A 50,134-nucleotide genomic window follows, 5' to 3' on the forward strand; every position below is an offset into this window, starting at 1 on the left:
GTGACCGGCGCAGGGATCAAGCCTGACCGCCCGGAGCCGGTCACCCTCGCCCCCAGCCCCCAACAGCAACCAGCACCCAAGCGCAACCAGCCCAACCAGAGCAACCACCCACCCAAGAGCAAGATCAGGTCGCGCTGATGGTCCCCGTCAGGAGCAGGCAGAGAACCAGCGAACCGAGTGCCACCCGGTAGAGGACGAAGAGGTAAAGGGTGTGGTGGGCGACGTACCGCAGCAGCCAGGCGATGGCCGCGTACCCGATGGCGAAGGCGATCGCCGTCGCGACGACCATCTGCGCCACGCTCGGCGCGGCGGTCCCCGCCGCGGACGGTTCGAAGACGTCCGGCAGGCTGAACACGCCGGAGATCACCACCGCCGGAATCGCCAGCAGGAACGAGTAGCGCGCCGCCGTCTCCCGGGTCAGGTTGAGCAGCAGGCCGAGGGTGAGCGTGCCGCCGGAGCGGGACACGCCGGGGACCAGCGCCATGGCCTGGGCGAAGCCCATGATGACGCCGTCGCGCATCCGGAAGTTCTCCAGCGTGCGGGTCTGCCGCCCCCAGTACTCGGCGAAGGCCAGCACCAGCGCGAAGACGATCAACGTGCCGGAGATCAGGTACAGGTTCCGGCCCGCGGTGCGGATCTGATCCTTGAACAGCAGGCCGAACACGCCGATCGGGATGGTACCGATGATGACGTACCAGCCCATGCGGTAGTCGAGGCTGGACCGGACCGAGCGGTCCCACAGGCCGACCACCCAGGTGCGGACGATCCGCCAAATGTCCTTGAAGAAGTAGATGAGCACCGCCGCCTCGGTGCCGAGCTGGGTCACCGCGGTGAACGACGCGCCGGCGTCCCGACCGAAGAAGAGCGCCGAGGTGATCCGCAGGTGCCCGGAGGACGAGACGGGCAGGAATTCCGTAAGCCCCTGGACGATGCCCAGGACGATTGCCTCTACCCAGGTCACTCGCCGACTCCCGACAGCTCCAGGGCCTCGGCGACGGTGCGCAGGGTCTGCACACCGCTCTCCCGGTCGGCGACGAACAGGGTCACCGACAGGGTGGTCACGCCGGCGGCGGCGTACTCCCGCATCCGGTCGGCGATGCGCTCCTTCGGGCCGAGCAGGGAGGTGCGGTCGATGAACTCCATCGGCACCGCGGCGGCGGCGTCGCGCTGCCGCTTGGCCAGGTAAAGGTCCTGCACCTCGCGGGCGGCGTCGCCGTAGCCCATCCGGGTGGCCAGTTGGTTGTAGAAGTTCTGTTGCCGGCTGCCCATGCCACCGACGTAGAGGGCCGCGTACCAGCGGACCAGCTCGGCGCAGGAGGCGACATCCTCGCCGACCACCACCGGGACGGACGGCACCACGTCGAAACCCGCCAGCTCCTTGCCGGCCGTGGCGCGGCCCGCGCGGACGGAGGCGAGCTGCTCCTCGGCGAACTCGGGCGCGTAGAAGACGGCCAACCAGCCGTCGGCGATCTCGCCGGCCAGCTCCAGGTTCTTCGGGCCGACCGCGGCCAGATAGATCGGTATGTGCTGGCGTGGTGGGTGGAAGCCCAGCCGCAGCGCCTTGCCCGGCCCGTCCGGCAGCGGCAGCGTGTAGTGCTCCCCGTCGTACGCGACCTCCTTGCGGGCGACCGCCAGCTTCACGATGTCGACGTACTCGCGGGTGCGGGCCAGGGGCTTGGCGAAGCGGACGCCGTGCCAACCCTCGGAGACCTGCGGACCGGAGACGCCCAGGCCGAGGCGGAACCGGCCACCGGAGAGCGCGTCGATGGTCGCCGCGGTCATCGCGGTCATCGCCGGCGTACGGGCGGGGACCTGCATCACCGCGCTGCCCACGTCGATCCGCTCGGTCTGGCCGGCGATCCAGGCCAGCATGCTCGGCGAGTCGGAACCGTAGGCTTCCGCCGCCCACACCACCGAATAGCCGAGCCGATCCGCCTCCTGGGCCAGGGCCAGATGATCGGCCGGAGTGCTCCACGCCGTCTGATATCCGAGGCTGAGCCCGAGTCGCACTGGTCCTCCCACCGTCCGCAGCACAGGTCGCATCAGGTTACGCAATCAAGGTGGCCGGCCGGTTCCCGGCTCACCCCGGAACAGGTGACCAGGCCGGCCGGACGGTGGAGCAGGAACTTGACTCCGGGCGAGGATATCCGTGACGCGAGGTTCGAAATAAGGTTCACCCATGCAACAGCGACCGCTCGGCCGAAGCGGGCTGGCGGTTTCGCGGCTCGCGCTCGGCACCATGACCTGGGGACGGGACACCGACGCCGACGACGCGGCCGCTCAGCTCAAGAGCTACCTGGACGCGGGGGGCAACCTCGTCGACACCGCCGACGTGTACGCCGACGGCGACGCCGAGTCGGTGATCGGCTCGCTGCTGGGCAGCCTGGTCGCCCGGGACGAGTTGCTCATCGCCACCAAGGCGGGGCTGCGGCCGGGCAGCGGTCGCCGCCGGGACGGCTCCCGGGGCCACCTGCTGCGGACCCTCGAAGCGTCGCTGCGCCGGCTCGGCACCGACCACGTCGACCTGTGGCAGGTGCACGGATACGACCCGGGCACCCCCCTGGAAGAGACCCTGGGCGCGCTGGACCACGCGGTGTCCAGCGGCAAGGCCCGCTACGTGGGGGTGTCCAACTTCTCCGGCTGGCAGACCGCCCGGGCCGCCGCCTGGCAGGCCGCCTGGCCGGGGCGGGCCCCGGTGGTCGCCGCGCAGGTGGAGTACTCGCTGCTGGAGCGGGGCGTGGAGCGCGAGGTGCTGCCCGCCTGCGAGGCGATGGGGCTGGGCGTGCTGCCCTGGTCGCCGTTGGGTCGCGGGGTGCTCACCGGCAAGTACCGGCACGGCCGCCCGGCGGACTCCCGGGCCGCGTCGCCGCACTTCGAGCGCTTCGTCGCCACATATCTGGAGCCGCGCTGCTCAAGCATCGTGGAGGCGGTCGCCACCGCCGCCGGCGGGCTGGGCGTGTCGCCGCTCGAGGTCGCGCTGGCCTGGGTCCGGGACCGTCCCGGGGTGACCGCGCCGATCCTGGGTGCCCGCACCGTGGGGCAGCTTCTCGGTGCCCTTCAGGTGGAACGGATGACCCTGCCGGAGGAGATCGTCACCGCCCTGGACGACGTGTCGGCGGTGCCGGTCGGCTATCCGGAACGGGACGGCTGAGCCCGCGCCGGAGCGGCCCGGTACACGATTCGGGCCGCTCACAGGGGGTGGCGGTAGGCCACCGAGCTGGGCAGCATAGGGGTCATGGACTACGAATACGCGCCGCTGCGGTTGCCACCGAACGTCGACCGGTTGACCGCGGCGGCGCAGCTGGCGATCCAGGCGGAGTTCTCCGACTGGGAACTGGCCCGGGTGCGGCTGTACCGGGACGGCACGCGGCAGGTGATGCTGCGGCGCCGCCGGGTCAACCAGCCGCAGCCGGGCCTGTCGTACTGAGGGCCCCGGACGTGTTCCGTGGCCTCCCCGGGGCCCACACCGCGCGGTCGGGCCCCGGGGATGTCACGGCCTACTGGTGGGCGTGGTCGTGCTCGTCGTCGAGCTCGAGGAACGGGTGCTCGTCGAGCCGGCCGACGAGGCGGTCGTCGGGGGCCGGCTGGAACGGGCCGAGCGGGTCGTCGTCGTCGAACGACTCCAGGTCGACCGGGGTGCCGACCTCACTGACCATGACCAGGCCGTCGAGCGGCTCCAACTCGGGCACGTCCAGCGCGCTGAGCGAGCCGTCGCCGCTCTGCAGCAGCTCCAGCACGGCCTCGCCGACGCCCTCCACCGGGGCCGGCTCGTCCTCCTCCGGGGTGCCCTCGCGGCGGGCCACCTCGGCCGCCCGAATCAGGGCGGACACGCTCGGGACGCGGTAGTCGCGGCGCTGGCGCACCGAGATGACCCTCGGGTGCGGGTCGGTGGCTTCGACGCCCTCGACCGCGCCGAAACGCTCGTCGGCCTCGTCCGGGTCGATGGACTCGACGTCCCACGGGGTCACCTCGCCGAACGCGTCGAGCAGCAGCTCGTCGTACGCGAACGAGGCGTTGTTCAAATTGACGTACGCCTGCCAGACGGCGTCGTCGTCGATCCGGCCCTGGGCGGCGCGGACGGCGGCCAGGTGGGCGCGGGCCGCGTCGATCACCCGCTCGAGAGCGGCGTCCAGCTCACCGTGCTGGTCGGTCATGGTGTGGCAGTCCCTTCGGAAAATGTGGGAGATCCCGTGCCGGCGGTGACGCGACGGACACGGTCAGCAGTTGCGGAGAAACCGGTCGAGAACCCGCACGCCGAACTGTAGTCCGTCCAGCGGAACCCGCTCGTCGATGCCATGGAACAGGCCGGAGAAATTGAGATCGGCGGGCAGCCGCAGCGGCGCGAAGCCGAAGCAGCGGATGCCGAGCTGCGAGAACGCCTTGGCGTCGGTGCCGCCGGAGAGCATGTAGGGCACCGGGCGGGCGCCCGGGTCCTCGGCGCGCAACGCGGCGGACATGGCCTCGACCAGGTCGCCGTCGAAGGTGGTCTCCAGGGCGGGCTGGCGCTGGACGTACTCGATGTCGATGTCCGGGCCGATCAGCTCACGCAGCTGCCGCTCCAGCAGCTCCGACTGCCCGGGCAGGCTGCGGCAGTCGATGGTGGCGGTGGCCCGGCCGGGGATGACGTTGTCCTTGTAGCCGGCGGCCAGCCGGGTCGGGTTGGCGGTGTTGCGGATGGTCGCGCCGATGATGTTGGCGATCGGGCCGAGCTTGGCGATCGCGGCCTCCGGGTCCTCCGGGTCGATCTCGATGCCGAGGACGTCGGAGACCTCGGCGAGGAACGCCCGCACGGTGTCGGTGACCACCACCGGGAAGCGGTGCTGGCCGATCCGGGCGACCGCCTCGGCGAGCGCGGTGACCGCGTTGTCGTCGTGCACCATCGAGCCGTGGCCGGGACGGCCCTTGGCGTGCAGGCGCAGCCAGTCGATGCCCTTCTCGGCGGTCTCGATCAGGTAGAGCCGCTGCTGCTCGTCGACCGAGTAGGAGAAGCCGCCGACCTCGCCGATCGCCTCGGTGCAGCCCTCGAAGAGGCCGCGGTGCTCGCGGGTGAGGTAGTGCGCGCCGTAGTCGCTGCCGGCCTCCTCGTCGGCGGTGAAGGCGAGCACGATGTCCCGCGCGGGACGCACGCCCGTGCGCTGCCAGCCGCGGACCACGGCGAGCACCATCGCGTCGAAGTCCTTCATGTCGATCGCGCCTCGGCCCCACAGGTAGCCGTCGCGGATCTCGCCGGAGAACGGGTGCACCGACCACTCGTCCGGGTCGGCGGGAACCACGTCGAGGTGGCCGTGCACCAGCAGGGCGTCCCGGCCCGGGTCGGTGCCCGGGATCCGGGCGACCAGGTTGGCCCGGCCCGGCGCGGACTCGTGGATCTGGGCGTCGACCCCGACCTCGGCGAGCTTCTCCGCGACGTACTCCGCCGCGCGCCGCTCGCCGACGCTGGTGTCGTTGTCCCCGGTGTTGGTGGTGTCGATCCGCAGCAGGTCGCGGCAGAGGTCCACGACCTCGTCGGTGGGGACCGGTCGGGCGGTGGGGGTGGCGGCGTCGCTCGTCATCGCTTCTTCATACCAGCCGGCCCCGACGGCCGGCCCACCCCCGTCCACGCGGTTTCCCCGATCGCCCGTGCGGGTACCGCCGCTGGCATACCCGCACCGCCCCGCGAGCCGCCGGGCCCCGGCGGCCCCCAGTCGAGGAGGGCACCTTGAGCGTCCCACTGCCGCCGTTGCCGCCCGCCGCCGACGACGCGTACCGGCCGGGCGGCCGGAGTGTGGCCGAGATCGTGGACCGCGAGCACCGCGCGCTGCTCGGCCTGGTCGAACAGCTCACCAGCCGCCGCAGTGAGGTGCTCGACGTGCTCACCGCCGCGCTCTCCCGGCATCTCTGCGCGGAGGAGCAGTACCTCTTCCCCGCCGTCCGGGCCGCGGCGCCGAAGAGCGCCGAGTTGGTGGACCGGGAACTCGAGGCGGACGCGGCGCTGCTCACCGCTCTGAGGGAGCTGTCCGGGCCGGAGGACCCGGCGGTGGCGGAGGTGGCCGACCGGGTACGCCGGCACGTCGACCGGGTCGCAGCGCTGGTCGTGCCGTTGCGTCAGGGGGCCACCGAGGTCGAGCTGATCCGGCTGGGTAACCGGTGGGAGATCGCCGGGGAGGCGGCACCGACCCGGCCCCATCCGGGCACCCCGGCCACCCCGCCGTGGAACAAGGTCGTCGAGCCGGCGCTGGGCGTGCTGGACAAGGTCCGCGACGCGGTGACCGGCCGGCGTACGCACCCGTCGGATCTGGACCGGCATCGGAAGCGTTGAGCCTCGGGCCGGCTCACGGCGGCGGCCCGGCCGATCGAGGTGTGCCGATGACGAACGGCTCTTCCGCAGACCCGTTCGTGGCCCTACGGTCGCCGTATGAACCTGGAGCTGCGACACCTGCGGGTGGTCTGCGCGATCGCGGAGACGGGGAGCGTGACCAAGGCGGCCTCGACACTCGGTCTGGCCCAGCCGGCACTGACCGCCCAGCTCCAGCGCATCGAGCGGACGCTCGGCGGCGCACTGTTCGAACGGGATCGGCGGGGCGCCCGCCCCACCGCGCTCGGTGAGCTGGTGCTGGACCGGGCCCGGGTGCTGCTGCCGGCGATGAAGGGCCTCCAGGACGAGGCGGCCCGGCTGGCCGGGGCGGGGGGTCCGCCGGGTCGCTACCGGTTCGGCGGGGTGAACAGCCCGATCCTCGGCCGTCTGGTGCACCGGCTCGCCGCCGAGCAGCCCGACGTGGGCATCACCACGTACGCGTCCTGGTCGGTGGACGAACTGGCGCAGCTGGTGGCGGCCGGTCGGCTCGACTTCGCCCTCAGCGGGGTGTGCGGGGACGCCAGCCCGTCGGCCGCGTTCGGGTTGAGCTGGCGGGAGGTGGCCGTCGACCCGATCTTCGTACTGTTGCCGCAGCACCACCCGCTGGCCAGCCGGGACGAGGTGCGCCTGGTGGATCTGCGGCGCGAGCAGTGGGTGGCGGCGCCCGGGGACGGGTGCTTCGGCGACTGTTTCGCCGCCGCCTGCGCCCGCGCCGGTTTCACCCCGCGCAAGGTGTACGAGGCGGACGTGCGCGGCTGCGTGGACCTGGTCGACGCGGGCGAGGGGGTGGCGCTCTGCCAGGCCACCTTCCGGCCGCCCGCCGGGCTGGTGACCCGCCGGCTGGCGGGGGCGCCGCTGCGCTGGCGGCTGCTGCTGGGCTGGCACCCGGACGCGCCGGCCGCCCGGGTCGCCGAGACGGTGCTGGAGACGGCGGTGGCCGCGTACACCGACGCGCTGGCGCCGCATCCCGACTACCTGTCCTGGCTGCTGCGGCATCCCGGCTTCGGCGCCCAGCCGGCGGTGGCCGGTGGGGTGCGAACCGCCTGAGCGCGGGTATCAGGCGGCATGACTGACGCCGACCCGCGGGAGCTGCTGCACCAGGCGGCCGCCGCGCACACCGCCGCCGCCGAGGACGTGGAGACCTTCCTACGCCGGTTGCCGGAGGTGCCCGACCCGACCGACATCACCGAGTACGCGAACCTGCTCAGCCGTGAGGAGCGGGCCCGCGCCGACCGGCAGGCCGCCGCCGACGCGGCCGGGCTGCAACTGCCCAGCGTGGAGTAAGCCCGACGAGGGGACGGCACCCGGGACGCAGTCCGGGTGCCGTCGATCGGGTTCGCCTCGCCGTGCGAGCCGGCTCAGCGTTCGATGAGGACGTCGTGGCCGAGGTCGAGCAGGGCGTGCCGCCACTCGGCGTCGGCGTTGCCCCGGCTCGGCTTCGCCGCACTCAGCTCCCGGATCCGCTCGATGGCCTCCCGCATCACCTCGATGTCCTCCGGGGTGAGGTCCACCTTGCGCTTGGTCAGCACGGCGAGGATCTGCCGGCCCGGCTCGGGCAGGTCCAGGTCCGGGTTCGGGCCGAACGCCTCCTCCCCGGATCCGCGGGTGAGCAGCCACTGCCGCAGCTTCTCGGACGGTACGTTCACCTCGGCGTGGAAGTCATCCCAGATCACCTCGACCTCCGGTTCGAGTCGTGCCTCGCGTACCATCACGCCTCCTCTCCCGACGGCGGCCCGGACGGCGTCGGGTCGCCCTCGCCCTTGTCGGTGTGCTGTTTGAGGCCCTCCGGCGGCACCTTCACCCGGGACGGGTTGGCCGTCGGGGGCGCGACGATCGGTTCGGTGCGCTCGGTGTCCTCCCGGGTTTCCTCGGGTTCGGTCATGTCCGCCCTCCGCTGGGTCGGGAATGACGCCGCGCCACTCGGCGCGGATGGCGTCTCATCGTTCACCGCGGATGGGACGTCGCGGCCGCGGTGTGGCCGCGCTCGCCGGCGGCCACCTGGAAGGCGAGCCGGTCGTCCTGCGCGTCGACGGTGACCCGCTGGCCGGGGGATATCCCGTCCTCCAGCAGCATCCGGGAAAGCCGGTTGTCGACCTCTCGCTGGATCACCCGGCGCAGCGGCCGGGCGCCGAACTCCGGCTGGTAGCCGTTCTCGGCGAGCCAGTCGATCGCGGCCGTGGTGAAGTCGACCTGGATGTCCTGGGCGTGCAACCGCCGGCGGGTCTCCTCCAGCAGCAGTTCGGTGATCTGGCGCAGCTGCTGTGCCTCCAGCCGCTGGAAGATGATGATCTCGTCGATGCGGTTGAGGAATTCCGGCCGGAAGTTCTCCTGGAGCCGGCGCGTCAGCCGCTCCCGCAGCTCGGTGGTCTCCTGCCGGCCGGGCTCGCCGGTGGCGAAACCGACCGCGCGCTGGGTGCCGGTGATCAGCTCCGAGCCCAGGTTGCTCGTCATGATCAGTACGGTGTTCTTGAAGTTCACCGTACGGCCCTGGCTGTCGGTGAGCCGGCCGTCGTCGAGCACCTGGAGCAGGATGTTGAACACGTCCGGGTGGGCCTTCTCGATCTCGTCGAGCAGCACCACCGCGTACGGGCGGCGGCGGACCGCCTCGGTGAGCTGGCCGGCCTCCTCGTAGCCGACGTACCCGGGTGGGGCGCCGACCAGCCGGCTGACCGTGTGCCGTTCCTGGAACTCGCTCATGTCCACCCGGACCATCCGGTCCGCCTCGCCGAAGAGCGCCTCGGCCAGGGCCCGCGCCAGCTCGGTCTTGCCCACGCCGGTGGGGCCGAGGAAGAGGAAACTGCCCATCGGCCGGTTCGGGTCGGCCAGGCCGGTACGCGAGCGCCGGACCGCCTCGGCGACCGCGCCGACCGCGTCGTCCTGCCCGATCACCTTCTCGTGCAGGTATCCCTCCAGGCGCAGCAGCCGGTCCCGTTCCTCCTCAGTGAGCTGGGTGATCGGGATACCGGTGGCCCGGGAGACCACCTCGGCGATCTCCGTCGGCCCGACCGTCGGCACGTTCGCCGGCTCGCCCTCCCCCTTCGCGCGGCCGATCTGGTCCTCCAGTTCGGATACCCGGTCGCGCAGTTCGGAGGCGCGCTCGTACTGCTCGTCGGCGACCGCCTGATCCTTGTTGCGGCGGACCTCGTCGAGCTGCCGCTCCAACTCCCGCACGTCCTCGGCGGGGGTGCGGGTACGCAGCCGGACGCGGGCCCCGGCCTGGTCGATCAGGTCGATTGCCTTGTCCGGCAGGAAGCGGTCGGTGACGTACCGGTCGGACAGCTCGGCGGCGGCGACGAGCGCCTCGTCGGTGAACCGGACCTGGTGGTGCGCCTCGTACCGGTCGCGCAGGCCGCGCAGGATGGTGACGGTGTCGTCGACGGCCGGCTCGGGCACGAAGACGGGCTGGAACCGGCGGGCCAGCGCGGCGTCCTTCTCGATGCTGCGCCGGTACTCGTCCAGCGTGGTCGCGCCGATCACCCGCAGTTCGCCCCGCGCGAGGGCGGGCTTGAGCATGTTGGACGCGTCCATGCCGCCCTCGCTGCCGGCGCCGCCCGCGCCGACCAGGGTGTGGATCTCGTCCAGGAAGACGATCAGCTCGTCGCGGTGCGCCCGGATCTCGTCGATCACCTTCTTCAGTCGTTCCTCGAAGTCGCCGCGGTAGCGGGTGCCGGCGACCAGCCCGGGCAGGTCGAGCTGGATCACCCGCTTACCGATCAGGGTCTGCGGCACGTCCCCGTCGCAGATCCGCTCGGCCAGCCCTTCCACGATCGCGGTCTTGCCGACCCCGGCCTCGCCGATGAGCACCGGGTTGTTCTTGGTCCGGCGGGACAGGATTTCCACCGCCTGCTCGATCTCGTCCGCCCGCCCGATCACCGGGTCGATCTGGTCGTTGCGGGCCAGCTCGGTGAGGTCCTGGCCGTACTGGTCGAGCGTCGGGGTGCCCCGGTCGGGCCGGGGCGTGCCCCCGCGTTCCGCGCTGGCCGCCTGCAACGACTCCGGCTGGATCCGGCCGGCGGCGAGCATCCGCCCGGCCGGCGACTCCGGGTTCAGCGGCAGGGCCATCAGAATGTGCTCGGGGCCGATGTAGTTGGCGCCCATCGCCCGGGACAGCTGGTGAGCGTCGAGCAGCGCCCGCTTCGCCGCCGGGGTGAGCGACAGGTTCGGTGGCACCTCGCCCCGGGGTGCCCCGTCGCCGCGCCCGCCGAGGGCGTTGACCAGGGCGTCCGGGTCGGCGCCGGCACGGCGTACCAGGTCGCGCAGCGGCTCGCGTTGCAGCGCCGCCCAGAGCAGGTGGTCGGTGTCCAGGTCGTTGCTGTGCTTCTGCGCCGCCCGGCGGGCCGCGTCGGCGAGCATCTCCCGCGCGTCGGCGGTCATCAGCCGGGTGATGTCGACCCGGTGCGCCGGTCGGCGTCCCCCCTCGCCCCGGCCGAAGTACCGAGCCAGGAACTCGTCCCACGGGTCGGGGCCGAAGTCACCGGGTCCCATCATCTTCTGTCCTCCGCTCCTCGGGCGGGCACGGTCGCCGAGGCGACCTGGCGCGGCACGGTCTGCGGTGGCTACCCGGCGGCCGGCGCGACAAACGCGGGCCGGTCCCCCGCGCCGGTGGCAGCCGGCTCGGTGGCAGGCTGGGTGCATGGACACCAGTGCGCTGCTGATCGTCGACGGGGCGAACGTGGTGGGCTCGCGGCCGGACGGCTGGTGGCGGGACCGGGCCGGGGCAGCGGCCCGGCTGCGTGACGCGCTGGTGCCGCTGGCCGAGGCGGGCGTGCCGCCGGAGCTGCCGCCGCCGGTCGAGGTGGTGCTGGTGGTGGAGGGGGCGGCGCGGGGCGTGCCCGGGGTGCCGGGCGTCGGGGTGGTCGCCGCGCCCGGTTCGGGTGACGACACCATGGTCGAGCTGGTCGCCGCGGCGGGGCGGCGGCGCAGCGTCGTCGTCACCGCCGACCGGGAGCTGCGGGCCCGGGTGCGGGCGCTGGGCGCCGAGGTGTACGGCCCGCGCTGGCTGCCCCGGGACGGCTGAGCGCCACCGCCGGCTGGTCCGCGGAAGGCGGGCACGGGCGTGGTGGACCCGTGGACGGGACCGGTTGCCCCGTCGGCGGGACCGGCACACCGGCCGCGCAACGGCCGAACGCGCACGTCAGGGGCGTGATCCGACAGTCGGGCCGGAACACCGTGAGGGCGGTTGTTCTCCCACCCGTCGGGATGGGATGTAATGGAGATCTCACCGCCCTCAGGAGGTCCCCCGTGGCGAGCGTCGCCGAGCTGAAGGCAGCCATTGATGTCGCCCTCCAGCAGATAGGTGACGGGCAGACAGCCGTGCAGGCGGCCGGTGAGAGGCTGGCCGAGGCGCAGCAGACCCTGGCCGGCGCGCTGGAGGGCAGCGGGCACGAGACGGTCGAGGCGGCCCAGGCGTCGCTGACCCAGGCCAGCCAGGAGCTGGAGGAATGCCTCGCCGCCACCCTGGTCGCGGTCGAGCAGGCGCAACTCTACGTCGCCTCCCTCTAGGGCCGGCCGTGTCCATTGTCGAGGACATCGGCGCGCAGGTACGCGCCGTCGCCGACGAACTGCCGCTGGCCCAGCTCGCCGTCGCGTTGGAGAAGTTCGGCCAGGCCACCGAGCGGCTGCGCTGGGTGCGGCAGGAGTCGGCCAACCCGATGGGGGTGCCGGAGTTGTCGGCCGCGACCGAGCACGCCGAGACCGCCGGGTACGCGCTGCGGGTGGCGCAGGAGCAGCTGTCGGCGTATTTGGCCGCCCTCGGGCTCGCCGCCGACGGGGCGCCCGCGCCGAAGGCCGACGAGCGACGGCCCCGGCACGACGCGCCCGGCGAGGTGGCGCCGCCGGTGCCGGGCGCCGGGCCGGAGCAGGGCGTCGACCCGACGGCGCGGCGCTGGTGGGCGGTGCGGGTGGCGGAGCTGACCGGCGGCCGGGAGGGCCCGTCGGACGAGCCGGACGAGCGGGCCGGCGACTCCCGGGAGTTGCTGCGTCAGGTGGTGACCGGGGTCCGCTCGGGCGACCGGGAGCGGCTGCACCGCGAGCTGCGCCGAGCGCACGCCGACGTGGGGTTGGGGCTGGCCGCGATCGCCCCGCCGCTGCTGCGCGACCTGGCCGGGGAGTTGCTCGGGCACCCGCCCCGCGCCGACGATCTGGGCCGGCTGCGCCGGGAGCTGGACGGGCGGGTCCGCGACCTGCTGCCCGGGCTGCCAGCGCCGGTGCTGGACACTCTGCTCACCCGGGTCTGCCGGATGCCACCGCCCCGCCGCGCCGACGACCAGGAGCAGCCGCACGCGGCGGATCCGGCGGTCACCGCCGGGGTGGTCACCGGGGTGCTGCTGGACCGGCTCGGCCGCGACCTGCCGGCGGACGCCGGCGAGCGGGAGCCGTCGCGGGGTGCGCATGGCTGACGTCCGCACCCGACTGGTGTCACGGGTCCGGGACCTGCTCTCCGAGGCGCTCGGCGCGGCCCGGAACCGGCTGGCCGCCGCCGACGCCGAGCTGGCCGCCGGCCGGGAGCGGCTGGACCGGGTACGGCGGGCTGCGGTGGCCGTACCCGAGCGGGTGGGCGTCGCCCGCGACGGCCGGCTGGCCGAGATCGACGCCCGGCACACCGCCCGGATCGCGGAGCTGGTCCGGCGGGCCGCCACGGCAGCGCAGCGGGAGGCGCCCGGCGCGGCGTCCACGCCCTGGGACCGGTGGCGGGTCACCCCCGCCGACCGGGCCGAGCCGCCCGGCGCGGTCCGGGTCGGCGCGGTACGCGTTCCCGGCGCGGAGCCGGTGCCGGCGCTGGTGCCGCTGCTGGACGCCGGTCACGTGCACCTGGCCGGCGGTGACCGGGCGGGCATCGCCACGGTGGTGCCCGCCCTGCTGCTGCGCTCGCTCGGGCGCGCCGAACCGGGCACGGTCCGGCTGTTCGGGTACGACCCGGAGCACCTGGGCGGCGGGCTGGCCGGGTTCGCCCCGCTCGGCACGGCCGGGCTGCTCACCTTCGTCGGCCCCGGCGGGCTGGGACGGCTGCTGGACGACCTGGTGGAGCAGATCCGCCGGATCAACGAGACCGTGCTGGCCGGCGAGCACGCGTCGCTGCGCGAGCTGGCCGCCGCCACCGGCCGCCGGCCCGAGCCGTGGCGGGTGGCGGTGCTGCTCGGCGGCGACGAGCTGTCCCGGCACGAACGCGGCCAGCTGGACCGGGTGGTGCGGACCGGGGCGGCCTGCGGCGTGCACCTGGTGGTACGCGGCATGACCCTGCCCGACGACGCGACGGTGACCCGGATCGTGGTCGAGCCGGACGACGCCAGGATCGCCGGGCTGCCGGTCGTGCTCGACGAGCCACCCCCGGCCGGGCTGGTCACCGACACCTGCCGGGAGGTGGCCTCCCGGGTCAACGCCGGCCCCCCGCCGGCGCCCTTCACCGACCTGCTCCCGCCGCCGGAGGACTACTGGCGGGAGGATTCATCCGCCGGGCTGACCGCGCCGATCGGCGAGGGCCGGCATGGGCGGCCGGTGCTGCTGACCCTCGGCGACTATCCGCCGCACGCGCTGATCGGCGGACCCTCCGGCACCGGCAAGACCAACCTGATCTTCGCCTGGATCGGCGCGCTCGCCGCCCGCTACTCCCCCGCCGAGCTGGAGTTCTATCTGCTGGACTTCAAGGAGGGGGTGTCCTTCGCCCGGTTCGCCCAGGGCCGGCGGGACCCGAGCTGGCTGCCACACATGCGGCTGGTCGGGATCAACGTCAACACCGACCGGGAGTTCGGGCTGGCCCTGCTCCGGTTCCTCGCCGAGGAACTGCGCCGCCGGGCGGACGCGGCGAAGAAGCACGAGGTCACCAAGCTCGGCGAGCTGCGCGCGGTGGACCCGACCGGGCGCTGGCCGCGCATCGTGGCCGTGGTGGACGAGTTCCAGGCGCTGCTCGCGGGCCGGGACGTGGTCGCCCGGGAGGCCGCCGACCTGCTGGAGGACCTGGCCCGGCGGGGCCGATCGCAGGGCATCCACCTGGTACTCGCCTCGCAGGACGTACGCGGCATCGAGGCGCTGTGGGGGCGGCCGGCGCTGGTCGCTCAGTTCACCCTGCGCATCGCGCTGCCGAAGGCGCTGCGCATTCTGGCCGAACGCAACGACGCGGCGCAGTCGCTGCCCCGGCACCACGCGGTGGTCAACGCCGAGTCGGGGCTGGTGGAGGGGAACCAGGTGGCGCGTATCCCGTCGGCCAGCGACTGGGAGACGTGGAGCGAGTTGCAGCACCGGTTGTGGCGGATGCGCCCGCAGGACGCCTCCCCGGCCCGGCTGTTCGACGGTGACGCGATCCCGAAGCTGGCCGACGCGCCGGACTTCGGGGCGCTGACCGCCCCCGAGCAGGGGGCGCCGCGCGGCCCGGTGGCCCTGCTCGGGGAGATCATCGACGTGCAGGCCCGCTCGGCGGCACTGCGGCTGCCCCGGGCCCCCGGGCGCAACCTCGCCGTGCTCGGCACCCGGGTGGACGAGGCCTGCGCGGTGCTCGACGCCGCCGCTCGGTCGCTGGCCCGGCAGCACCGGCCGGGCACCGCCCGCTTCTCCATCGCCTGTCTCGACCCGGACGCCGACCCGGCCGCCCGCGCCCTGTACGCGGACCTGGCCGACGACGCCGCCTGGTACGACGAGGAGAGCGTGCCCGAGCTGATGGCGGAGGTGGGCGACGGGCTCGGCGCGCCGGGCGTCCCACCCAGCCCGCACTACCTGCTGCTGTACGCGGTCGACGCGGCGGCTCCGCAGCTCGCCGGCAGGGCGGGCCGGCGGACCGGGCTGGAGCAGCTGCGCCGGATCCTGCACGACGGGCCGGAACGGCGTACGCACGTGCTGGCCTGGTGGCGGGGGGTGGCCCGGATGCGGACCGACCTGGGCGGCCCGGCCGCTCGCCTGGAGAACATCGGCGCCTGGGTGGCGCTCGACGTGCAGGGCGCGGAGCTGGGCTCGGCGCTCTATCCGGGCACCGGCGGGCCGGACTGGTATCCGCGCCCGTGGCGGGGTTTGTATTTCGACCGGGCGGTGCACCGCACCGGACAGGTGATCATCCCCTACGGTCTGTCGCAGTGAACGAGCCGGTCGTGAGTGAAACGTACGCCGCCCAGATCCGTCGGCTCGCCGAGCTGACCGCCCGGGTCGCCGCCCAGCGCGCCGAGGCGCACACCTGGTACGCGCAGCAGTGCGCCGCCGCCGACCGGGCCGTGGCCGAGGCCGCCGAGCAGGTCCGCCGGGCCGAGGCGGACGCGGCCGAGGCGCGGGAGCTGGTGGACCGGGTGGACGCCGAGGTCGCCCACCTCTGGGAGGAGCTGCGCACCCGGGTCCGCTCCGGGGGGCGGCGGCTGGGCGACCCGCCCGGGCCAGCTCGGGACGCCGCCGGCGACCCGGTGTCGCGGCTGCGCGGGGTACGCGATCTGCTGGACCGGATCCGCCAGCGGGGCGAGCTGCCCGGCTCGGCGAACCCGCTGCTGGTGGGCTGCGGGGTCGGCGGGTCGCTGGTCGCGTACGCGTTGGGGGCGGGCGCGCGGGCGCTGGGCCATGGCTCCGGCGGGGATCTGGCGGTCGGGATGCCGGTGCTGGCGCTGGTGATCACGCTGCTCGGCCCGCTGGTGGGTCTGGCGCCGGCCCGGCTGCTGGCTGACCGTCGGCACGCCATGCTGACCCCGCGCGCGATCACCGTGGTCGTCGCCGCCGGCCTGGTGGCCACCGTTCTCCTGCTCGTCCTCACCCGCTGACACGCGGGCGACCGTCAGGCGGGGGTGAGGGCGGCCTCCTTCAGCAGGCGGCGGGCCAGGACCAGGCGGTCGGCGTCGTCGTCGAGGCCGGGCAGGTCACCGACCCGGGTCACCTCGCCGCCGAGCACGGCGCGCAACGCCGGCTCGCAGGTGCCGGGCAGGGTGATGGTGCGGTCGAACAGGCGCAGCACCACCCGGTCGTCCCCGCTCGGCTCAAGCTGCCAGCGGAGGCCGGCCCGAGGAGTGACCCGGGTGTCCGCGGTCAGCGCCGCCAGCGCGGCGGCCTGGGCCAGGGGCCGGATGGGCGCGGGCCGGGCGGCCGGCCAGGCCCGGTCCCGCAGCCGGGCGGCCACGGCGGCCGGGTCGGCCCGCAGCAGCCAGTCGCGCAGCGCCTCCACCGTCTCGGTCAGCTCCGGTTCGATGGCGTCCGGGTCGGCCACGTCGACGCCGAAGGGCAGCCCGGATCGGAGCCGGGGGTCTTCGGCGGCGAGCGCCAGCAGCTCCTCGACCAGGGCGTACCGGGTCAGCGCCCGAACGCCCACGGTCAGGTGCAGCGAGCTGGATTCCTGCGCCTGGGCGCTGTGCAGCCAGCCGCGGGGCAGGTAGAGCGCGTCGCCCGGGGCGAGCACCACGTCCAGCGCGGGCCGGCCCTCCGCGGTGGCGCTGACCTCGTCGGCCCGCCCGCCCCAGGGCTGCCGCTCCAGCGGGTCGGGCAGCACGGGTGGGTGGATCCGCCAGTGCTTGCGGCCGTCGACCTGGAGCACGAAGACGTCGTGGGTGTCGTAGTGGGTGGCGAAGCCCTGGCTGCCGGCCGGGGTCAGGTAGGCGTTGACCTGGGTGGGCTGGGCCAGCGCGGCGGTCAGGTCGCGGGCCAGGTCGACCAGGGCCGGCCAGGTTCGGTGCAGGCCCTGCAGCACGAGGGTGGCGCCGTCGGCGTACAGCTGGAGGACCTGCTCGTCGAGGACCTGGTCGCCGATCTCGGCGCCCGCGCCACCGCCGCCGGTGTAACGCGCCGCCGGCACCAGCTCGCCGTTCTTGGCCACCCGCAGGAACGGGGTACGCAGGCCGCGGCGGCTGAGCAGCTCGTCGGCGTCGGCGGGGTTGAACAGGTCGTTGAACCCGTCCGGGTTGGGCAGTTCGGCCGCGCGGGACAGCAGTGGCGCCCGCCCCCAGTGGTCGGCGGCGAACTTGGCCGGGTCGACGGCCACGCAGCGGGCGAGGGCCGCGGTGGCGGAAGACGGAACCGCCGGGCAACCGTCGCCGCCCGGCGGGTCGAGGTGCGTCATGGCGATCCGTCAGCGGGCGCTGCCGTCGGCGCCACCGTCGCGTTGGCCGGGCCGGGCACCGCCGTCGGCCGGTCCCTCGGCGCCGCCGTCCGCGCCGCCGTCCTGCTTGCCCGGGGTCGCCCCACCGTCGGCGGGTCCCTCGGCACCCCGGTCGGCGCCGCGGTCGGCACCCCGCTCCGCCCCGCGATCGGCGCCACCGTCCGCGCCACCGTCCCGCTGGCCGGGGCTCGCGCCACCGTCGGCGGGCCCCTCCGCGCCGCCGCCGCTGGTCCGCATGTCGTCGTCGTTGAGTGCCATCGGTGCTCCCTCGGTGTGCCGCCCCGTCGTCCGCCGGGGTCCGTCGTGCGGCGGGTGGTACCCCACGCGCGATCTTCTCAAACCAACGGTAAACGGCGAGGCCCGGCGAAACGGACGATTCGCCGGGCTCCGGCGCGAACGCGTATGGCCCGCCCCACCGGACGTGGCGGGGCGGGCCGCGACGGCGCCGGTCAGGGAATCATCCGGCTGAGGTCCTGCGGCATGGACGACTTCACGTCCTGCCACTCGCCCTGGTTGACGTGCCGGCGCAGGGTGTCGAGCACCACCTGCACCACCCGCTGCGGACCGCCCTCCACGTCGTACGGGAAGCCCTGCCGGACCTCGTAGAGGAAGTCGTCGCGGTTCAACTTGATCGGCACGTTCTCCGGCTGCCAGCCGTCGAAGTAGATGCCGCGCAGCAGCACCGGCAACTGCTGGGCGAACTCGGCGCTCTCCTGCACCGGCATCCGGTCCCGCAGCAGGTGCAACACCGTACGCAGCGCCGCGTAGGACTGGTTGCGTTGCTCCTTCGGCCAGCCGTACGCCGCTTCGATCTCCTTGAGGATCACGTTCGTCTTGTCCAGCGAGGACTCGAACGCGGAAATCAGCTGCTCAGCCATCTGCCCACCCCCGTGCGTCGGTTTCCCAGCGTCGGTCGTCGGTGCGTCGCGGCGGGCCACTGGGCCCCCGCCACAGCCGGGTCGGGCTGAACCGACCGGGCCGCTCGTCGCGCCGAGGGCTGTCGGACTGCCCGACCACGCGCAGCACGCCGCCGCGGCGTTGATCCGATACCACCCGAACCATGGCCCACCTCCTGTCGGCTTGGCGGCCGCGTCGACGACGGACCGCACACACCGTCCAGACTGGCGGGGCCTCGGGTGAGCCGACCTCACCCGGCGCGGGTGATTCGGCCCGTCAGCCGGCCGCCGAGCAGGGCCCGCTACCGGACGCCAACCGCTCAGGCCGCCCGCCGCTCCCGCGTCTGCTTGCACGACACACAGGACGTGGCGGACGGGAAGATTTCCAGCCGCTCCACCGGAATCGGCGCGGCGCAGCCCTCGCAGAAGCCGTACGTGCCCTCGTCGAGCCGGGTGAGCGCGTGCTCGAACTGGGCACGCCGGTCCAGGATGGTGCGCAGCAGGGACTGGGCCGTGTCCCGCTCGGCGGTCTTGGTGCCGCTGTCGGCCTGGTCGTCGCCGGCGGTGTCGCCGATCTCGACCAGGCGGAGGACCTGACTCTGCAGCACGGCCTGCTCGTATTCCGCGGTCAGCTCGTCGAACCGCGACTGCAGGGACTGCCGGATCTGGTCGACCTCCGCCTGGGAGCGGCCCTGGACTTTCGTGTCGTGGACGAGCATCGCTGCCTGCCTCCTGGCGTCTCATGCCGATCCGGGGCGACGAGCGCCCCGGACGTGGTCCGATGAAATGCACGGGCGGGATCACCCGTGCGCTGTGAGCCGGGCGATTACCCGCCCCCTCCGAGGATCAAACCGGGGATTTACGCGTTCTTCCACCGCGTTCGTGCGCACTTGACCGGGCCGGCCCGTCCCGGGTCGTCCCCGATCGGCGTCGGGCCGCCGGGTGTCGGATCGAGGGTCGGCTCAGGCGGGCTCGACCAGGGCCGGGTGGCGCGGGTCGTCGGCCCGGACCACCACGTCGGCGAAGGATGCGGGGGCCACCTCGTCGGCGTACCGGGCGAAGGCGGGCAGGGTCCAGCGCAGCCCCGGGTCGGTCCGCCGGTGCAGTGCGGCCGGGGAGAGCTCCAGGTGCACGGTGATGTCGAACGCCAGCCCGCCGCCGAGCAGCAGCGCGCCGCTGACCAGCACCACCCCGCCGGGCGGCAGCTCGACGTACGCCGCCCGGCTGGCCCGGTCGGTGGTGGCGTCCCAGAGCGAGGGCAGCAGCCGCCCCGACCCGTCGGGGCCGGCCGGGTCCAGCACCTCCCGGCGCAGCCCGGCCTCGTCGAGCCAGCCCGCGTAGTACGCGTCGGGATTGGTCCGGCCGTATTCGAGCCGGATCGAGGCGGGCCGGAGGAAGTCGGCGGCCCGTACGTGCAGCACCGGACGCCCCGCGGCGCGCAGCGGATCGACCAGGGCGGCGGCGAGAGCGTCCGGGTCGGCGGCCGGCGGGCCGTCGACGGCAACCCGCAGCCGGCCGGCTACGCGGGTGCCGGCGAGCCGATCGGTCAGCTCGGCGACGAGTCGCTCGGGGGCGATCGGACGGACAGGCACCCGACCATCGTGCCCGGTCACCGCGCGCCCTCCTGGTTGCGGGCCCGCAGAGCGGGTCAGCCGGTGCGGTCGATCGTGACGTGGGCTTCGTCGGCGAGCCGATAGCCGACGCCGTAGACGGTGGTGACCAGCGGAACGTCCACGCCGACCTTGCCGCGCAGCCGGCGCACATGCACGTCGACCGTGCGGACGCCGGCGTGCTCGTAGCCCCAGACGGCGTTGAGCAGCTGCAACCGGGTGAACACCCGGCGGGGGTGGGCGACCAGGTGCAGCAGCAGGTCGAACTCCAGCCGGGTGAGCGGCAGCGGCTCACCGTCGCGCAGCACGGACCGGGACGCGGCCAGGATGTGCAGGGCCGGGATGGCCGGCGCGAGGGGCCGCGCCGGGGACCGCCCGGCCGGCACCGGGTCGGGCCGCCGCTCCGCCGGACCATCGCCGCCGGTGATCACGGCATCGCCGCGTTCCAGCAGCTCACGGGCGACCTCCAGCAGCTGGTGGGCGGCCGGACTCAGCGGCTCGTCACCGGCCAGCGGAATGTTCAGGGTGACCGTGAGCACCGGTGTGGCACTGATGGGGCGACGCTGGCCGCCGGGGGGACGACCGGGAACCGCGGGTTGGGACGTATGCCATCCGGCGCGCGACGAGGCGGGGCTGACCGACATGCTGCTCCTTGGCTGGTCCGGGTTTTCCCCACGGCCCCGGGACGCCGCTTCATCGATGCTTCCCGGCGCCCAGGCGAGGGTCAAGGGGCGGCTACGTTGCATGAATGTGACAATTGACGAACACACCGGAGCCGCACGCTCGCTCTGCGTACTAGGCCACATGATTACAGCAGAGCGGCGAGATGCCCGGTTACGGGGGGTCCCCGCCTGATTCATCCCCGGCGGCGTGTCGCCGGAACACGTGCGCGCGGCGTACCCGGCAGCCGGGTACGCCGCGCGGTGAACAGTCCGCTCAGGACTCGTGGTCGACCGCGATCCGCGCCTCATCGGCAAGCCGGTAGCCGACCCCGTAGACGGTGGTCACCAGCGGCGTTCCGGAGCCGAGCTTGGCCCGCAACCGGCGCACGTGGACGTCCACCGTGCGCGCCACCGTGTGCTCGTATCCCCAGACGTTGGCGAGCAGTTGCCGCCGGGTGAACACCTGCCGGGGATGCTCGACGAGAAACAGCAGCAGGTCGTACTCGATCCGGGTCAACGGGATCCGCTCGCCACCGCGGCGGACCACCCGGGTGCCGGCCAGGATGCGTACCGCGGCGGGCTCCTCGACCGGTGCGACCCGCGGGGCCCTGCGCGGGTCGGGCACCGGGCGAGCGGCCTCGTGCCCCTCGGGCCGCAGCACCCGTGCGCCGGACGAGGCGAGTTCGTCGAGCACGTCGACCAGACGGTCCAAGCCGGGTGTCGCCGCGGCGGCGGCCAGGTCGAGGGTGATGGTCAGGGTCGGCGTGGGGATGGGCGACCCGGCCCGGTCGGGGCGGCCGGGCCGGGTCGCTCGGGTGGAGAGGGCGATGACGGACATGGATCCTCCTAAGCTGACGGTCGCGCCCGCCCCACCGGGTGCGGTGGGGCGGTCAGCGGGGTGCCCGGCCGGCGTTGACCGGGTGCGCGGCGGACGAGGGTCGCAGCGGCGTGGTGGGGCCGAGGGTGGGCAGCCCGGCGATGTGCCAGGCGGCGAACCCGCCGGCCACGTCGGTGGCCCGGTGCAGGCCGAGGTCCTGCAGCGCGGCGGCGGCCAGTGAGGACGTGTAGCCCTCCTGGCAGAGGACCACCACCGGCACGTCGTAGTCGACTGCCTGGGGCAGCCGGGCCGGGCAGCGCGGGTCGAAGCGCCACTCCAGGACGTTGCGCTCCACGGCGAGGGCGCCGGGAACGGTGCCGTGCGCGGCGCGCTGGCCGGCGGGCCGGATGTCGACCAGCAGGGCCCCGCGCCGGTACGCGAGGTGCGCCTGCTCGGGGTCGAGGCGGCGCAGCCGGGCGCGGGCGGCGGCGAGGATCTCGTCGATCCCCCGCGAGCCGGGCGGCGGGACCGGACAGCGCTCGGTCGGCGTCTGGGGCATCGTCATCCTCTCGTAGCTTGCGGGCCGGGCAGGGCTCACCAGGCGAGCCCGGCCTCGGCCACCTCGGCCACCAGGAGTTGCCCGGCGACGAGGCGGTATCGGGTCATCCGGCGCAGCGCCGGCCGGTAGGCGTGCACGCTGACCGCGGGCCGGCCGCCGCGGTTGGTCACGAGGTGCACGTGGCGGGCTCCGAAGCGCCGACCGGCGCCGGCGGCGAGCCGATGGGGGCGCAGCCGGCCGCCGCTGACCGTCTCCTCGGTGAGGGTGCCGGCGACGACCAGGAAGGCGCCCTCGGAGCCGCCGTGGTCGTGCAGGTCGGTGCCCTGCCCGGGCAGCCAGCTCAGCGCCCATACCTCGTGCTCGTCGTCGGCGGCCAGGCGCGTGTACCACCGTTCGGGCCGGTTGAAGCGCAGCCGCACCGGCCAGCCGGTGGGTTCGGCCCAGCTGGCGGCGACGGCGAGCAGGTCTTTGCGGGGCATCGGCGGATCGTCCTCACGACGGCGGAAGCGACGGAGGACCTCAGCATAGGCTATAAATCCTATCGACTTAATAGGTAATACCGACTGCTGGGACGGCCAGCACGGTCGACCACTGGTCAGCGCCGAACCGGCGGATCCACCCGGTAGCCGGGCACCGAGCGATCCTCCCCGGCCGGGTGCGCGCCCCACTTCACCTCGACGTCCTTGTGCTTGGACTTGCGCCGAGGCATCCCCACTCGCTTGCCTTTACGCTGCCCGCGTTTGGATTGGGCGTAGTTGTCGAACGCCGCCGCCGCGTTCGCCAGGCCCGTGTTGTACGCCTCCTTCGAGTTCTCCTCCCACCAGCCGGCGAAACGCGGATCAGTATGTTTGACCTCGTTGAACACCTTCCGCAACGCCTGCAGCGACCACGGCCGCCACGGCGTCAGGTCCTCCTCGGCGATGCCGTAGGAGGCCTCCGCCTTGCGCTGCCACCACGACGCCATCACCCAGCCCACGGCCCAGTTGTACGCGGCCCGTGCGCGCCGGCTCGGCAAGCTATCAGGGCGGGCCGGCCGGGCAGGCGGTATACAGGTGCGGTGGAGGATCCCGTACCCGAGCAGATGCGCGCGGCGGCCGGCGCGCTGCTGGTGGCGCTCGACGAGCCGGCCCGGCAGCGGGCCCGGCACGACTTCGACGACGACGCCCGGCGGTGGCTGGAGTACCGGCCCCGACCCCGGCCCGGGGTGAGTCTCGCCGACCTGGACGTCGCCGCCCGCAAGGCCGCCCACCGGCTGCTCGCCACCGCGCTCAGCCCGGCCGCGTACGCCCAGGCCATGACCGTCGTCGCGCTGGAGGAGGTGCTCGACCGGGCGGAAGGCTGGCGGCGCGGCCGGCACAGTGGCGACTACTGGGTGGCCGTCTTCGGCGACCCGGCCCGTGACGACCGGTGGGGATGGCGGTTCGAGGGACACCACCTGTCGGTGAGCATGACCGTGGTCGACGACCAGGTCTCCCCCGCGCCGCTCTTCCTCGGCGCCAACCCGGCCACCGTCCGGCACGCCGGCCGCCCGGTCTCCCGGCCGCTCGGCCCCGAGGAGGACCTGGCCCGCGAGCTGCTCGACGCGCTCGGCGCCGCCGGGCGGGCCGCCGCGATCATCGCCGACGAGGCGCCAGCCGACATCATCAGCGCCACCCGGCCCACCGCCCCTGGCCGGCTCGACCCGCTCGGCGTGCCCCGGAGCCGGCTCGACCCAGGGGGGCGGGCGCTGCTCGACCAGCTCGTCGCGCTTTACCTGGACCGGCTCCCGCCGGAGCTGGCCGCCCGCGAGGCGGGCCGACTCGACGGTGGGGAGCTGCACTTCGCCTGGGCCGGCGCCGCCAGGCCGGGTCAGCGGCACTACTACCGGATCCAGGGCGACGACCTGCTGATCGAGTACGACAACACCACCGACGACGGCAACCACGCGCACACCGTGCTGCGCCGCCCCACCAGCGACTTCGGCGCCGACCTCCTCGCCACCCACCATGCCACCGCCCACTGACGGAGATCAGCGCCAGCGGGGTCAGGGATGGCGGGTTTCGATGAGGAAGCGGTGGGCGTGGGCGACGAAGGGGCCCTCGGCGCGGATGTGGTCGTGCAGGCGACGCAGCTCCCCGTGGTAGCGCGCAACGGTGAAATCGGGCACCGTCCAGATCACCTTGCGCAGGAAGTAGACCACTGCGGCGATGTCGTGGAACACCGCGCGCAGGGTGGCCGTCCGCAGGTCCACGACGGTCAGCCCGGCGGCCTCGGCGGCGGCGACCGCCTGCTCGGGGTGTCGGGTGGCCGGCGGCGGGAGCGGCCCGAGGATCGCCTCGCTCAGCTCCCGCATCGTGCCGGGGCCGATCTGCTGGGAGAGGTAGCTGCCGCCGGGGCGCAGCACCCGGGCGATCTCCTCCCACCGGGTGTCCACCGGGTGCCGGCTGACCACCAGGTCGAACGAGGCGTCCCGGAACGGCAGCGGCGACCGCTGCGCCACCTGCACGACGGTGGCGCCGACCCGGCGCAGCGTACGGCGGGCCACCGCGACGTTCGGCGGCCAGGCCTCGGTGGCGACCAGCAGCGGCGGCGGGGTGGGCACCTCGGCGAGCACCTCTCCCCCGCCGGTGTCGATGTCCAGCGCGGCGTCGACGGTGCCCATCCGGGCACCGACCAGGCGGGCGTACCCCCAGGGCGGCCGTTCCTCGGTGGCGCGTCCGGCGAGCCAGGAGAAGTCCCAGCCCTCGACCGGCGCGGCCGCGCCCTCGGCGATCAGGTCCTCGACATCCCGGTTTCCGCTCACCCGCCGAGCGTGTCGGGCGGACCACGACGCGGCAACACAATTCTCGGAAGCGCCGGCCAGCGGCGACCGGTCAGGCCGGCGGGCGCATGATCTCCATGGTGGACGTGGGGACGTCGGCGAGCGCCCCCGGGCCGGCCGGCTCGGTGGCGGGGCCCCCGTCGAACTGCCGCATGAGCCGGGCGCCGAGCCACACGCCGACCGACCCGACGGCCAGCGCGATCAGCTCGGTGGCCAACTCGGCGCCGGTCGCGCCGCGCCGCGGCGCCTGCGCCCGGACCAGGCAGGTGAGCAGGAACAGCGCCGCCATCGTGGCGTTGACCAGACTGCAGGTGACCGCGGTACGGCGGGTCCGGTCGGCGCGTTGTACGTCCCACAGGTCGACCATGCCGGCGGCGGCGGCGAGCGCGGCGGCGACCAGCGCGGCGACGGCGCTCCAGTAGCCCACCTCGCCGAGGAACGCCGGGCCGCCGGCGACGTCGGCCAGGTCGAAGACGGCGGCGCTGACGAAGAGCCCGAACGGGAACGTCACGAGCATCGGTTGGATGGGCTGCCCCTGCACCCGCAGTCGGCTCTCCATCGGTCCTCCCCGGATCGGCGCGACTCACCAGTCCAGGGTGCTACCCGGGGGCCACCGGGGGGAAACGAGTGTCGCTCAGTTGTCCCGGGGCCGGGAGACGGTGAGGACCAGCCGCTCGGCCACCTCGCGCAACGGGATGTCCAGCGAGGACGCGGCGGTGCGGAGCACGTCGAGTGCCTCCGGCGCCGGGCAGCCACGCTGAGTCATGATCACGCCAACGGCCTGCCCGACCACCCCCTCCGCCAGCAGCGCCGAGTCGAGCTGATCGGCTCGGGCGGCCTGCCGCTCCCGGTCCCGGACGGCGGCGAGGAGCAGCCCGGCGTGCTCGGCGAGGAGCATCGCGGTGAGCTGGTGCCGGGTGGTGAGCTCGTCGGCGGACTCGGCGTACAGGTTGATCGCGCCGATCACCTGCTCGTCCACGTCGACCGGCGCGGAGATCACCCCGCGCACGCCGAGCCGGCGGGCCCGGTCGGCCCACCCCGGCCAACGCGCCTCCCGGTCCAGATCGGGCGCGATGATCATTTCGCGGCGGCGGATGGCGGTCATCGCCGGGGTGTCGGGGCCGTGCCGGAGGTCGTCCAGCTCGGCCCGGCCGACGTCCGAGGCCGCCATCCCGACGGGCTCACCGGCCCGCAGTGCGGTGAAGCCGCAGCAGCCGATCCCCGGTACGGCGTCCCGCGCGATGCGGACCAGCCGGCTCAGCGCCTCGTCGAAGTCGTCGACGGCGATGAGGCCGGCGGTCAGCTCACGCAGCAGCGCGGCGGTCTCCAGCACCCCGAGCATGTCGAACATGGGTTCCCGCGTGTCGAGGTTCACCGGACCACGGCCTCCGCCACCCCCATGTACGACCGCGCGATGTTGCCGTCCGGCGCCATTGCCTGTGCCATCCGCTGCTCTCCCCCTGAGTCGAAGCCTCGGCGTACTACCCTCGCAAACCAGGTTCGAAACAGCGCAAAGGGGTCCCTTCGGGCGCGGCGCACCTGCCGGAAGGGACCCCTGTGCCCTGAGGTCAGCGCGAACCGGAGATCAGTCGCCGGCCCACCGAGGCGATCAGCCGGTCCAGCTCCGAGCCGAACGGGTTGTCGTGCACCAGGTACGTCCAGGTGGCGCTCGGCCGGACCAGCTTCGCGGCGTCCGGCTCCCAGCCCTCGTCGAACTCCGTCTCCTCGAAGGTGGCGATGGTCCGCGCCTCGATCTCGGGGACGAGCGCGTTGAACGCCGGCACGGCGCTGCGGTGGAACTCGTCGAGCGGGTCGAGCCGGCCCAGCGCCCGCAGGTGCACACCCTCGCGCACCTCGGACAGCTCGGCCAGGTGCTCGGCCCAGAGCCGGTCCAGGTGGTAGAGCGCGATCTTGCGGGCCACGTCGGCGAGCAGGTCCTCGTCCATCTCGCCGGCCTTGTCCGGGCAGCGCTCCAGCAGCATCAGCGCGGCGATGTCGCTGGTGAGCAGCCGCTCGCGGCGCTCGGCGAGGGCCTTGCGCTGCTGCTCGATCACCACGCTGTACCGCCAGGTGTTGCGGTGGATCTCGTGGTTGACGCCCTCGGCGACCCGCTGGGCGTGCTCCACCGCGTAGTCGACCTGCGGGTCGGTGACCAGGCCGTCGGCGTTCATCCGCGGCGAGGGCGGAACGGTGTCGCCGGCGTGCCGGACGACCAGGTCGTCCTCGAGGCTGACGAAGAACACCGAGCCACCAGGGTCGCCCTGCCGGCCGGCCCGGCCGCGGATCTGGTCGTCGACCCGACGGCTGTCGTGCCGGCCGCTGCCGATCACGTAGAGGCCGCCGAGCGCGGCCACCCGCTCCCGGTCGGCCTGGTCGCTGCCGCCGAGGCGGATGTCGACACCCCGGCCGGCCATCTGGGTGGAGACGGTCACCGCGCCGTACGCGCCGGCCTCGGCGATGATCGCCGCCTCCTCGTCGTCGTTCTTGGCGTTGAGGACCACGCACGGCACCCCGGCCGCGTGCAGCCCGGCCGCCAAGCCCTCGGACTCCTTCACGTCGAGGGTGCCGACCAGCACCGGGCGACCCACCTCGTGGCAGCGCTTGATCTCGTCGATCAGCGCCTCCTCCTTCTCGGCCCGGGTGGCGTAGATCCGGTCCGACTCGTCCTCGCGGATGCACGGGGTGTTCGGCGGGATCACCGCCACCTCGAGGCCGAAGAACTCGCGCAGTTGGTCGCCGACGAGCACCGCGGTCGCGGTCATCCCGCAGATCGTCGGGTGGAGCGCGATGAACGCCTGCACGGCGATGGTGCCCAGCACCTCGCCCTCGGCGGTGGCGTCCAGGCCCTCCTTGGCCTCGACCGCGGCCTGCAGCCCGTCCGGCCAGCGGCGGCGCTGGGCGACCCGGCCACGCATCTCGTCGATCAGCTCGACCGAGCCGTCCCGGACGATGTAGTCCACGTCGCGGTGCAGCAGGGCGTGCGCGTGCAGCGCCACGTTGACCGCGGAGAGCTGCCCGACGTGCTCCTCGTCGTACAGGTCGATGCCGCCGAGCTTGGCTTCGACGGTGGCCAGGCCGGCCGAGGTGAAGGCAACGCTGCGCCCGTCCTCGGCGATCGTGTAGTGCTTGCCCTTGCGCAGGCCGCGGACCAGCGCCGCGGCCGCGTGCACCGGGTCCTGCTCCCCGGACACCGCGCCAGCGAGGACCATCGGCACCCGGGCCTCGTCGATGAGGATCGAGTCGGCCTCGTCGACGATGGCGGTCTTCAGCGCCGGCTGGACCCGATCGGCGAGGTCGGTGACGAGCTGGTCGCGGAGGAAGTCGAAGCCGGCCTCGCTGACCGCGACGTAGGTGACGTCGCAGGCGTACGCGGCGCGCCGCTCGTCCGGCGTGGAGGCCTCGTTGACCCAGCCGACGGTGAGCCCGAGCAGCTGGTAGACCGGGGCCATCCACTCGGCGTCGCGACGGGCCAGGTAGTCGTTGACGGTCAGCACGTGCACCGGGCCGTTGCCCATCCGGACGTGCCCGTACGCGGCGATGGTCGCGGTGAGCGTCTTGCCCTCACCGGTGGCCATCTCGGCCACCTTGCCGGAGAGCAGGGCCATGGCGCCGAGCAGCTGGACGTCGTACGGCCGCTGGTCGAGGCCACGGCGGGCCGCCTCGCGGCCGACCGCGCAGATCTCCTCGTAACCCTCGGCCTGCCCGGCGGCCTCGGTCAGCTCGGCGTCGGTGAGCTTCTCCAGCTCCGCCTCGCGGGCCTCGACGGCCGGCAGCAGCTTCTCCAGCGGGGCCAGGTCGACTGTCGTCCCCGGGCGTTGGAGGAACCGGCGGAACCTGGTCTTCAACCGTTGCGACACACCCATGAGCGGCAACGGTACGCGAACCGGAGCCGGTTGTGACCCCCGCCCGGCGGTGGCGCGAGCGTCAGGCGGTGAAAACCACCTGCAGCTCCTGCCGACGGCGCTGCGCCAGGTCGGTCAGCAGCGTCGGCGCCTCCGCCAGCGGCACCACCGCCGAGACGAGGTGCTCGCGGATCAGGTGCCCGTACTGCCGCAGCAGCTCGATGGTCTCCGCGGAGAGCCGCTCGCGGTCCCAGGTCGGGGCGAGCCCGCGCGGCACCCGCCCGATCTGCGCGCAGCGCAGCGACAGCCCGTTGTGGTGGAACTCCTCCCCGAACCGGACCTCGTCCGCGCCGGACTGGTAGAAGGCCAGGTCGATCACGGCGCCCTGGGGGCGCAGCAGGCGCAGCGCCAGCTGCAGCGCCCAGGCCTGGCCCCGGCACTGGAAGACCACGTCGGCGCCCCGATCGCCGGCGGCGTGGGGCCAGCGGGTCTTGAGCACCGCCGCCGGGTCGTCCGCCGCCGGGTCGAGCGTCTCCAGGCCGAGCGCCCCGGCCACCGCCCGCCGGGCCGGGGTGGGGTCGAGCACCACCACGGAGGCAGCGCCGTGCCGCCGGGCGAACAGCGCGGTGAGCAGGGCGACCACCCCGCCGCCGACCACCGCCACCCGCCGGCCGCGCACGCCGTCGCCGAGCGAGCGTACGTCGGCGCCGCACAGGTCGGCGGCGGCGTGCAGCAGGCCGTTGGCGCAGATCGGGCCCAGGTGCGCGACGTAGACGCCGAGCAGCGGGTCGAGGTCGTCGGGAAGCGGGACGAACCGCTCGGCGAGCGGGTCGGCCAGGTGTCCGCTGCGGTGGCCGTAGGTCATCGCGGCCACCGCGCCCACCGCGACCACTGGGGTACGGCTCTCCACCACCCGGCCGACCTGCATGTAGCCGAGCCGGGTTACCGGGTACGGGACGCTCGCCGGGCCGGGCTGGAACAGGCCGAGCTCGGCGTTCCAGGTCACGTTGAGGTAGGGGTTGGTGCCCTTGACGTAGCTCAGCTCGGTGCCGGCGGAGACGCCGCTGAACAGGGTCGCCACCCGGAAGGTGCCCTCGCGTAGCTCGGCCGCCTCCTGCTCGACCAGCTCGACCGTGCCCGGCCCGTTGACCACCACGACCCGGTCACGCATCGATGGTCACCCCGCTCCGCGCCGACTCGGCCACCGCGACGGCGAGCCGCTGGGTGCGCAGCGCCTCGGCGTACGGGACCCGCACGTCGTCGCCGATGCCCCGGACCGCGTCGACGAACGCCCGGTCGACGGCCACCCGGGCGCCGTCCGGGTCGGCGGGTAGCCGCCGCTCGCCGTCGGCGTCGCGGATCAGCAGGCCGTCCTCGGCCAGCGACAGCGCCAGCCCGTCGGCGAGGATCTCCAGGCCGGCCCGGTGCTTCCAGGTGAGCACGCAGGCCACGGCGAGGGTGCCGACCGCGCCGGTGGCGAAGCGCAGGGTGGCCGTGGTGACCGAGTCGACGTCGGCGTCCAGCACCGGAGGCGGGCTGCCGTCGCCGTACGCGGTCACCTCGGTCACCTCGCCGGCCAGCAGCCGGACCAGGTCCAGCACGTGCGCGGCCTGCTCGACGACCGGGCCGCCGGAGCGGTCCTGCCGGGCCCACCAGGGCACCGGCGGCACCCGGTCCAGCCAGGCGCCGTTGACCATCCGCACCGGGCGGTCGGCCAGCAGTTCCCGGGCCTGCTCCACCACGTGCAGATAGCGCCAGTGGTGGCCGACCGCGGTGAGCAGCCGCCGCCGCTGCACCAGCCCGGCGATCCGTTCCGCGGTCGCCAGGTCCGCCGCCACCGGCTTCTCCACGAACATCGGCACGCCGGCCTCGATCACCAGCTCCTCGACCGGTCCGTGCGCGAACGGCGGCACGCACACGTACACCGCGTCCGGGCCGGCGGCGAGCAGGTCCGCCACGTCGGCGAAGGCCCGACCACCGTGCGCCTCGGCCAGCGCCCGCGCCGGGTCCGGGGCGACGTCGGTCACGCCGAGCAGTTCCACGTCGTCGAATCCGGTCAGCACCCGGGCGTGGCGGTGTGCCACCCCGCCGGCTCCCACCAGTCCCACCCGGCACGTGCGCATGGCCTCGTCCCTCTCGCCGTGGCGTCCGAAGACCTCCGTCAAGCTCTCCCCGGGTGGACGCGCGATCAAACGTTCAGCGGCGGGGAACCCGCCGGCGCGCGGGTGGGGGGCAAGCTGTCAGGCATGATCCGGTTAGCGCGGGGTGATCGGGGGGAAACCCGTCCCGCTTCCACGACCTGGGGGTGTGCCAGTGCGGGCTTCGGAAATGATCGTGTCACCCGTGGTGGAGGCGTGGGCCACGTACCGCACCACGTCGGCCAAGGACTGGCCGGCCCGGCGGCTGCTGCGGGCCAAGGGCGACAGCCGGGTCAGCGTAGTGCTGCCGGCACGCAACGAGGAGGCCACCGTCGGCGCCATCGTGTCGACGATCCGGGAGCACCTGATGGACCGGGTCCCGCTGGTGGACCAGCTGCTCGTGGTGGATTCCCGCTCCACCGACCGGACGGCCCAGGTCGCCCGGGCGGCCGGCGCCGAGGTGGTCAGCCAGGACGCGATGACCCACGGGCTGCCCCGGCTGGCCGGCAAGGGGGACGCGCTCTGGGCCGGGCTGGCGGCGGCCGAGGGCGACGTGGTCGCGTTCGTCGACGCCGACCTGCGCGAATTCCGGCCGCACTTCGTCACCGGGTTGGTCGGCCCGCTGCTGACCGATCCGTCGGTCGACTTCGTCAAGGGCTTCTACCACCGGCCGCTGGTCGGGGTGACCGGGGTGGAGGCCGACGGCGGCGGACGGGTGACCGAGCTGATGGCCCGTCCGCTGCTCAACCTGTTCTGGCCGGAGCTGGCCGGCTTCGTGCAGCCCCTGGCCGGCGAGTACGCCGGCCGCCGCGACGTGCTGGAGCAGGTGCCGTTCGTCTCCGGGTACGGCGTGGAGACGGCCATGCTCATCGACCTGCTGGAGCTGGTCGGGCTGGACGCGCTCGCCCAGGTGGATCTGGGTGAGCGCAAGCACCGGCACCAGGACACCGCGGCGCTGGGGCGGATGTCGGCCCAGATCCTGCTCGCCGTCTGGGTCCGGTTGCAGAGGCGCGGCTGGGCGAGCCCGGCCGCCGTGCCGACCGCGCTGCTGACCCAATTCCGGCGGGGTGGCTCGGAGGTGCTGCCCAACCTGGAGCGGGAGATTGTGATCAGCGACGTCTCGATAGAGGAGCGCCCGCCGCTGGCGCAGCTGCGGCACCGGTTGCCCCGGCGGCGCGTCGCGGCGTGACCCGATGAAAGGAAGCCGGGCCCGATGAGTCTCACCGTCCTGATGAACGCGGGTCCGTGGCTGTCCGTGCCGCCGCCGGGCTACGGCGGGATCGAGAACGTGGTCGCCACCCTGGTGCCGGAGCTGCGCAGACTCGGCGTACGGGTGGTGCTCGCCTCGGTGGAGACCAGCACGCTGTCGGTCGACGAGAAGATCTCGGTCTTCCCGGACGGGCAGTTCCACGCCCTGCAACGGCCGTACAACCAGGTCTGCGGGGTGTCCCAGGCGCACCTCAACGGGGTGGTGCGGGCGCTGCGCACCCGCGACGACATCGACCTGGTGCACGACCACGTGGAGGCGGTGGGGCTGGCCACCATGGCCGCGATGGGGCCGGACGGGCCGCCGGTGCTGCACACCCTGCACTGGGACCTGGCCAAGCACCCGGAGCTCTACGGCAACCTCGACGGCGGCAACCGGGTACGGGTCAACGGCGTCTCCGCGGCGCAGCTGGCCCGAGCGCCCCGCGCCCTGCGGGAGCACTCGGTCGGGCACGTGCACCTGTCCACGCCGCTGGCGGTCGACGCCGACCGCCGGCCCGCCGTGGCGAAGGGCGACCACACGGTCATCCTGGGCCGAATCAACCCGGGCAAGGGGCAGGACCTGGGTGCCCGGCTGGCCCGGCGGGTCGGCTTCCCGCTGGTGCTCGCCGGCCCGGTCGGGCCGTACCACCGTCCGGAGGACCTGGCCGCGGCGGGCGACGAGGCCCGGCAGAACCCGGATGTGCGCTTCTTCCACGACGACGTCGCCCCGTACGTCGACGGCGACCTGGTCCGCTGGGTCGGCACGGTCGCGGGCCGGGAGCGGGACGACCTGCTCGCCGGGGCACGCGCCGCCCTCTTCCCGCTGCGCTGGGAGGAGCCGGGCGGTACGGCCGTGGTCGAGGCGCTCGCCCTCGGCACCCCGGTGGTGGCCGTCGCGCGCGGCTGCCTGCCGGAGCTGATCGAGCCGGGCCGCACCGGCCTGCTCACCACCGACGAGGAGGAGCTCGGCGAGCTGGTGCTGGCCGCCGGCCTGCTCGACCCGGACGAGTGCCGGCGCGTGGCCGCCGTGCGGTTCACCCCGGCCGCGATGGCCGAGAAGTATGTGGCCCGCTACGAGCAGGTCCGCCAGCTCGCCGCGTCACCGCTGCTGCCGGCCTGAGGCGGTGGCGCCGGGTGGCACCCTTTGAATAACTGTGAGTGAAAATTGCCAGCGGCAGGCCCGCCATCACTCCGCGTGATGACGCCCCATCCATCCACCGCGCGACCTAATGCCACCCCAGCCACGTGACCAGCGGAAACCCGTCAAGCAGTCGCCGCACGGAAACCCCCTTCGCTCGACTTTGCTCTGCAGCCATATACGCAGCAGTAGCCGTACGTGACCGTTGCGTCCGTGGCTGCAGAGCAAAGTCACTCTCGGCCCTTCGGTCGCATCAGGGGGGCGATAACGGAGAGTGGCGACCAGCGGCGTGTGATGGTCACGGCTCACCGGTGCCGGGCAGCTGACGCGGGAACTTGGCACGGTCGGGCGGCCGCGTTTGCCGTCGGCAACGCCGGGAATGCCGCGCGGCCCTGGTCAGGTGAGGAGAGCAGCATGACGAACGCGATGGCGCATTCGCGTGGGCGGCGCAATCCGGCCGACGGCCGCGCCCCGGCGCGCCGGGCCTCCGCGAGCGTCGGCGTGGTCTTCCTGGTCGTCGGGGTGCTCGGCTTCCTCCCGGGGGTCACGAGCAACTTCCATGAGCTGTACTGGGCCGGGCACGAGTCGACCGCGAAGCTGTTCGGCACGTTCCAGGTCTCGGTGTTGCACAACCTCGTACACCTGGCCTTCGGTGTTGCCGGCCTGGCGATGTCCCGGACGGTCTCCGGATCCCGCACCTTCCTGGTCGGCGGTGGGGCGATCTACCTCGTGCTCTGGCTCTACGGGCTGGTGATCAACCGGGGCACCGCGGCGAATTTCATCCCGGTCAACCTGGCCGACAACTGGCTGCACTTCGGGCTCGGCATCGCGATGATCGCGCTCGGCTTGCTCACCGTCCGCGACCCACTACCGGCGAACTGACCGAATTCACCGCTCTCGCCTGGTTTTATGGGCAGAGGCACGGCCAAGCGTGCCCGTCCCTATCTGCCGTCACGACGGGGTGAGAGCTATGCCCAAGCGGGTAGTCACGGAGCCGCCACGCGACCGCGGGCCCGCGATCCTCGCGCCGGCCCACTTCGGCGGCTATCCCGGCCCGGTCCGGGAGACGGTCAAGGGCAACCAACTGATCAGGCTGCTCGGTACGACCGACGCCAAGCAGATCGGGCTGCTCTACCTCGCCACCTCGTTCATCTTCTTCCTGATCGGCGGGGTGCTCGCGCTGCTGATGCGGGCCGAGTTGGGCGAGCCGGGCATGCAGTTCCTCTCCCCCGAGCAGTACAACCAGTTGTTCACCATGCACGGCACGATCATGCTGTTGCTCTTCGCCACCCCGCTGGTGTTCGCCTTCGGCAACTACATCGTCCCGCTGCAGATCGGCGCGGCGGATGTGTCCTTCCCTCGACTGAACGCGTTCGCCTACTGGCTGTACCTCTTCGGCGGATCGCTGGTGGTCGGCGGTTTCATCGCGCCGGGCGGCGCCGCCGACTTCGGCTGGTTCGCCTACACCCCGCTGAGCAACTGGCAGCACAGCCCCGGAATCGGCGGAAACCTGTGGGTCATCGGCCTGGCCATCTCGGGTCTCGGCACGATCCTCGGCGCGGTCAACATGATCACCACCATCGTGACCCTGCGTGCCCCCGGCATGACCATGTTCCGGATGCCGATCTTCACCTGGAACATCCTGCTCACCAGCGTACTGGTGATCGTGGTCTTCCCGCTGCTGGCTGCCGCGCTGCTGGCCCTCGGCGCGGACCGGCTCCTGCACTCGCACGTCTACGACCCGACCACCGGCGGGCCGATGCTCTGGCAGCACCTGTTCTGGTTCTTCGGACACCCCGAGGTCTACATCGTGGCGCTGCCGTTCTTCGGTATCGTCACCGAGATCATCCCGGTCTTCTCCCGCAAGCCGATCTTCGGCTACACCGGTCTGGTGCTCGCCACCGTCGCGATCACCGTGCTGTCGATGAGCGTCTGGGCGCACCACATGTTCGGCACCGGGCAGGTGCTGCTGCCCTTCTTCAGCATCCTCAGTTATCTGATCGCGGTGCCGACCGGGGTGAAGTTCTTCAACTGGATCGGCACCATGTGGAAGGGGCAGATCACCTTCGAGACCCCGATGCTCTTCGCCGTCGGGTTCCTGGTCACCTTCCTTCTCGGTGGGCTGACCGGGGTGCTGCTGGCCAGCCCGCCGGTGGACTGGCACGTGACCGACACCTACTTCGTGGTGGCGCACTTCCACTACGTGCTCTTCGGCACGATCGTGTTCGCCGCGTTCGCCGGGGTCTACTTCTGGTTCCCGAAGATGACCGGGCGGCTGCTCGACGAGCGGCTGGGCAAGATGCACTTCTGGACCATGTTCGTGGGCTTCCACACCACGTTCCTGGTGCAGCACTGGCTGGGCAACGAGGGCATGCCCCGCCGGTACGCCGACTACCTGCCCAGCGACGGTTTCACCCTGCTGAACGAGGTCTCCACGGTCGGCTCGTTCATCCTCGGCGCCTCCACGCTGTTCTTCATGTACAACGTCTGGAAGTCCTGGCGGTACGGGGCGATGGTGGCTGTCGACGACCCCTGGGGCTTCGGCAACTCGCTGGAGTGGGCCACCACCTGCCCGCCCCCGCTGCGCAACTTCGACCGGATGCCGCGGATCCGCTCCGAGCGACCGGCCTTCGACGCCAAATACGGCCCCCTCGTCGCCAACCTCGGCCGCGACCTGCCGCAGCGCACCACCAAGCCGCCGCAGCAGTTCGCCGAGGAACTGCACCACGTGCCGAAGGTTCCGGAGTCGCCGGCCGCCGAGGGCGCGCACGGCGCCCGTGAGGCCGTCGAATACCAGCCGGCGCCGCAGTCCGGCGCCCGGCCGGTCGTCGTGCCGGAGCCGGAGGAGATTCGCCGGCCCAGCTTCGAGCAGACCGACGTGCCCGAGGAGACGGAGCAGCGGGAGCCGCAGGAGAACGAGCGGTGGCGGCACCCACGCGGGCCCGGGGACACCCCGGAGCACTGACCGGGCCACCGGGAGACGGGCCGACGCCGCGAGGCGTCGGCCCGTCTGGCGTACGAGCGCCGTCAGTCGGGCGCGGGCAGGCCGGCCGCGGCGAGCGAACGGCGGACCGACGGCTGCACCCGGGTCAGCCGCAGCGGCACCCCGGTACGGGCGGCGGCGTCCCGGCCGGCCATCAGCGCGGCGATCCCGCCGGCGTCGAAACCGCCCGCGCCGACCAGGTCGACGACCACCTCTCGGGGTTGCCCGGTCACCGCCTCCAGCATCGCCTTGCGGAGTTGGTTCGCGCCGTCCCGGTCGACCTCACCGCCCACCTCGACGACCACCCGGTCGCCGTTCTGTTTGACCGAGATCTTCGTCTTCGTCCGGTCGGGCTCGGCCGCGCCGTTCTGCCAGGGTGGCGGGGCGTCGGCGAGCATCGCCTGCCGGAGCCAGGTCAGTGCCCGGGACAGCAGCCGGGAGACGTGCATCTGGGAGATTCCAAAACGGGCCGCGATCTCGGCCTGGGTCTGGTTGCCGTAGAAGCGCATGGCCAGGATCCGCCGCTCCCGCCAGGGCAGCCGGTGCAGCAGGCCGCTGACGGTGACCCGGTCGTCGACCGATTCCAGGGCGTTGTCCGACTCGCCGACCAGGTCACCGAACTCGGCGGAGCTCTCTCCGCCGACCGGGGCGTTGAGCGAGGCCGGGCTGTAGCCGGCCGCGGACTCCAGGGCGGCGAGGATCTCCTCCTCGGGCGTCTCCAGCCGTTCGGCCAGCTCCGCGACCGACGGCGCCCGGGACAACTCGCTGGTCAACGCCGCGGTCGCCTGCCCCACCTCCAGGATCAGGTCGCGCAGCCGGCGCGGCACGTGCACGCCCCAGGTGCGGTCCCGGAAGTGCCGTTTGATCTCCCCGACGATGGTGATCGCCGCGTACGCGGTGAAGGAGCCCCGTTCCGGGTCGTACCGGTCGACGGCGTTGACCAGGCCGAGGCGGGCCACCTGCTCCAGATCCTCCAGCGGCTCCCCGCGGCCCCGGTAGCGGCGGGCCAGCCGGCCGGCGAACGGCAACGCGAACCGGACGAGATCGTCCCGCGCCTCCTGCCGTCGCTCCGGCGGCAACCCCTCGATCCGCGCCGCGTACGCCAGAGCCGCCGCGTCGAGGTCCTCCAGACCCCGTTCGGTCGGTGGTGGTGTGGGTGTGGTGGTCTGTCCGAACATCCGCGCCTCCCTCAGGAAGGTCCCCCGCCCGGATTGGGAAACCGGTCGTGCGCGTGGTCGGGCCACGCACCGGGCCGGAAAGTGGGTTACGTGACGGAACGCCCGGAGCGGCGGCAGCCCGCCGCACGGCGTCGTGGGCCGTCTTCGCAGCGAGCGGTGTTCCCGCTCCGTAGGTACTCAATCACGGACCGCGTGATCGCGAGGATGTTTCGCCGGGGTTGGGTCAGGAGACCAACAACCCCTGGTGGGCGCCCGCCTCCCGGAGCGCCGCGAGGGCGTCGGCCATCCGCAGCGGCGGCGGCGCCGGCAGATCGTACGGCTGGTTGCGCAGCACCTCCGTGGCACGCCGGGTGGGCACCGCGGCGACCGGGTAGCCGCGGGCCGTCCCCCGGTCCAGCGCCCGTCGGCGGAGCCCGAAGCCGGCCACGGCGAGCCACTGCGGCAGGCCGGCGAGGGCGGGTGACCGGACACCCGGCGGCTCCGGCAGCACGTCCACCGAGCTGAACGGCTCGCTGCCGGCGAGCCACCACTCCGCGCCCTCCACCCGGCGTCGGGTCGCGTTCTCGCACCAGTACGGCACCAGCCCGGCCCGGACCACCTGCCACGGGTCCAGCAGCCGGCCGCACTCGACCACCAGGCGGTTGCCGGTCTTGCCGGCCCGGCGCAGCCAGTGCCGGTACAGGTCGGCGGTGGCGGCGCTCAGCGCGTCGGGCTGCGGGACGAGCACCCGGTGCAGGGGATGGCCGTGCCGGCCGGTCCAGTACCGGGCGCTGTGTTCGAAACCGGGCTCCACCCCATTCTCGGCGTACGCGGCCGGGCAGGAGACGTCCGGCGCCTCCCAGTGCCGCCCGTCACCACCGGCGCCGCGCAGCACCTGCCGCAGCGCCGGCGCGTCGGGATGGAAGTCGACCGGATCGAGACCACTGGTCGGCGAGCCGAGCTGGAAGCTGTGCCCCCGCCCCTCGTCCAGCACCGGCCAGGTGCGGGCGTCGTGCAGCAGCAGCACCGGCGCGCCGGGGGCCAGGTTCTCGGCCACGAACCGGGCGTACGCCCCGGGCAGGGTGCGCCACCGCACCGCGAGGGACACGGTGGCGCCGGCCGACGCGCCCCGGCTGGCCGGGCAGTGCACCTGCCGGACGTGCACGTCCCGGTTGCCGGCGAGCAGCCGGCCGGCGAGGGCGGCGCCCTGGTCGAGGGCGGACCGGGGCCGGTCGACCGCACCACGGGTCCAGTGCACCGACATCTCGAACGCGGCGGGCAGCCAGGGCACGCCCAGCGCCACCGCGAGGTGCGCCGCCGCGCCGTGCGGCGAGCCGACCACCACCCCGGGCCAGCGGCTGGGCGGGTACTGGTCGACGATCCAGGCCGCCACCCCCTCGGCGTCCACCTCGGCGACCTGCTCTGGGCTCAACGCCAGCCGGCCGACGGCCCGGGCCGCGGCGGCCCGCCGCACCGGTTCGGGCGCGCCGGTGAACCGTGAGAGCGGAGGGGCGTGGCCGAGGTCGGCACAGTCGTCACCGCGCAGCGCGCGGACCGTCGCCGCCACCAGGACGCGGGCCGCGCTGCCCGCCGCCATCACCCGGTCCCCGGTCAGGCCGGCGCCGTCCGCCGCCAGCCCCACGGGCACCTTCCGCACCGGCCCCACCTTGCCTCGTTCGCTCACCACGCGGCCCGGCTTCCCGTCCCTATGGGGTCTAAACGGGCATCACCCCACGGGTCGGGCTAATCCTCGGGCGCGCGGCGTTGGTGCCGAGACCGCGCAGTCGGCCCGCGTCGGCTGCGGTCGCACCGCCGGCAGGTTCGCGACCGTACGGTCAGGCATTGCCCCGCCCGGGTGTGCTCGCGTCGACGTATCGCAGCACCGCGCCGACCCCGTCGGTGAGTTCCGGCGCCTCCTCGGGCGCGAGGACGGTGAGTTCCGCGTCGGTGCCGACCAGCGCGCGCAGCAGCGCGGCGTCGGCGCGGACCCGTTGCGGGTCGGCCACCGACATCGCCTCCAGCTGTCGCGGGTCGGTGGCGATCTCGGTCGGCTCCGGGCCGATCCAGAGTTCGCCGTCGGCGGAGGGGTCGTCCACGATCAGCATCGTGTCCACCTGGTTGCGTTGCAGGGCGGCGACCACCGCGTCCAGGCCCGCCCCGACGTCCTCCTGCATGCCGAACCGGTCCAGCGCGGCGGTGATCCGCTTGTCGGCGACCTCGGCGATGGTCTGCACCGTGACATCGTCCATCGCGGTCGGGTCCGCGCCGCCGGTCCGCGCGCCGGCGTCGGTACGCACCAGCACGTCCTGCCAGCGCTCCGGCAACTGGGCGGCGATCATGCCGGTAGCCCGGATGTCCCCGGCCACCACCACCACGTCCGCGCCGACCCGCTCGGCCAGCTCGGCGGTGGCCGCGGCGGCGTCGCCGGCGTTGTGGTGCCAGGCTTCCATCGCGGCGCGCTGGTAGCGGGACTGTGACCAGCCGCCCGGCTTGACCCGGCGCAACTGGTAGCTCTCCCGTCCCTTGACGTGCGCCCGCCGGGGCACCCCGCCGGCGCTGACCGCGATGGCGTCGGCCCCCGTCCGGTCGGCCAGCACCCGGACCCAGGCGACCTGCTCACCCCGCTGGGCGACCAGTGGCATGGTGTGCGGCGCCAGGGACCAGGTGGCCAGGTCCCGCAGCGGCGGCGCGGACAGATACTCGGTGAGCACCACCCGGCCCCGGGTGGCGAACACGGCCAGGCCGTAGTCGCCGGGCATCGGGTCGTGCCGGCGGACGACCTCCTCGACCGCGTCGATGGTCACCGGGTCAGCGCCCTGTTCCAGCAGACGCCCCTTGAGGGACCGCCAGCGCAGGTCGACCGCGGGACGGGAGTCGTGGGTGTCCCGGGAGGCGTCCAGGTACACCGAGCACCACGGCCCGGGACGATCGTAGAGCGGACGCAGGAAGGACAGCTGCATGCTCGACCCCTTTCCAGCTCGGCCGCACGCATACCCGCGCCACCGGGGATGTCACCTGAGCCGCCCGCCGCGTGATCGAGTTTCATTCACGTTACTCAATCGGAGTCATCCGCTACGATCAGTGAACAAACCCGGACTCTGGGTGGTGATCATGGACACTGACCTTCAAACCCGGCGCGTCATCCACCCGACCGGACGGATCGTCACCGGCCGGCTCGTCCGGTTCATGGAGGGCTACCCGCGCGAGGTGCGGATCGGGCGGCCGGTGCTGGTCGCGGTGCTGGCCGCCGCCGGCGTGATGCGGCTGGTGCGGGCGCTGCGCAGCAACAGCGGGGGCAGCCGACGCAGCTTCAAGGACATGAAGAAGGGCCCGGAGTTCCTGGTCACCCCGGTCCGCCTGCGCGACGCCGCGGGCCGGCTGCTGGAGGTCGAACTGCACGGCCACCTACCGCAGAGCGCGCTGCACTCCGGCGACCACGTGCAACTCACCCTGAGCCCCCCACGCGACGCCGACATGCCGCCGCGCATCGAGCGGATCATCAACCTGACCACCGGTCAGCTGCTGACCCCGCGTACCGCGACGATGTGGTCGCACCTGGGCCCGCCGCTGCTGCTCGACGCGGCGCTCGGCCTGTTGCTGCTGCTGGGCATCGCCGCCTGCTCGGCACTCACCTGAGGTTTCGCGGCGGTCCGCCACTACGTGGACGCTCGTCCGCTCATGGCCCTCTGCTGCCTGCGACGCCACGCGATCAGGATACTGGCCACTGCGCCAACGGCCACGGCCAGCAGCGCCCAGCCGCTGGATGCCGCAGCTTCCGGCACAGGTAGGGCGGTCTGACGTCCACTCTCCGGCTCGTGATCATTCAGATCCATATGATCACGGTAGCGTCCAGGTTCGACCGAGTCGACTCTCGCTCACGCCGCTCCGATCAGCTCAGCGACCCTGAGTCGGAGTAGGTTTCCGACCCGGGAAGTGGCCCTTGACCTGCGTGGGCTATACGGGGATCGAACCAGTGACCTCGTCGGTGTGAACTCTCGGCGGTCCCGCTACCAGACGATGTTGTACGTCACCTGGTGCGACCAGTAGCATTCGGACGAATTCGGCCAGCCCATCGCCCCTTTAGGGACTGCCATGCCTCCACGCGACGAGCCCGCTCCCGGGCAGGGCGCGCACGATCTGCTGACCTGGTGGTACGAGGAGCACTATTCCACGACGGCCGCGACGGCGGACGGGTCGTTCTTCGAGCGTTACCTGCACCGGTCGATGGAGGCGCCATACGGTCCGGATGCCCGATACGCCCGGGTGCTGGAGGTGGGCGGCAACTGCGGCGAGCACGTGCCGTACGTGCGGCACCAGTTCGACGAGTACGTGCTGACCGACCTGCGCGAGCCCCGCCCGACCGAGCAGGTGGCGGCGGATCCCCGCGTGCGGGTGGCGGCCTGTGACGTGTCCGAGCTGCCGTACCCGGACGGCGGTTTCGACCGCGTCATCGCGACCTGCCTGCTGCATCACCTGCCCGACCCGCTCACGGCGCTGCGCGAGATGCGCCGGGTTGCCGCGCCCGGCGGCGCCGTCACGATCCTGCTCCCGACCGACCCGGGGGTCGTGTACCGGTTGGGCAAGGCGCTCACCTCCGGTCGCGCCGCCCGCCGGCAGGGCATCGCCGACCTGTACCAGGTGGTCACCGCGCTCGACCACCGCAACCACTTCCCCTCCCTGCTCGCCCAGGTGCGACACGTCTTCCGGGCCGACAATGTCGCGGTGAGCTGGCGGCCGTTCCGGGTGCCCGGCTGGCACCTGAACGCGTTCAGCGTGGTGCACGCCCGGATCCGGGACGGCGCGGGCGCCGATGCCTGACCTAGCATCGGCTGCTATGGAAGCCGCAGCGCCCACGATCGCGCCCAAGACCGTCGACGAGCCGAAAGGCGGGCCGAGACGCGCCCTCATCTGGCGAGTGCTGCGGCACGAGTGGACGCTGGTGGTGCTCGGCGGCCTGTTGCTCGCGGTAATGCTGACCTGGCCGACGCTGAAGCACCCGGCGTCCACGATCCCGGGTGACCTCGGCGACCCGACCGTGCAGGCGTGGCAGATCGCGTGGGGTGGGCACGCGCTGCTGACCGATCCGCTGTCGCTGTGGCACTCGAACACGTTCTATCCCGAGCCGTACACGTACGCCTACACGGATTCGCTGCTCGGCTACGCTCCGGCCGGTTTCATCGGCTCCGGCCTTGAGGCGACGATCGTCCGCTACAACATCCTGTACGTGCTGCTGTACGCGTTGGCGTTCATCGGCGCGTACGCGCTGGTCCGCCAGCTCGGCGCGGGCCGGCTGGGCGCGGCGGTGGCCGGGGTGGCGTGGGCGTTCTCGCCGTGGCGGCTGGCGCACGGCGGCCACATGAACATCCTCTCCACCGGCGGCATCGCGCTCTCGCTCGCGATGCTGGCCCGCGGCCACGGCTGGTCGCTCACCGGGGGCTACCAGCCGGACAAGCGCCGGCCCGGCTGGGTGCTGGCCGGGTGGCTGACCGCGGCGTGGCAAATCAGCCTCGGCTTCGGCATCGGCCTGCCGTTCGTATACTTCCTGGCCGGCGCTTGCCTGGTTGCCGCCGGCACGTACGCGTTCTCGTGGTGGCGCAAGAAGACCCGGCCGCCGTTCGGTCGCCGGCTGCTCGTCGCCGACCTTGTGGGCGGCTCGCTGTTCGGCCTGGTCACGATCTCGATCGCGCTGGCGTACCTGAAGGTCACCGAGCTCAACCCGGGCAGCAAGCGGGGCCTGGAGTGGACGGTCCTGTTCTCCCCACCAGTGAAGGGATACTTCACCGCGCCGGGCGAGTCGTGGTTCTGGGGCGAGCGGCACGCCGCCGCCCGCGAGCAGCTCACCTGGCCGCCGGAGATGGCGCTGCTGCCGGGCGTCTGCCTGATCGTGCTGGCCTCGGCCGGGCTGTTCTTCTCGATCTTCTCGGTGCGGCACCGGATCATGCTGGCCGTGGCCACCGTCGGCACCGCGCTGCTCGGACTGGGCTCGACGCTGGGCGGGGACGGCGACCCCGGGTACCTCACGCTCTCCAAGCACCTGCCCGGCTGGGACGCGCTACGCACGCCGGGTCGGCTGATGATCTGGACCAGCCTGCTGCTGGCCATCCTCGCCGCCGGCGCGATCAGCGAGGCGGCCCGCAACGCAGGCACGCTCAAGGGCGCCGGCCGCGCCGTGGCACGGGTCGCGCTGGTCATCCCGCTGCTACTCGTGATCGGCGAGGGCGTGAACAACACCGCCCACCCGCCCGTTCCGCAGCCGCCGGCCGCGTTCGCGCAGGCCCGCGAGCCGCTGCTGATACTGCCCGCGACCGGGCTGATCGAGCTCAACTACATGATGTGGACGGTCGACGGTTGGCCGCGGGTCGCCAACGGCTTGGCCGGATTCGAGCCAACCACCCAGGCGCAGACCCGGGCGGCCACCGCCACATTCCCGGACCAGGCCTCGATCGCGTACCTGCGTGGCATCGGCGTCAAGGACGTGCTCGTGCTACCGGACTACCTGCCCGGTACCCCCTGGGACGGCGTGCCCAGCCGGCCGGTCGACGGCCTCGGCATCACCCGCGAGGACATCGACGGCGCGGTGCTCTATCGCCTCTGAAGCGGGTACGCGACGCGATCACTGTCTCCAGCCAGAACGCTCGGACGCGCGCCCTGCACACCGCTCTCATCGCGACGATCCATGCCCGTGCCGGGGACATCGATGCCGCCTGTGGCTGGGGCCGGCAGCTGGGGCAGCACATGCCAGACATCCATTCTGCGCGCCTGGAACGCCGCCTCGGGCGAACTCGCCACCATGCTGAACCCTCATCAAGCGATGCCCCAGGTCAAGGAACTCCTGCTTGACCTCGCGACCCCGCCGTCGCACAAGTAGCGCGAGGCCGTATCGAGACGCATCGGCTAGCGTCACCGACGTGACCTGGACGGAGCCCGCCACCTGGTACGCCAACCTGCCCGCCTTCTACGCCGCCGCAGCCGCCTGCGCCCGTGAGGTCCACGAAGAACTGGGTATCTCCGTATCGGTGGGAGACCTGCTCGTCGTCGACTGGGCACCTCCCGCCGAACGCCGACCAAGAGCAATCATCAGCTTCACATTCGACTGCGGCACTATCTCCGGCCTGGATGGCTTCGATCTGCCTCAGCAGGAGCTCGAGGATGTCGCTTGTTTCTCCTCGCAAGAGGCCGAGCAGCAGCTTCCCAGCAATGTCGCCCCACGAGTACGCGCAACCGTACGTGCCCGGGCCCGAAACGTCCCGCCAGGTTGGCCCCGCGTACGGGAGTGAATCGTTTACGACATCAGCTTGAAAGGCCCTGACGAGTTGGGCATCGCGGGGACGACCCGGCAGCGGCCACGCCGATCAGAGGAGCTTCGGGTGTCTTCCGTCACGATCGCCCGTTTCAGGGTGCGGGCTGGCGCGGAATGGCCTTTCCTGGATGTCGGACGCGTGCGCCCGCCCGCGTCACCCGGCCCTTCGGCCACCCTCACCGCACCTTTCACGCCGGCAGCGTCGCCGGCGCGCCCCAGCATGCACGGACGGAGATTGATGTGACCATCCTGCGGGTCGACGCACAGCCCGCCACCGCGACGGACCGGAGCCTACCCACCCTCACCTCCTACCCCACTGTCCCCCAGCAGCCCGGCGGGCCCACCCGGCCGCGGCGCATCCTGATGTTGTCGTGGGAATACCCACCCGTGCTCGTCGGTGGCCTCGGCCGTCACGTGCACGCCCTCTCCGTCGCCCTGGCCGCCGCCGGCCACGAGGTCACCGTCATCACCCGGCACGCCGAGGGCGCTCCCTTGGAGGAGTACGCCGACGGCGTGCGGATCGTCCGCGCCGCCGAGGACCCGGTCCGCTTCCCGCTCGCCACGGACTCCCTGCTCGCCTGGACGATGGCGTTCAACCACACGCTCACCCGGGCCGCCCTGCGCGCCGCCGAGACCGGCGCGTACGACGTCATCCACGCCCACGACTGGCTGGTCGCGCACACCGCGATGACCCTGCGCGAGCATCTGGACCTGCCGCTGGTCAGCACCATCCACGCCACGGAGGCCGGCCGGCACCAGGGCTGGCTGCCCGAGGAGATGAACCGCACCATCCACGGTGTGGAGCACTGGCTGGCCACCGAGTCGGGCCGGGTGATCGTCTGCTCCGGCCACATGCGCGACGAGGTGACCGCGCTGTTCGACGTGCCGACCGGGCGGGTCGACGTGGTGCCCAACGGGGTCGAGCCGCACCGCTGGCAGGTGCCGGCGGCGGCGGTCGCGTCCGCCCGGGCCCGCTTCGCCGGCGACGGTCCGCTGGTCACCTTCGCCGGTCGGCTGGTCTACGAGAAGGGCGTGCAGGACCTGCTCGCCGGATTGCCGGCGCTGCGCGAGCGGCATCCCGGGCTGCGCGCGGTGATCGTCGGCGACGGACCGTACCGGGCGGCCCTGGAGACGGAGGTGCACCGGCTCGGCCTGGAAGGCACGGTGAGCCTGCCCGGCTTCCTCGGCGGCACCGACCTGCCCGCGGTGATGGCCGCCGCGGACTGCTTCGCCGTGCCGAGCATCTACGAGCCGTTCGGCATGGTGGCCCTGGAGGGCGCCGCCGCCGGTGCGCCGCTGGCCGTGTCGCGGACCGGTGGGCTCGCCGAGATCGTCGAGTCGGGCGTGACCGGGATGACCTTCGCCCCGCAGGACCCGGACGGGCTGACCGAGGCGGTGCACGCGCTGCTGTCGGACCGGGAGCGGGCCCGCGTTCTCGCCCGGCGCGCCCGCGCCCTGGTCCACGAGCGGTACGCCTGGTCGGCGATCGCGTCCCGCACCGCCGCCACGTACGCGACCGCCATCGGCGGGGACGCCACGTTCACGGCGGCGCGGGCCGAGCAGCGGATGGCCCTCGGCCGGGCGCTGTCGCCGCTGCCGGAGGGTAACCTGCTCGCCGCCGCCGGCCTGCGCTGAGGCGTACCCACGCCGGGCGGATCTGGCCCGGCTCGCCCGCAGTGACGGCGGGATCACCGGGACTGCCGAGCCGGTCATCGCGCGGTCATCGCGCGGTCACGATCTTGCGTCATTGCTGGTCACGGCCGTAACCATCGGACAGACTCGCGTGGACCTGTCAACCACGACGGCCGAGGAGACGCGGGTGCGGGTGCTGATGGTGGAGGACGACCTGCGAGTCGCGTCCGCGCTCGGCAGCGCGTTGCGCCGCCGGGGTTACGCGGTCATCCCGGCCACGACCGTGGCGGAGGCGACCACGGCGGGCCCGGTCGACCTCGTCCTGCTCGACCTCAACCTGCCCGACCGGGACGGTCTGGAGTTGTGTCGGCAGATCCGCCGGAACAACGAGCACGTCGCCATCATCGCGGTGACCGCCCGGTCGGAGGAGCGGGACCGGGTGGCGGGGTTGCGGGCGGGCGCCGACGACTATGTGGTGAAGCCGTTCTCCATGGCGGAGTTGCAGGCCCGGATCGAGGCGGTGATGCGCCGGACGGCCCGGGCCGCGCGGGTTGAGGAGACGTTGGAGCTCGGCGAACTGCGGATCGATCTCAGCGCCCGGCGGGTCTGGCTCTCCGAGCGCGAGGTGAGCCTGACCCGTAAGGAGTTCGACCTGCTGATGGCGTTGGCCCGGCAGGCGGGGACGGTCGTGTCCCGCGAGCGGTTGCTGATGGACATCTGGCAGACCACCTGGAAGGCCGGGCACACCCTCGACGTCCACGTCGCGGCCCTGCGGGCCAAGCTCGCCGACGCCGGCCTGGTGGAGACCGTACGCGGAGTGGGCTATCGGCTACGGCCGAGCTAGGCCCGGTGCCGGAATCTCAGATCATCCTCAAGAAATCCCGCCTGGTCCACTTCGTACGACGTAACTCACGTGTGCTGTTCGGCACCTTGTCAGTTCACCTCTGGAGCCTCCATGAGAGACAGACGGACAACCATTTTCTCCGTCCTGCTCGCCGCCAGCCTCGCGGCGACGGTCGCGCCTCTGCCCGCGTACGCCCAGCCGGCCGGCGTCGCCGTCCAAGCCGAGCCGAACCAGGTGCTGAACCTGTCGGTCGTGCAGGCCGACGGCTACGCCACCCTTGCCTGGACGCCGGTCGACGGCGCCACCGACTACCAGATCGAGCGGACGCCGATCGCCGCTGACGGTTCGGCCACCGGCCCGGCCGTCATCACCGGCGTATGGCGGCCGAACCGCCAGATCAACAACGAGGCGCCGACCTTCGCCGACTCGGGCTACAACCCGGGCGCCCGGTTCCAGTGGCGGGTCCGCGCCCGCTTCGGCACCACCGCGCAGCCGTACTCGGAGCCGGTATCCGGCACCACCCTGGCGCCCTGGGGCGACCCGAACGTGCCGGGTGAGAACCTGAGGACCCAGTGGGAGACCACCCTCGCGGCGCAGTACACCAGCGACGTCAACGAGTACGCCTACACCTCGGCGCTCGACGCGGCCAGCGACCGGGTCCGGGTGACCGAGATCGGCAAGACCGTGCTCGGCCGGCCGATCAACATGTTCGTCCTCGGCTACCCGAAGCCGCCGGCGACCGCGGCGGCCGTGGCGGCCACCTCGCCGCTGCTGATCAACTGCAACGTGCACGGCAACGAGCCCGGTGACCGGGAAGCCTGCCTGATCATGGCGCGCAAGCTGGCCTTCAGCAATGACGCCCGCACCAAGGACCTGCTGTCTCACACCACCGTGCTGATCGTGCCGACCATCAACGGCGACGGCCGGGCGGCCAACACCCGGGGCAACTCGACCGGGCAGGACCTGAACCGGGACTACTCGCTGATCCGCCAGCCGGAGAACGCGGCGTTCGTGCGGATGCTGCGCGACTACCACCCGGTGGCCAGCTACGACGGGCACGAGTTCGGCAACGCCAACGCCGGTGACCTGCCGATGCTGCCGCCGCGGCACCAGAACGTGGCCAAGTCGATCTTCGACGAGTCGCAGCACATGATCGAGGGCCACATGTACACCGAGGGCGCCAAGGACGGCTGGTGGCCGTGCCCGTACGGGTGCAGCGGTGGCGGGGCCGTGGGCCTGAGCGAGGAGACCATCCTCCGTAACACGGCCGGGCTCAAGAACGTCGTCAACTCGCTGCTCGAGCTGCGTAGCTCCGGCGGCCCCACCCGCCCGGACGAGGGCAACACGGCGAACAACCGGCGGCGTAAGACCTTCTCCGCGCTGTGGACGTTCAACCAGTTCCTCGACTACCACCGGGCGAACCTGAACGCGATCACCACGGCGCGGGCCGAGGCGATCAAGTTCCAGGTGTCGAACACCGGCCGGGTCGTCTTCCGCGGTTCCCGCCCGATCGAGGCGTACCCGGCCCCGCACCCGGGCGAGGCCCCGCCGCCGGTCGACGCCCCCGCCGCCAACCTGATCCTCGACAACGCGCCGTGCGCGTACAAGCTCACCGAGGAGCAGTACAACGGGGCGCGTACCGACGGCCCGGCCGGCATGCGCACCACCGTCGCGGAGCGGCTCGCCTCGCACGGCTGGCAGGTCGTCAAGACCGCCGACGGGTACGTCGTCCCGCTGAACCAGCCGGAGCGGGGCCTGATCCCGCTGCTGCTGGACGGGCAGGGTGTCGAGAACATGGTGGCCGGCGAGCGGGTGTACCCGACCATGACCGGCAAGCACAACGGCAAGCTGACCATCTCCGGCTTCGCCTGCCTGAAGGACGCCACGGTGACCGGCCCGGTCCGGCTCCAGCCGGGTGCCACGCTGGTCGCCACGGGCTCGACGTTCACCGGCCCGGTGGAGGCCAGCGGCGCCGCGGGTGTCTTCCTGACCAACAGCACGGTCACCGGCCCGACCCGGATCACCGGCACCACCGGCCCGGTGGTGGTCGTCGACACCAAGGCCACCGGCCCGGTCGAGCTGGTGAACAACCGTGGCGGCGCGCCCCTGGTGGCGGCCAACACGGTGACCGGTCCGCTGCAGTGCAGTGGCAACGCCAACGCTCCGGTGAACCTGGAGCTGCGCAACTCGGTCACGGGACCGAAGAACGGCCAGTGCGCCGGTCTGTGACCCGCTGATCGTCGTACCGGCTGGGCCGGCCTGCGGGCCGGTCCGGCCGGTACGGCCCAATTTGACCTGGAGAAGACGCAGTGGACCAGCTTGCCACCGCACCATCCCGTCCCCACCGGCCGGGCCGTCGCGGTTCACGACGCCGACTGGCCGCACTCGCCGCGGTGGGCCTGTCCCTGACCCTCGCCGGCACGGCCTGCTCCGGCGACGCCGCCCCTGCCCGGGCGGCGACCGACGCCGCAGCGGCAGGGGCACCCACCCTCCATGGGCGGCTGTGTGATGCGCTGCCCTCGGGCACCGATCCCGGCAACCCGGCGGCGCTCACCCAGGAGCCCCCCGAGAAGGCCCTGCAGTGGATCCCCGTCCTCACCATGTTCGAGGCGGCGGTACGGGCCGCCGGTATGGAGTCCGAGCTGCACCGCGCGTCCGGGGTGACCATTCTCGCCCCCAGCGACGACGCGTTCGAGCTGCAGTTCTCCGAGGACAACCTGGACGAGCTCTTCATCACCGGTAAGGACAAGCTTCGCGGCCTGCTCCGCGAGCACCTGGTCGCCGGGTCGCTGTCGCTGTCCGATCTGGTGGCCGCCGGCGAGGTCACCACGCTCGCCGGTACGAAGATCCCCGTCACCGAGGCCGGCGGCGGAACGAGCGCCCGCGTGGCGCGCAAGGCCGACACGGTCTGCGCCGACTACCAGGCCGCCGGCGCGCGGATCCACATCATCAACCGGGTGCTCGGCAAGCTGCCCGTCACTGCGGGCACGGGCCACAAGAGCCACTGACCCGCGTACGCGAAAGGCCGCCGACCCCGCGCGGGGGGGGGGGGCGTGGCCGGCGGGGGGCGGGCCGCGCACCGCGGCCGGGGCGCAGTCCCGCCGGGGGGTGCCGGGGTAAATAA

Annotated in this window: 49 protein-coding genes; 23 read left to right on the forward strand and 26 right to left on the reverse strand. The window is 73.2% G+C overall.

The features are described from left to right. Positions 1-124: 124 nt before the first annotated feature. Both ABZ671_RS25645 and ABZ671_RS25650 read right to left on the reverse strand, forming a co-directional pair. Positions 125-961: an undecaprenyl-diphosphate phosphatase gene (locus ABZ671_RS25645; RefSeq protein WP_357862647.1), complete on the reverse strand. Its 837-nt coding sequence runs from the start codon at positions 959-961 to the stop codon at positions 125-127. Beyond that, the gene (locus tag ABZ671_RS25650) at positions 958-2,010 is read right to left on the reverse strand and encodes an LLM class F420-dependent oxidoreductase (protein ID WP_357862649.1); all 1,053 of its coding nucleotides are present in this window, start codon (positions 2,008-2,010) and stop codon (positions 958-960) included. Before ABZ671_RS25650 ends, ABZ671_RS25645 begins: the two co-directional genes overlap by 4 nt. A gap of 169 nt (positions 2,011-2,179) precedes the next feature. On the opposite strand from ABZ671_RS25650, the gene ABZ671_RS25655 reads away from it, so the two are divergent. After that, a complete protein-coding gene (locus ABZ671_RS25655; protein WP_357862651.1) occupies positions 2,180-3,151 on the forward strand; it encodes an aldo/keto reductase in 972 nt (323 codons plus the stop codon). 84 nt (positions 3,152-3,235) lie between these two features. Further along, complete coding sequence (locus ABZ671_RS25660) at positions 3,236-3,427, forward strand: DUF5703 family protein (RefSeq protein WP_357862653.1); 192 nt, start codon at positions 3,236-3,238, stop codon at positions 3,425-3,427. 70 nt (positions 3,428-3,497) lie between these two features. On the opposite strand, the gene ABZ671_RS25665 is transcribed toward ABZ671_RS25660, so the two are convergent. Further along, complete coding sequence (locus ABZ671_RS25665) at positions 3,498-4,154, reverse strand: hypothetical protein (RefSeq protein WP_357862655.1); 657 nt, start codon at positions 4,152-4,154, stop codon at positions 3,498-3,500. A gap of 63 nt (positions 4,155-4,217) precedes the next feature. Next, complete coding sequence (locus ABZ671_RS25670) at positions 4,218-5,552, reverse strand: M20/M25/M40 family metallo-hydrolase (RefSeq protein WP_357862658.1); 1,335 nt, start codon at positions 5,550-5,552, stop codon at positions 4,218-4,220. A 146-nt stretch (positions 5,553-5,698) separates the two neighbouring features. On the opposite strand from ABZ671_RS25670, the gene ABZ671_RS25675 reads away from it, so the two are divergent. The 3 genes from ABZ671_RS25675 (at position 5,699) to ABZ671_RS25685 (ending at position 7,618) form a co-directional block, all read left to right on the forward strand. Further along, a complete protein-coding gene (locus ABZ671_RS25675) occupies positions 5,699-6,298 on the forward strand; it encodes a hemerythrin domain-containing protein (protein ID WP_357862660.1) in 600 nt (199 codons plus the stop codon). 96 nt (positions 6,299-6,394) lie between these two features. Continuing rightward, positions 6,395-7,381, forward strand: a complete 987-nt coding sequence (locus ABZ671_RS25680; RefSeq protein WP_357862662.1) for a LysR family transcriptional regulator — start codon at positions 6,395-6,397, stop codon at positions 7,379-7,381. An 18-nt stretch (positions 7,382-7,399) separates the two neighbouring features. Next, positions 7,400-7,618 (forward strand): hypothetical protein, encoded by a 219-nt coding sequence (locus tag ABZ671_RS25685; RefSeq protein ID WP_357862664.1) that lies wholly within the window; start codon positions 7,400-7,402, stop codon positions 7,616-7,618. Positions 7,619-7,692: 74 nt separating this feature from the next. Here the strand turns inward: ABZ671_RS25685 and ABZ671_RS25690 are convergent, their stop codons facing one another. The 3 genes from ABZ671_RS25690 to ABZ671_RS25700 all read right to left on the reverse strand — a co-directional run bounded on the left by ABZ671_RS25690 (position 7,693) and on the right by ABZ671_RS25700 (position 10,822). Further along, positions 7,693-8,043, reverse strand: coding sequence for a DUF3140 domain-containing protein (locus ABZ671_RS25690; RefSeq protein WP_357862737.1), 351 nt, complete (start codon positions 8,041-8,043; stop codon positions 7,693-7,695). After that, on the reverse strand, positions 8,043-8,216 hold the full coding sequence (locus ABZ671_RS25695) for a hypothetical protein (protein ID WP_357862666.1): 174 nt from the start codon (positions 8,214-8,216) through the stop codon (positions 8,043-8,045). Before ABZ671_RS25695 ends, ABZ671_RS25690 begins: the two co-directional genes overlap by 1 nt. Before the next feature lie 62 nt (positions 8,217-8,278). Continuing rightward, positions 8,279-10,822 carry an ATP-dependent Clp protease ATP-binding subunit gene (locus ABZ671_RS25700; RefSeq protein ID WP_357862668.1) on the reverse strand — a complete coding sequence of 848 codons (2,544 nt, stop codon included), beginning with the start codon at positions 10,820-10,822 and terminating at the stop codon, positions 8,279-8,281. A gap of 145 nt (positions 10,823-10,967) precedes the next feature. On the opposite strand from ABZ671_RS25700, the gene ABZ671_RS25705 reads away from it, so the two are divergent. The 5 genes from ABZ671_RS25705 to ABZ671_RS25725 all read left to right on the forward strand — a co-directional run bounded on the left by ABZ671_RS25705 (position 10,968) and on the right by ABZ671_RS25725 (position 16,059). Further along, positions 10,968-11,351, forward strand: coding sequence for a hypothetical protein (locus tag ABZ671_RS25705; RefSeq protein WP_357862670.1), 384 nt, complete (start codon positions 10,968-10,970; stop codon positions 11,349-11,351). A 224-nt stretch (positions 11,352-11,575) separates the two neighbouring features. Next, positions 11,576-11,836 carry a hypothetical protein gene (locus ABZ671_RS25710; RefSeq protein WP_357862672.1) on the forward strand — a complete coding sequence of 87 codons (261 nt, stop codon included), beginning with the start codon at positions 11,576-11,578 and terminating at the stop codon, positions 11,834-11,836. A gap of 8 nt (positions 11,837-11,844) precedes the next feature. Then, on the forward strand, positions 11,845-12,732 hold the full coding sequence (locus tag ABZ671_RS25715; RefSeq protein ID WP_357862674.1) for a hypothetical protein: 888 nt from the start codon (positions 11,845-11,847) through the stop codon (positions 12,730-12,732). Continuing rightward, positions 12,725-15,397 carry an FtsK/SpoIIIE domain-containing protein gene (locus ABZ671_RS25720; RefSeq protein WP_357862676.1) on the forward strand — a complete coding sequence of 891 codons (2,673 nt, stop codon included), beginning with the start codon at positions 12,725-12,727 and terminating at the stop codon, positions 15,395-15,397. The genes ABZ671_RS25715 and ABZ671_RS25720 overlap by 8 nt, the downstream gene beginning before the upstream one ends. After that, positions 15,394-16,059 carry a hypothetical protein gene (locus ABZ671_RS25725; RefSeq protein WP_357862678.1) on the forward strand — a complete coding sequence of 222 codons (666 nt, stop codon included), beginning with the start codon at positions 15,394-15,396 and terminating at the stop codon, positions 16,057-16,059. The genes ABZ671_RS25720 and ABZ671_RS25725 overlap by 4 nt, the downstream gene beginning before the upstream one ends. Before the next feature lie 14 nt (positions 16,060-16,073). Here ABZ671_RS25725 and ABZ671_RS25730 read toward each other — a convergent pair whose 3' ends face one another. From ABZ671_RS25730 to ABZ671_RS25775, 10 genes are all read right to left on the reverse strand, one after another. Next, complete coding sequence (locus ABZ671_RS25730) at positions 16,074-17,345, reverse strand: cupin domain-containing protein (RefSeq protein WP_357862680.1); 1,272 nt, start codon at positions 17,343-17,345, stop codon at positions 16,074-16,076. A gap of 9 nt (positions 17,346-17,354) precedes the next feature. After that, the gene (locus ABZ671_RS25735) at positions 17,355-17,642 is read right to left on the reverse strand and encodes a hypothetical protein (protein WP_357862682.1); all 288 of its coding nucleotides are present in this window, start codon (positions 17,640-17,642) and stop codon (positions 17,355-17,357) included. 191 nt (positions 17,643-17,833) lie between these two features. After that, a complete protein-coding gene (locus ABZ671_RS25740; RefSeq protein ID WP_357862684.1) occupies positions 17,834-18,262 on the reverse strand; it encodes a DUF2267 domain-containing protein in 429 nt (142 codons plus the stop codon). A gap of 338 nt (positions 18,263-18,600) precedes the next feature. Then, the gene (locus tag ABZ671_RS25745) at positions 18,601-18,999 is read right to left on the reverse strand and encodes a TraR/DksA C4-type zinc finger protein (RefSeq protein WP_357862686.1); all 399 of its coding nucleotides are present in this window, start codon (positions 18,997-18,999) and stop codon (positions 18,601-18,603) included. A 243-nt stretch (positions 19,000-19,242) separates the two neighbouring features. Further along, positions 19,243-19,872, reverse strand: coding sequence for a uridine kinase (locus ABZ671_RS25750; protein WP_357862688.1), 630 nt, complete (start codon positions 19,870-19,872; stop codon positions 19,243-19,245). Positions 19,873-19,928: 56 nt separating this feature from the next. Then, positions 19,929-20,534, reverse strand: coding sequence for a winged helix-turn-helix domain-containing protein (locus ABZ671_RS25755; protein WP_357862690.1), 606 nt, complete (start codon positions 20,532-20,534; stop codon positions 19,929-19,931). A gap of 292 nt (positions 20,535-20,826) precedes the next feature. After that, positions 20,827-21,390: a winged helix-turn-helix domain-containing protein gene (locus ABZ671_RS25760; protein ID WP_357862693.1), complete on the reverse strand. Its 564-nt coding sequence runs from the start codon at positions 21,388-21,390 to the stop codon at positions 20,827-20,829. A gap of 52 nt (positions 21,391-21,442) precedes the next feature. Beyond that, complete coding sequence (locus tag ABZ671_RS25765; RefSeq protein WP_357862739.1) at positions 21,443-21,928, reverse strand: rhodanese-like domain-containing protein; 486 nt, start codon at positions 21,926-21,928, stop codon at positions 21,443-21,445. Between the two features lie 35 nt (positions 21,929-21,963). Continuing rightward, positions 21,964-22,407, reverse strand: a complete 444-nt coding sequence (locus tag ABZ671_RS25770; protein ID WP_357862695.1) for a cysteine dioxygenase family protein — start codon at positions 22,405-22,407, stop codon at positions 21,964-21,966. A 116-nt stretch (positions 22,408-22,523) separates the two neighbouring features. After that, the gene (locus tag ABZ671_RS25775; protein WP_357862697.1) at positions 22,524-22,904 is read right to left on the reverse strand and encodes a hypothetical protein; all 381 of its coding nucleotides are present in this window, start codon (positions 22,902-22,904) and stop codon (positions 22,524-22,526) included. Positions 22,905-22,985: 81 nt separating this feature from the next. Here ABZ671_RS25775 and ABZ671_RS25780 point away from each other — a divergent pair, with 81 nt between their 5' ends. Beyond that, positions 22,986-23,930, forward strand: coding sequence for a DUF3500 domain-containing protein (locus ABZ671_RS25780; protein ID WP_357862699.1), 945 nt, complete (start codon positions 22,986-22,988; stop codon positions 23,928-23,930). A 21-nt stretch (positions 23,931-23,951) separates the two neighbouring features. Here the strand turns inward: ABZ671_RS25780 and ABZ671_RS25785 are convergent, their stop codons facing one another. The 6 genes from ABZ671_RS25785 to ABZ671_RS25810 all read right to left on the reverse strand — a co-directional run bounded on the left by ABZ671_RS25785 (position 23,952) and on the right by ABZ671_RS25810 (position 30,693). Next, the gene (locus ABZ671_RS25785; protein WP_357862701.1) at positions 23,952-24,710 is read right to left on the reverse strand and encodes a class I SAM-dependent methyltransferase; all 759 of its coding nucleotides are present in this window, start codon (positions 24,708-24,710) and stop codon (positions 23,952-23,954) included. Positions 24,711-24,780: 70 nt separating this feature from the next. Further along, a complete protein-coding gene (locus ABZ671_RS25790; RefSeq protein WP_357862703.1) occupies positions 24,781-25,287 on the reverse strand; it encodes a DUF2231 domain-containing protein in 507 nt (168 codons plus the stop codon). Between the two features lie 75 nt (positions 25,288-25,362). Then, positions 25,363-26,103 (reverse strand): GAF and ANTAR domain-containing protein, encoded by a 741-nt coding sequence (locus tag ABZ671_RS25795; protein WP_357862705.1) that lies wholly within the window; start codon positions 26,101-26,103, stop codon positions 25,363-25,365. A gap of 193 nt (positions 26,104-26,296) precedes the next feature. Then, complete coding sequence (gene secA2 / locus ABZ671_RS25800; protein ID WP_357862707.1) at positions 26,297-28,591, reverse strand: accessory Sec system translocase SecA2; 2,295 nt, start codon at positions 28,589-28,591, stop codon at positions 26,297-26,299. A gap of 61 nt (positions 28,592-28,652) precedes the next feature. Next, positions 28,653-29,741, reverse strand: a complete 1,089-nt coding sequence (locus ABZ671_RS25805) for a zinc-binding dehydrogenase (RefSeq protein ID WP_357862709.1) — start codon at positions 29,739-29,741, stop codon at positions 28,653-28,655. Then, positions 29,734-30,693, reverse strand: coding sequence for a Gfo/Idh/MocA family oxidoreductase (locus tag ABZ671_RS25810; protein WP_357862711.1), 960 nt, complete (start codon positions 30,691-30,693; stop codon positions 29,734-29,736). Before ABZ671_RS25810 ends, ABZ671_RS25805 begins: the two co-directional genes overlap by 8 nt. Positions 30,694-30,883: 190 nt before the next feature. Between ABZ671_RS25810 and ABZ671_RS25815 the strand changes: the two genes are divergently transcribed. The 4 genes from ABZ671_RS25815 to ctaD all read left to right on the forward strand — a co-directional run bounded on the left by ABZ671_RS25815 (position 30,884) and on the right by ctaD (position 36,059). Further along, positions 30,884-31,897, forward strand: a complete 1,014-nt coding sequence (locus ABZ671_RS25815) for a glucosyl-3-phosphoglycerate synthase (protein ID WP_357862713.1) — start codon at positions 30,884-30,886, stop codon at positions 31,895-31,897. A 24-nt stretch (positions 31,898-31,921) separates the two neighbouring features. Next, positions 31,922-33,076 (forward strand): glycosyltransferase, encoded by a 1,155-nt coding sequence (locus ABZ671_RS25820; RefSeq protein WP_357862715.1) that lies wholly within the window; start codon positions 31,922-31,924, stop codon positions 33,074-33,076. Between the two features lie 432 nt (positions 33,077-33,508). Continuing rightward, on the forward strand, positions 33,509-33,976 hold the full coding sequence (locus ABZ671_RS25825) for a DUF4383 domain-containing protein (RefSeq protein ID WP_357862717.1): 468 nt from the start codon (positions 33,509-33,511) through the stop codon (positions 33,974-33,976). Positions 33,977-34,064: 88 nt separating this feature from the next. Next, positions 34,065-36,059: a cytochrome c oxidase subunit I gene (ctaD, locus tag ABZ671_RS25830; protein ID WP_357862719.1), complete on the forward strand. Its 1,995-nt coding sequence runs from the start codon at positions 34,065-34,067 to the stop codon at positions 36,057-36,059. Between the two features lie 62 nt (positions 36,060-36,121). Here ctaD and ABZ671_RS25835 read toward each other — a convergent pair whose 3' ends face one another. From ABZ671_RS25835 to ABZ671_RS25845, 3 genes are all read right to left on the reverse strand, one after another. Beyond that, positions 36,122-37,255: a SigB/SigF/SigG family RNA polymerase sigma factor gene (locus ABZ671_RS25835; RefSeq protein WP_357862721.1), complete on the reverse strand. Its 1,134-nt coding sequence runs from the start codon at positions 37,253-37,255 to the stop codon at positions 36,122-36,124. Between the two features lie 223 nt (positions 37,256-37,478). Beyond that, positions 37,479-38,831 carry a hypothetical protein gene (locus ABZ671_RS25840; RefSeq protein ID WP_357862741.1) on the reverse strand — a complete coding sequence of 451 codons (1,353 nt, stop codon included), beginning with the start codon at positions 38,829-38,831 and terminating at the stop codon, positions 37,479-37,481. A 238-nt stretch (positions 38,832-39,069) separates the two neighbouring features. Then, positions 39,070-40,194: a Vms1/Ankzf1 family peptidyl-tRNA hydrolase gene (locus tag ABZ671_RS25845; RefSeq protein ID WP_357862723.1), complete on the reverse strand. Its 1,125-nt coding sequence runs from the start codon at positions 40,192-40,194 to the stop codon at positions 39,070-39,072. A gap of 142 nt (positions 40,195-40,336) precedes the next feature. Here ABZ671_RS25845 and ABZ671_RS25850 point away from each other — a divergent pair, with 142 nt between their 5' ends. The 8 genes from ABZ671_RS25850 to ABZ671_RS25885 all read left to right on the forward strand — a co-directional run bounded on the left by ABZ671_RS25850 (position 40,337) and on the right by ABZ671_RS25885 (position 50,018). Further along, the gene (locus ABZ671_RS25850; protein WP_357862743.1) at positions 40,337-40,870 is read left to right on the forward strand and encodes a hypothetical protein; all 534 of its coding nucleotides are present in this window, start codon (positions 40,337-40,339) and stop codon (positions 40,868-40,870) included. 456 nt (positions 40,871-41,326) lie between these two features. Beyond that, positions 41,327-42,052, forward strand: coding sequence for a class I SAM-dependent methyltransferase (locus tag ABZ671_RS25855; RefSeq protein ID WP_357862725.1), 726 nt, complete (start codon positions 41,327-41,329; stop codon positions 42,050-42,052). A 16-nt stretch (positions 42,053-42,068) separates the two neighbouring features. Next, the gene (locus ABZ671_RS25860; RefSeq protein WP_357862727.1) at positions 42,069-43,829 is read left to right on the forward strand and encodes a hypothetical protein; all 1,761 of its coding nucleotides are present in this window, start codon (positions 42,069-42,071) and stop codon (positions 43,827-43,829) included. A gap of 313 nt (positions 43,830-44,142) precedes the next feature. Beyond that, positions 44,143-44,511: an NUDIX hydrolase gene (locus ABZ671_RS25865; protein ID WP_357862729.1), complete on the forward strand. Its 369-nt coding sequence runs from the start codon at positions 44,143-44,145 to the stop codon at positions 44,509-44,511. Positions 44,512-44,774: 263 nt separating this feature from the next. Next, positions 44,775-46,169 (forward strand): glycosyltransferase family 4 protein, encoded by a 1,395-nt coding sequence (locus tag ABZ671_RS25870; RefSeq protein WP_357862731.1) that lies wholly within the window; start codon positions 44,775-44,777, stop codon positions 46,167-46,169. Between the two features lie 184 nt (positions 46,170-46,353). Then, entirely contained in the window at positions 46,354-47,010 is a 657-nt protein-coding gene (locus ABZ671_RS25875; RefSeq protein ID WP_357862745.1) for a response regulator transcription factor, read from the forward strand. Between the two features lie 111 nt (positions 47,011-47,121). Further along, positions 47,122-49,239, forward strand: a complete 2,118-nt coding sequence (locus tag ABZ671_RS25880) for a M14 family zinc carboxypeptidase (RefSeq protein WP_357862733.1) — start codon at positions 47,122-47,124, stop codon at positions 49,237-49,239. 164 nt (positions 49,240-49,403) lie between these two features. Beyond that, positions 49,404-50,018, forward strand: coding sequence for a fasciclin domain-containing protein (locus ABZ671_RS25885; protein WP_357862735.1), 615 nt, complete (start codon positions 49,404-49,406; stop codon positions 50,016-50,018). Positions 50,019-50,134: the final 116 nt, after the last annotated feature.

It is taken from the genome of Micromonospora sp. NPDC006766 (genome assembly GCF_040636055.1).
Taxonomy (GTDB): domain Bacteria; phylum Actinomycetota; class Actinomycetes; order Mycobacteriales; family Micromonosporaceae; genus Micromonospora.

What these genes read in the sequence shown, in the direction of transcription:
- ABZ671_RS25655 (WP_357862651.1), top strand. Translation starts at nt 2,180, where the DNA reads ATGCAACAGCGACCGCTCGGCCGAAGCGGGCTGGCGGTTTCGCGGCTC.
- ABZ671_RS25660 (WP_357862653.1), top strand. Translation starts at nt 3,236, where the DNA reads ATGGACTACGAATACGCGCCGCTGCGGTTGCCACCGAACGTCGACCGG.
- ABZ671_RS25665 (WP_357862655.1), bottom strand. Translation starts at nt 4,154, where the DNA reads ATGACCGACCAGCACGGTGAGCTGGACGCCGCTCTCGAGCGGGTGATC.
- ABZ671_RS25670 (WP_357862658.1), bottom strand. Translation starts at nt 5,552, where the DNA reads ATGACGAGCGACGCCGCCACCCCCACCGCCCGACCGGTCCCCACCGAC.
- ABZ671_RS25680 (WP_357862662.1), top strand. Translation starts at nt 6,395, where the DNA reads ATGAACCTGGAGCTGCGACACCTGCGGGTGGTCTGCGCGATCGCGGAG.
- ABZ671_RS25685 (WP_357862664.1), top strand. Translation starts at nt 7,400, where the DNA reads ATGACTGACGCCGACCCGCGGGAGCTGCTGCACCAGGCGGCCGCCGCG.
- ABZ671_RS25690 (WP_357862737.1), bottom strand. Translation starts at nt 8,043, where the DNA reads ATGGTACGCGAGGCACGACTCGAACCGGAGGTCGAGGTGATCTGGGAT.
- ABZ671_RS25695 (WP_357862666.1), bottom strand. Translation starts at nt 8,216, where the DNA reads ATGACCGAACCCGAGGAAACCCGGGAGGACACCGAGCGCACCGAACCG.
- ABZ671_RS25700 (WP_357862668.1), bottom strand. Translation starts at nt 10,822, where the DNA reads ATGATGGGACCCGGTGACTTCGGCCCCGACCCGTGGGACGAGTTCCTG.
- ABZ671_RS25705 (WP_357862670.1), top strand. Translation starts at nt 10,968, where the DNA reads ATGGACACCAGTGCGCTGCTGATCGTCGACGGGGCGAACGTGGTGGGC.
- ABZ671_RS25720 (WP_357862676.1), top strand. Translation starts at nt 12,725, where the DNA reads ATGGCTGACGTCCGCACCCGACTGGTGTCACGGGTCCGGGACCTGCTC.
- ABZ671_RS25730 (WP_357862680.1), bottom strand. Translation starts at nt 17,345, where the DNA reads ATGACGCACCTCGACCCGCCGGGCGGCGACGGTTGCCCGGCGGTTCCG.
- ABZ671_RS25735 (WP_357862682.1), bottom strand. Translation starts at nt 17,642, where the DNA reads ATGGCACTCAACGACGACGACATGCGGACCAGCGGCGGCGGCGCGGAG.
- ABZ671_RS25740 (WP_357862684.1), bottom strand. Translation starts at nt 18,262, where the DNA reads ATGGCTGAGCAGCTGATTTCCGCGTTCGAGTCCTCGCTGGACAAGACG.
- ABZ671_RS25745 (WP_357862686.1), bottom strand. Translation starts at nt 18,999, where the DNA reads ATGCTCGTCCACGACACGAAAGTCCAGGGCCGCTCCCAGGCGGAGGTC.
- ABZ671_RS25755 (WP_357862690.1), bottom strand. Translation starts at nt 20,534, where the DNA reads ATGTCGGTCAGCCCCGCCTCGTCGCGCGCCGGATGGCATACGTCCCAA.
- ABZ671_RS25760 (WP_357862693.1), bottom strand. Translation starts at nt 21,390, where the DNA reads ATGTCCGTCATCGCCCTCTCCACCCGAGCGACCCGGCCCGGCCGCCCC.
- ABZ671_RS25765 (WP_357862739.1), bottom strand. Translation starts at nt 21,928, where the DNA reads ATGCCCCAGACGCCGACCGAGCGCTGTCCGGTCCCGCCGCCCGGCTCG.
- ABZ671_RS25770 (WP_357862695.1), bottom strand. Translation starts at nt 22,407, where the DNA reads ATGCCCCGCAAAGACCTGCTCGCCGTCGCCGCCAGCTGGGCCGAACCC.
- ABZ671_RS25790 (WP_357862703.1), bottom strand. Translation starts at nt 25,287, where the DNA reads ATGGAGAGCCGACTGCGGGTGCAGGGGCAGCCCATCCAACCGATGCTC.
- secA2 (WP_357862707.1), bottom strand. Translation starts at nt 28,591, where the DNA reads ATGGGTGTGTCGCAACGGTTGAAGACCAGGTTCCGCCGGTTCCTCCAA.
- ABZ671_RS25805 (WP_357862709.1), bottom strand. Translation starts at nt 29,741, where the DNA reads ATGCGTGACCGGGTCGTGGTGGTCAACGGGCCGGGCACGGTCGAGCTG.
- ABZ671_RS25810 (WP_357862711.1), bottom strand. Translation starts at nt 30,693, where the DNA reads ATGCGCACGTGCCGGGTGGGACTGGTGGGAGCCGGCGGGGTGGCACAC.
- ABZ671_RS25820 (WP_357862715.1), top strand. Translation starts at nt 31,922, where the DNA reads ATGAGTCTCACCGTCCTGATGAACGCGGGTCCGTGGCTGTCCGTGCCG.
- ABZ671_RS25825 (WP_357862717.1), top strand. Translation starts at nt 33,509, where the DNA reads ATGACGAACGCGATGGCGCATTCGCGTGGGCGGCGCAATCCGGCCGAC.
- ctaD (WP_357862719.1), top strand. Translation starts at nt 34,065, where the DNA reads ATGCCCAAGCGGGTAGTCACGGAGCCGCCACGCGACCGCGGGCCCGCG.
- ABZ671_RS25835 (WP_357862721.1), bottom strand. Translation starts at nt 37,255, where the DNA reads ATGTTCGGACAGACCACCACACCCACACCACCACCGACCGAACGGGGT.
- ABZ671_RS25840 (WP_357862741.1), bottom strand. Translation starts at nt 38,831, where the DNA reads ATGGCGGCGGGCAGCGCGGCCCGCGTCCTGGTGGCGGCGACGGTCCGC.
- ABZ671_RS25845 (WP_357862723.1), bottom strand. Translation starts at nt 40,194, where the DNA reads ATGCAGCTGTCCTTCCTGCGTCCGCTCTACGATCGTCCCGGGCCGTGG.
- ABZ671_RS25855 (WP_357862725.1), top strand. Translation starts at nt 41,327, where the DNA reads ATGCCTCCACGCGACGAGCCCGCTCCCGGGCAGGGCGCGCACGATCTG.
- ABZ671_RS25860 (WP_357862727.1), top strand. Translation starts at nt 42,069, where the DNA reads ATGGAAGCCGCAGCGCCCACGATCGCGCCCAAGACCGTCGACGAGCCG.
- ABZ671_RS25880 (WP_357862733.1), top strand. Translation starts at nt 47,122, where the DNA reads ATGAGAGACAGACGGACAACCATTTTCTCCGTCCTGCTCGCCGCCAGC.